This window comes from Azospirillum sp. FG154 (assembly GCF_057809575.1).
Genome location: NZ_JBMDKF010000004.1, coordinates 166,863 through 223,886 on the forward strand (window position 1 = coordinate 166,863; position 57,024 = coordinate 223,886).

Below are 57,024 nucleotides of genomic sequence, written 5' to 3' on the forward strand. Positions count from 1 at the left end.
GTCAACGTTTGAAAGGAACGTTTCAAATGTTGACTGGCCGTCGCGACTGCGACGGCGCGCCCCCATGGGCGCGGAAAGCCTGCGTGGCGTTTGAACGCAATACGGATCGTCACGTCCGTGACGATCCGGTGCAAACCCCCTACAGCGAGGTCGCCGCCCGCGCCGCTTGGTCGTAGATGCCCGACAGGGCGCGCAGCAGGTTGGCGGCCTCGCCGATCTGCTTGTGATCGACGGTGCCCAGCGCCTCCAGCGAGCGGATCAGGCAATCCTCGCGGATGGCGCGGTAGCGGTTGACGGCGTCCTTGCCGACCTCGGAGGTGCGGTAGGTGACTTCCTTGCCGCGCTTGCCGCGTTCGACCAGTCCCAGCCGGTGCAGCTTCTTCAGGGCGTAATTGACGATGTGGGTGTCTTCGATGTTCAGAACAAAGCTGATGTCCGCCAGGCTTTTGTCGCGGGCGCGGTGGTTGACGTTGTGCAGCAACAGAACCTCCAGCGCCGACAGATCGGGCAGGCCCGCCGCCGTCATGCAGCGCACGACCCAACGGTGAAAGGCGTTGCCCGCGACGATCAGGCCATACTCGAACTCGCTGGTTTCGCCGCTGTGTTCGGACGCCAGATGGGATGACGAAACGATCGGTTGAGCGTTCATCGGGTCGTTTTCTTTCGCCAAGCCCCCGAACGCGCGCCGAAGACGCAAGGTTTCAGAGGTCAATTCGCAATCTTGCTTGGCAATTTATCGACATATCGCCGTCGTCTCAACCGGAACCGATGATCCGGTCGTCGATGGCGATCCCGGTTCGGGCGGCCAGCGGTCCGTCCGAAGGCGTCGGCTGTCCTTGTCCCCCCCTGCATGTCCGGGGCGGTCGCCGCCACTCCTCCCGACTGGAGCGGGTCCAGCCTTCGCGCTGGACCCGTCTTTTTGACGAAACCGGGCAATCGCGGGTGGGGACTCCATAGGCGCAATGGATGAGGAAGCGTGTTGCGCCGCACAAAGACCGCTTGCCCTTTCCATCATGGGCTTTACAAACGCTCTCCTCTGTCACAGACGAATCGGGGGACGCGTCGATGATTAAAGTGGTTCGGGCGAAGCTGCATTGCCTGCGGGTGACGGACGCCAATTTGAATTATCAGGGGTCGATCACGCTCGATCCCGAACATTGCGAGGCCGTCGGCATCGTGCCGCTGGAGTTCGTCGAGATCTGGAACAAGAATTCCGGCACGCGGATCAGCACCTATGTGATTTATGGCGAGCGCGGATCGCGGGCTTGCGTGTTGAACGGATCGGCGGCGCGCAGTTGCCAGCCGGGGGACGAGGTGATCGTCGCCGCCTCCTGGTACTGCCAGCCGACGGAGATCGCCGCGCTGAAACCGCGCGTGCTGACCTTCAACGCCGACAACAGCGTCGACAAGGCGCTGCATTACGACGTCACGGCGCTGGAGGAAGGGCGCTACGGCTTCGCCATCCGCGAGGGGCTGATTCCCGAAACGGCCTAATCAGCGCCGCATTGGCGCGGCGCGGCGGACCAAACGGCGGTCGAGGTCGGTGGATCCAACCGTCGGTTCGCCCAGGCTCTGCATGGCGAAGGCGAAGGTGTCCATCACCCGGTCCAGCACGATTTCCTGATCGTCGGGGCGGCGGCTGACCGCGATCACCGCGTAACCGGCGGCGCGCGCCACCGCCGGATCGCCGCGCAAACCCCGCACGCCCCAGCCCGACAGCGCCGTCTTGCAGCGGAACAGCTCCGCCGCGAAGCCGCTGGTCGATTGCGAACGACCGATCACATAGGCGGCGGCGACCGCCAGCGGGGCCAGCAGCCCGTCCCAATCCAGGCAATCCTCCCGCGACACCCAAACGCCGCCGACCGAGCAGGCGGCGGGGCCGACGGCCTCGCCCAGCCCGGCGCGGAAGGCGCGCAGCGACTCCACGGCGTCCATCGCGGGCATTGGCTCCACCCGCTGGCCGTCCGGCATCAGCATCAGGCGTCCGGCCCACTCGGCGGACGGCGGAAGCTGTTCGGTCAAGCGAGCGATCAGCGCCGCGCGGGCGGCGGCGAAGGGGACGACCTCGGGCATCGGGGCCTTGTTGCGTCAGGGATGGGGATGTGGGGGGAGAAGAAGCCGCAAGACGCCGGGTTTGTCAAGTCGCCGAACCGGAGATATTCAACCAAGAGGTGTTTAAAATTCTCAGTTGGCGTGAAAATTACACCTTTTGATAAAAAATCCAACGCGACGCGATTTTGTTCTTGCCAAGTCCGGCGATCACCCTTATAAGCCGCACTCCGTTCCCGGTTAGCTCAGTTGGTAGAGCAGCGGACTGTTAATCCGCTTGTCGCTGGTTCGAGTCCAGCACCGGGAGCCAGACGCGGGTGTAGCTCAGTTGGTTAGAGCGCCGGCCTGTCACGCCGGAGGCCGCGGGTTCAAGTCCCGTCACTCGCGCCATTCTCTCAAAGTCTCCCCCCTTTCTGGGGGAAAACCCCCACGACGATCACACGCTTTGGCGCCTGCCCCTTGGGCGGACTTCGCGCTATCATGCGCTCTTCGCCATGCGCCAAATCGTCGCCCGAATGGGCGGCCATTCCGTGGGAGGATCGTCTCATGCGTCTTGCGGGCAAGGTTGCCGTCGTCACCGGCGGTGGTTCGGGTTTCGGGGAAGGCATCGCGCGACGCTTCGCGGCGGAAGGGGCGAAGGTCATCGTCGCCGATCTGGACGAGGCCGCCGCCGGGCGGGTGGCCGATTCCATCGGCGACGCGGCGCTGGCCGTCCGCGCCGACGTGTCGGTGGGCGAGGATTACGGGGCCATTGTGTCCGCTGCGGTGGGGGAGTTCGGTCGGCTCGACATCCTCATCAACAACGCCGGATACACCCACCGTTTCGGCTCGATGCTGGAGGTGGACGAGGCGACCTTCGACCGCATCTACGCCGTCAACGTGAAGTCGATCTACCACAGCGCCATCCACGCCGTGCCGGTGTTCCGCGAGCAGGGCGGCGGGGTGATCCTCAACATCGGCTCCACCGCCGGTTTGCGTCCGCGTCCGAATTTGACCTGGTACAACGGATCGAAGGGGGCGGTCATCACGCTGACCAAGTCGATGGCGGTCGAACTGGCGCCCGACAAGATCCGCGTCTGCGCCATCAACCCGGTGGCCGGGGAAACCGGCATGCTGCACCGTTTCATGGGCCAGGATTCGCCCGAACGGCGGGCGCAATTCCTCGCCTCCATCCCGGCGGGCCGACTGTCCACCCCGACGGACATCGCCAACGCCGCGCTGTATCTCTGCTCCGACGAGGCCGAGTTTCTGACCGGGGTTTGTCTGGAGGTCGATGGCGGGCGCTGCGTCTGAATCCGCTGGTCGGTTAACCGGACACCCGGCGGGCGCGGACGCGGATCAGGCCGCTGCCCTCCGGGTCGGCCCGGTCGGGCTTCAGCATGGCGGCCAGCAGCTTTTCGTCGCTGGTCCAATAGGGCACGTACCAACTGCGGTCGGGATCCATCACCAGAACCCGCCGCGTCGCCGCGTCATAGGCCCCCAGCGGCGCGATGTGACCGCCGCCGACGTCGCCGGTCAGCGTGCCCTGGTCAAAGGCGAGGAGGATGACGTCGTCGTCGCTCCGCTCGTTGTCGGCCAGGATGCGGCGCAGGGCGGCGAGCGTGCGCGGCGAGTCGTCTTGCGGGCGAAAGACCTCGACCTCGGCGTCCAGCCCGTAGGCCTCAAGGCTGCGGCGCACGTAACGCGCCAGGTCGGTGAAGGAGATCCCCTCGCCATCCTCGGCCACCGCGTCGCGCCAACGGTCGTCGTCCACCGCGTCGAGAAGCTGCTTTTGGGTGACGAGCCGATCCGCCGCCCCGTCCGGCAGGCCGCGCAGCGCGTTCATCATCATGGCGACGCTGGCGAGCGAACAGGCGCTGCCCGTGATCTGCGGGACGTAAAAGGGGCTGAGCGCCCAGTAATCCGGCGCTGGGGTTGCGCGGACAAAGCCGGATGATCGGGTGATCGGTTCGGCGTTGGGGCCGAATTTCGCTTTGATCGCCTCTTGCGCGTGGGTGGGGGCCAGCGCGGCCAGCCACAGGGCGAGGCTCGTCGTCATCAATCCGCGTGTCATCGTCCCTGTTCCTCCTTCACGCCAGCCGTCCCTTCGCGATTGCGGGTGAAGACGGCATATGGTGCATCGCACCAGAATCGCCAAGAGGGAGGAGGGGGGATCTCGGACTCGGCAAAACCGCCCAAACATTCTTCGCGCGGTCTGGTTTTGAGGCCGGGGAAGAGGGCGGGGGGCCGAGAGTCGCCCCAACTCGCCGAAGAAACCAGCCGCATCGTCAGCGTCCGCCACGGGATGCTTAGAGCAGATCGCGTTAAATCGGAATCGATTTGACGCGTGAAGATGCTCGATAAACAAAGGCATAGAGCGCCGCATGCTGTTTCATGTTTTGAGCGCGGCGCTCTAATCGAGCCTTTTCCATGGGCCGTCGCTCCACACGTCGGCCATCACGGCGTGGGCGGCGGCGATGGCGGATTCGTGGCGGCGCTCCTTCCGGCAGAGGAAGCCGAGGCTGGCCTCGACCGACACCGCGTCGGCCAGGGCGACGCCGTCGGCGTGGGCGGCGCGCAGGGCCAGACTGTCGCGCGCCAGCGACAGGCCGATGCCCGACCGCACCAGATCCAGCATCGACGCCTCCAGATCGACCTGGGCGACGATCTGCGGGCGGACGCCCTCGCGCTCGAACGCGCGGGCGGTCAGGCGGTGGTGGGCGGAATCCGGCGGCGTGCCGATCCAGGGCAGGGCGGCCAGCTCGCGCCAGCCGCGCCCGCGCACCCGTTCCCCCCAGCCCGGCGGGGCGACGACGCGGTAGGCGAAGACCGCCAGCGGCGTCACCGCGCAGCGCTCTGCGTGTTCCGGCAGGCCGGGGGCGCCCAGCGTGTAGCCGACGTCCAGCCGTCCGGCGACGATCTCGCGCGCCACGGCGCCGGACATGCCGTGCGACAGGTCGGTGGTCAGGCGCGGGTGACGCTCGACCAGCCGTTTCAGGAAGGGGCCGAGGCGCAGGAATTCGGGATCGACGATGGTGCCGATGCGCAGCCGCCCGGCGACGGCGCCGGACAAGCCGTCGGCCACCCCGCGAAACTCGGCCAACGCGCTCAAGGCCCGTTCGGCGGCGGGCAGCAATTGGCGCCCCGCCTCGCTCAACCGCATGCCGTGGGCCGTGCGCTCGAACAGGGCGTGGCCGATCTGTTCGTGCAGCTTCTTCAGTTGCAGACTGAGCGCGGGTTGGCTGACGCACAGCCGTTCGGCGGCGCGGGTCAGGGTGCCTTCGCGGGCGATGGTGACGAAGGCGCGGAGAAGCTGGTGGTCCATGCCGATTCTTATACCGGAACGCCAAAGGCTTGGCGTTCCGTATCGCGTTCAAACGCCACGCAGGCTTTTCCGCGCCCACGCGGGCGCGCCGCCGCCCTTGCGGCGGCCAGCCGACGCTGGAATTATAAGAAAAACCAATATCAGGCTTTGCGATAAATCATTGGATCATCCGTTCGGTCAGCAATCTAATGACCCGGACGAAACAGCAAGAACGACCGGGGGACACGTCCGATGAGCGAGCGGCAGGATTTCGGCGCCTATGATTACGTCATCGTCGGCGGCGGCACGGCGGGTTGCGTGCTGGCGAACCGGCTGTCGCTGGACCCCGACATGCGGGTGCTGCTGCTGGAGGCGGGCGGCAAGGATGATTGGATTTGGCTGCACATCCCCGCCGGTTATCTGTTCTGCATCGGCAACCCGCGCACCGATTGGTGCTATCGGACGGAGGCCGAGCCGGGACTGAACGGGCGCAGCATCCATTACGCGCGCGGCAAGGTGTTGGGCGGCTGCTCCTCGATCAACGGCATGATCGCCATGCGGGGCCAAGCGCGCGATTACGACGAATGGGCCGCTTTGACCGGCGATCAGCGGTGGAGTTGGGATCAGGTTCTGCCGGTCTTCAAGGACAGCGAGGATTATTGGCGCGGGGCTGGCGACCTGCACGGGGCGGGGGGCGAATGGCGGGTGGAGCGGCAGCGGCTGCGCTGGGATTTGCTCGACCGCTTCGCCGAGGCGGCGCAACAGGCGGGCATCCTGCCCAGCGACGATTTCAACCGGGGGACCAACGCGGGCGTCGGCGCGTTCGAGGTGAACCAGAAAAGCGGCGTGCGGTGGAGCGCGTCGAAAGCCTTTCTGCGCCCGGTGCTGATGCGGCCCAACCTGACCGTCGTCGTCAACGCCGTCATCGACCGGCTGACCATTGCGGAGGGCCGCGTCACCGGCGTGGAGTTCTCGGTGAAGGGGCAGGCGGCGCGGGCCGCCGCCCGGCTGGAAACCGTGCTGTCCGCCGGGGCCATCGGCTCCCCCGCCATTCTGCACCGCTCCGGCGTCGGCCCGGCGGCGCATCTGAAGGATTTGGGCATCCCGGTGGCGCTGGACGCCCCGGCGGTGGGCGGCAATTTGCAGGACCATCTGCAACTGCGCATGATCTTCAAGGTCGATGGCGTGACGACGCTGAACAAGCGGGCGAACAGCCTGATCGGCAAGGCGATGATGGGGCTGGACTACGCGCTGTTCCGGCGCGGGCCGCTGACCATGGCCCCCAGCCAGCTCGGCGCCTTCGTCGCGTCCGGGCCGGAGGTGGCGACGCCGGATCTGGAGTATCACGTCCAACCGCTGTCGCTCGACAAGTTCGGCGAGCCGCTGCACCCCTTCGCTGCCTTCACCGCCAGCGTCTGCGACCTGCGTCCGGCCTCGCGCGGCTGGACCCGCATCGTCTCGCGCGACCCGCTCGCCCCCCCGGCCATCGCCCCGCGCTATCTGACCGACCCCGCCGACCGGGCCAAGGCGGCCAAGGCGCTGGCGTTGACCCGGCGCATCGTCGGGCAACCGGCGCTGGCCCCCTTCAACCCGCGCGAGCATCTGCCCGGCCCGTCCTATCAGAGCGAGGAGGAACTGGCCAAGGCGGCGGGCGACATCGGCACGACGATCTTCCACCCCATCGGCACCTGCAAGATGGGTCGCGACGACGATCCGTCCGCCGTCACCGACACTGAATTGCGCTTTAAGGGGCTGCGCGGCTTGCGGGTGATCGACGCCTCGATCATGCCGACCATCACGTCGGGCAACACCAACACGCCCACCGTGATGATCGCGGAGCGCGGCGCGGCGCTGATGCGGGCGGCGCGCAAGGCGGGCGGGCGCGGCTGAGGGCGCGCGTCACTTCCACGCGCCGTCCCGCGTCAAATCGGCCAGCAGGCCGCGCAGGATGGCGTGGGCGGCGCGGGCGGCGACCGGCATCGGGCGTCCGGCGGCGTGGGCCAGCAGGATGGTTCGGTTGATCTGCGGGTCGGCGATGGGCAGGCCGGTCAAACGCTCCGCCGCCGCGCCGTAGCGCGCCACCCGTTCCGACAGCACGGTGTAGCCGCAGCCCTCGGCGACCAGCGCCTTGATCTGCTCCAGCGCGTCGATCTCCATCGCCACATTGACCGAGCCGCGCGCCAGCAGGGCGGCGTGCTCCACCTCCTCGCGCACGCCATGCGGGCGACCGGGCAGGATCAACGGCAAGGCGAGCGCCTCGGCGAAGGGAATGGCGGCGCGTCCGCGCAACAGCGGGTCGTCGGCGGGGCCGACCAGATGAAGCTGTTCGCGCGCCACGAATTCGGTGTTCAGCCCGCCCATGTCCTTCGCCCCGAAAATCAAGGCGAGGTCGAGTTGCCCGGACAGCACCCATTCCAGCATGTGGCCCGACAGCCCTTCGACCACGCGCAGGCGGATCAGCGGGTGAGCGCGGCGCACCGCCAGCGCCAGCGGCACGGTCAACACCGGCCCCAGCGAGGTCGGGATGCCGACGGTCGCCGGTCCCGACGGCACGGATTCCACCGCGCGCACGTCGTCGCGCAGGCTGTCCATGGATTCGATCAGGCCGATGGCGCGCTGGGCCAGCCGCCGCCCGCTTTCCGTCGGCACCACGCCGCGCGCCGTGCGCAACACCAGTTGGCAGCCGAAATCCTCCTCCAGCCGCTTCAGATGCAGGCTGAGCGCCGGTTGCGCCACCCGCAACGCCTCGGCGGCGCGGGAGATCGAGCCATGCTCGACAATGCCCAGGAAATAGCGCAACTGCCGCAGATCCATGGCGCCCGAGCCTCCCACAACGATAACAGAGCGCTATGAGAGGGGATGGGCGGATCGCGTGTCAATATGGCGCGCGGGCGCGGAACCGCCGCCGGAGGCCGGACGGGGACGTTCGGCGCCGTTTGGGCGGCGGCGCCCCGTTCCGGCTCCGGTCCAGGCGACCCGGCTCAGTCGAAACGGAAACCCTTGTCCAGCATGTAGACGTTGTGGACCTTGCACCAATCCACTTTGAACTCTTCGGCGTCATAGCCGATCCAGCTCACCTTGAAGGGCACGACGCAATTGCCGTCGTCGCTGCCCCAATCCATTTCGGCGGATTCGCCGGGCTTCAGGGTGAAGTCGATCCAGTTCTTGCTCCAGGCGCCCTTTTCGTAGGTTCGGAAGCCGTTGATGACCGAATCCGACGATTTGTTGTGCAGGTTGAATTTGTAGCTGTCGGCGGCCTGCGCGGTGGCGGCCAAGCCGCTCAAGACGGCGGCGACGCAGAAAAACGCGATTTTCTTCATGGGCATACCCAATTGATGGCGATGATGAGAATGGCATCCTGCCAAGATCATCATTCGCTGAGAAGTGGGCGCGTCGCCGTCGTCACCCCCGTTTCAGCAAATCCTTGCTGGCCAGCAGGGAGCCGCCGGCGATCAGCGCGCAGGAGACCCAGATGATCCCGTTGTTGGGGGCGAGACCGCAGGCGACCAGCAGCAGGGTGGACAGCAGCGGGGCCAGATAGGACAGCGCCCCCAGCGCCCGGATGTCGCCGTGCCGCACGCCATGGTCCCAGACGAAAAAGGCCGCGCCCACCGGCCCCAGCCCCAGCAGCAGCAGCGCCGCCCAGCCCAGGGCGTCGCCCGGCCACACCGTGTCCTCCAAGCCCAGATGGCAGAGCAGCGACAGGATGGCGGTGACGAGGCAAAAGGCGCTGACCGCGTCGGTCGGCGCGTCGCCGATCTGGCCCAGACGGCGGCGCAACACCGAATAGCCCGCCCAGGTGACGGCGCTGCCCAGCGCGGCGGCGTAGCCCGGCAGATGCGCCGCCTCGACCGTCAACCAGCCTTGCGCGGGATCGCCGGAGCCGCCGCGCAGAATCAGCAAAACCGTTCCGGCCAAACCGCCGACCGCCCCGGCGACGTGCCAGGAGCGCAGCCGTTCCCCCGGCAGCAGGGCGGAGAACAGCACGATCAACAGCGGCCACAGATAGTTGATGAGGTTGGCCTCCACCGGCGGAGCGGCGCGCAGGGCCATGAAATAGAGGAAGTGAAAGCCGAACAGGCCGCCCACCCCCAAGCCCCAGGCGGGGAGGGATTGGCGGAAATAGGAAAAGGGGTTGCCGCCGCGCGCCGCCGTCCAGCCGCTGCCGACCAGAAAGGCCAGCAGGAAGGAGGTCGCCACCAGTTGGAAGGGCGGCACCCGCCCGGCCAGCGTCGCCAGCGGGGCCAGGGTGGACCACATCAGAATCGCGGTGGCCCCAATGGCGGTGGCGCGGGACACGGAGGAGCGGGCGGCGGCGGTGGTCATGGCGGAGTCCAGAGAGGGCGCGGGCGTGCGCGGAAGCCGGACCATAGCCGGACGCGCCGTCCTGGTCTTGTCCTGAACTCCGGGCTGTTTTGACCGAAACTCCGGTCGGTGAACTCCGGTCGAGGACGCGCGTCCGGCCTGTACGGCTTGGTCCTTCCCGGCGTAGCATGGTGGTTCGCATCGTCGTGACAGGAGCCTGCCCGCGTGGCCCAGCCCCACCGCCTGACCGTCGCCACCCGCAGCTATGACGGGCGGGAGCGGCGGCACGCGCACCGCTTTCACCAGATCGTTTTGCCGGTCGCCGGATCGCTGGAGATGGCGGTGAACGCCGAACAGGGCCGCGTCGGCGACGGGCAAGGGGTGATCGTCGCCGACGGCACGCCGCACAGCTTTCTGGCGCGTGGCGGCAACCGTTTCGTCGTGCTGGACCTGCCGCCGCACGCGCTGTTGCCCGACGCGGCGCTGCGCCAGGCCGACGCCTTTTTCGCGGTGGACGCGGCGTTGGATTCGCTCATCCGCTATCTGGCGAGCGAGGCGGCGGACGCGCCGCTCGACGATCCGACCGCCCACCACGCGGCGGCCCTGCTGCTGCGCGCGCTGGAGCGGCGCCGCGCCCCGTCGCCGAACGGCGCGGCGGGCGATCCCATCGCGCGGGCGCAGGCGCTGATGCGCGCGCGCTGCGGGGAGGCGCTGAGCGTCGCCGAGCTGGCCCACGCCGTCGGCTTGTCCCCCAGCCAGTTTCACGAGCGTTTCCGCGCCCGCGCCGGGACGACGCCCGCCCGTTTCCTCAATGATCTGCGGCTGGATCGGGCGGAGGCGCTGTTGCGCAGCGGCGACCTGCCGCCCGCCGAAGTGGCGCTCGCCGTCGGTTTTTCCGACCAAAGCGCCCTGACCCGCAGCCTGAAACGCCGCCGGGGCGTGACGCCGGGGGCCTTGCGCGGGCGCTGACCCGCTACGGCGCGGCCAGAACGCGCAGCAGCGGATCCAGCGCGTCGATCAACGGGCCGGTCTCGCCGGGGCGACCGTCCGGCCAAGAATCCTCGAACTCGGTGATTTCCAGGCCGATGACCGACCGCTCCGCCAGAACCGCGCAGGCGGCGCGCAGATCGGCGAAGGACAGGCCGTCGGCCACCTGATACTCGCTGGGGACAAGACCGGCGTCGAGCGCGTCCACGTCGAGATGGATGTAAACCGGGCGACCCGCTGCCGCCTCGGCCAGCCGCGCCGCCAGATCGGGGCCGACCGGGACATGGCGCAAGGCCCCGGATTCGATCAGCGCCCATTCCGCCGGATCGAGATCGCGCGCGGCGACCAGCACGACGTTGCCCAACGCCAGCCCGGCGCCAAGCCCGCTGTCCCACAGGCCGCAAGCCGCGCTGACCACCAGCCCGCCGAGATAGCCGCTGTCCGACGCCTGGGGCGTGTTCACGTCGCCATGGGCGTCGAACCAGACCACGCAGGCGTCGGGTCGTTGGCGGGCGATCACGGGAAGCGTCGCCAGGGCGGCGGCGCAACGGCCCATCGCCGTCACGGTCGGCGATGGTTCGGCCAGCGCCGCCGCCACCGCGTCGGCAAGGCCGCGCAGCGCCGGACGGGCGGCGGCCAACTGAACGTCCCACAGGCCGGTAATCGGCGGTTCCGCCGCGCCGACGGCGGTGATCGTCCGCCCCAGACGGCGGGCGAGGTCAGCCCCCAGCCGCGCCGCCCCCGCCATGGCGCGCGGGTTGCGGTCGCCGCTGCGGCCTTGGAAGATGGTCAGGCTCGCGGTGGTGGCCATTGGGGGGGTCAGCGTTTCACGGTGGCGGCGTGGGGGTTTTCAGGCAGGCCCTTGTCCAGCTTGGCCTGGATGGCGTCCTTCTGCTCGCTCTCTTCGGCGATGCGGAGCGCGCGGGTCCATTGGAAACGGGCCTCGTTGCGCCGACCGACCCGCCAATAGGCGTCGCCAAGATGGTCGTTGATCGTCGGGTCCAGCGGTTTCAGCTCCACCGCGCGTTCCAGCTTGTCGACCGCGCCGTTGAAATCGCCCAGACTGAACAGCGCCCAGCCCAAACTGTCCACGATGTAACCGTCTTGTGGGCGCAGCGCCACCGCCCGTTCGACCATCCCCTTGGCGACGTCGAGATTTTCGCCACGCTCGATCCAACTGTAGCCCAAATGGTTCAGCAGGGTCGGTTCGTCGGGCTTCACCGCCAACGCCGCTTTCAGGTCGGCTTCGGTCTCGGGCCAGCGTCCAACCTTCTCGTAAGCCATGGCGCGGGCGTAGAGCAGGGGCCATTGCCGCTCGTCCGGCGGGGCCATCCGGGTCAAGGCGGCGCTGTAGGATTCGGCGGCCTCGTCGTAATGTTTGGCGAAGCGCTGGAGATCGCCCAGCCGGACCAGCGCGTCCGTGCGTTCCGGGTGCTCGGCGGTCAGCGCTTTCAGATTGGCGATGGCCTCGTCGGCGCGGTCGAGCCGGGCGAGGCTGTCGGCGGCGCGCAGCCGGGCCGACCAACCGAGGATCGGATTTTTGGTCAGAAAGCTGTATTCGGCCAACGCCTCTTCGTGATGGTCGCGCAGGGTCATGATGTCGCCGATCATCAGCCGGGCCAGCGGCAGATCGGCCCGCAGATGCAGGGCCAACCGCCCGAACAGCAGGGCGGTTTCATCGGCGTTTTCGTGGTGCAGGGCGCTGGCCAGGTCGAACATCGCCTCGGCCAGACCGTCGCGGGAATCGCGGATGGTGCGGGCGGTGGTCGCGCCGCCGCCCAGGGCGTCGACGGCGGGTTCGACCATCAGGCTGTCGGTCGCCCCCGCCCGGAAGGTTTCGTAGAGTTTGCGGGCTTCGGCCACGCGCCCGGTGCGCTCCATGAAATTGCCGACGATCTGCACCACGCGCAGCGGCGCGGCGCTTTCCGTCACGCTGGCGTAGCGCGCCGCCGCCTGTTCGGTGCGCCCGGCCAGATCAAGGATCAGCGCGGCGTGCAGATTGTGCAGGGCGGCGAAACCGCTGATTTTGCTCAGCGGCTCCAGCGCGGCCAGCGCGTTGTCGGTCTGGCCGCGCGCCTGGGCCAACCACGCCTTGGTGAGCGGGCCGATGAATTTGCCCAGCCCGTCGGCGGGGATGCGGGCGGCCAACGCCTCGGCGTCGCCCAACCGCGCGTCGGCCAACCCGTCGGCGGCGAGCAGGGCCAAGGCCATTTGCGGGTCGCTGTCCGATTGCAGCACCCGTTGGGCAAGCTCCAGCGCGCTGTCGATCTTGCCCTCGCCCAGCTTCAGCAGGAAGGTGCGGCGCAGCAAGGTGAGGTCGTCGGGGTCGGCGGCCAACGCCTGAGCCATGTAGAGGGCGGCGGCGGACCAATCATCCTGATGCTGGGCGAAGCGCCCGGCCAAATAGCTGCCGATCGCCGGTCCCGGCGGTTCGACCGCCTGGGCTGGGCTGGGGGGAAGCGCGAACAGCAGACCGGACAGCAGCAGCGCCGACCCCAGGCGCAACCCGTTTTGGAACCTCGTCATGCTGTGCCTCGCCTTGCGCGCTGTCATTTGAGTGTCAACCATCCCTATTAACCGCGCAATCGGCGGCAAAGGTCTAGAGCCAATCGCGGCGGATCCGTTCGATCCGCTCGGCCCGCAGGATGTCGGCGGCGTGGGCGTCCATGTGGGCGCGCAGGGCGTCGGGCATGCCGGGCGACAGGGCCGCGCCCTCGGTGGACCAGCGGGCCATCCAGGACAGGGTGCGCAGCCATGTCAGACGGCGCAGCGGCCCCAGCGCCGGGCGCGTCGCCTCGGCCAAGGCGGGCGGGACCGCCGCAACCCACGCGGCGTGGAAGGCGGCGACCTCGGCGGCGCTCAGCGCCGCGTTGACCGCCGGATCCCATTTGGTCGAGCTGTAGAGGCTGGCGTGGGCCAGATCCATGGCGGGATGGCCGTATTGCAGCTTTTCCAGATCGGTGAACCAGGCTTTCCCGGCGTCGTCGATCAGGAAATTGCCGGGGTGGACGTCCACCCCAACCGTGGCGATCGGCATCGGCGCGGCCACCTTGTCACGTCGGGCGGCGTCCAATTCCTCAGCGATCAACGTTCGGGCCTCGGGCGTCAGGCGGGCGGCGTCGAACCAGGCGGCTTGCCGTTCGACCTGCGCCAGCAGGGCGGCGGCGGGATCGGCGGGGCAGGGCAGCGGGGCCGGATCGGCGGGCGGCGGCAGCCGATGCAGGGAGGCGAGCGCGCGGGCGATGGCCGCCATGTCGGCGGGCAGGCGCGGCGCGCGTCCGACGATTTCCGTCACCAGCAGCGCCCCCATTGGCAAGCCGTCGCTTGGTCGCAGCGTGGCGACCAGACGGGGGGTGTGGCCCGAGGCCTCGGCCCGTTGAAAGGCGGCGGCCTGATGGGCGAGCGCGGCGGCGGGATCCAGCCCCATCTGGCTCCAGCGCGGAATCCGCAGGATCAGGGCGCAGCCGCGCAGGCGCAGATGGTCATGGGCGACGCCCTTCAGCGGCAGCGGCTCCAGCGCGTCGGGGCTGAGCGCGTCAGGGTTTAGCGCGCCAGGGTTTAGCGCGTTGAGGGTCGGCAACCGCCGCAGGGCGTCGATCACCGCCCGGCTTTCCAACAGAAGGCGCAGGTCGGTCATGTCAGATCTGGTGCTCGCGCAGGCGGGGCATCAACTCGACCAGATTGCAGGGGCGGTGCCGGTTGTCGAGCTGCCACACCAGGATGTCGTCCCAGGCGTCGCGGCAGGCGCTGGGCGAGCCGGGCAGGGCGAAAATGTAGGTGCCGTTGGCGACGCCGCCGGTCGCCCGGCTCTGGATCGTCGAGGTGCCGACCTTGGCGTAGCTGAGCTGGCGGAACAATTCGCCAAAGCCGGGAATCGCCTTTTCATAGAGCGCTTCGACCGCCTCGGGGGTGACGTCGCGCCCGGTCACGCCGGTGCCGCCGGTGGTCAGCACGACGTCGATTTGCGGATCGGCGACGTGGGCCTGGACCAGCGCCCGGATGGCGGCGACGTCGTCCTTGACGATGGCGCGGGCGGCCAGCCGATGCCCGGCGGCGGTCAGCCGTTCAACCAGCGCGTCACCGGATCGGTCGTCGGCGGCGACGCGGGTGTCGGACACGGTGACGACGGCGATGTTGACGGGCAGGAAGGGGCGGTTTTCGTCGATCTTCGGCATGCGGGTTCCGATCAAGGGGTGGGTGGCCATTGGGCCGCCCACTCCATCACTGGATCGGGCTGCCCGAAGACCGTTCGGCGACCTGTTCGACCATCGGCGTCGGTCGCGAAGCGACCTGCGCCGGGGCGTGAGCGTCCTCGGCGAAAGCCGGGGCGGCGTAGACCGGCCATTTGCCAGCGGCGACGGCGGCCAGCGAGGCGCTTTCCTGGCCCATCCGCAGACGGTAAATCCAGTAATTCGCCATCACCTTCTCCACATAGTCGCGGGTCTCGGCGAAGGGAAGGCTTTCGATGAACAGCAGGGGGTCGGCGACGTCGCTCATCTCACGCCGCCAGCGCAGCAGCGTGCCCGGCCCGGCGTTGTAGGCGGCGGTGGCGAGGAACAGGTTGCCGCCGACGTCGGGCATCGCCAGCAGTTCGCTCAGATAACGCTGGCCCAGCTCCATGTTGCGGGCGGGATCGACGAGCGCGGCGCGGTCGGCGTCGGCGCTGGTCAGGTCGGCGTTGCGCTCCTGCACATGCTGGGCGGTGCTGGGCAGGATCTGCATCAGCCCGGTGGCCCCGGCGGAGCTGACCAGCCGGGCGTCGAAGCGCGATTCCTGCCGCATCACCGCGAACACCAGCGCGGGGTCGAGCGTAAAGCCATCGCGCGGCTTCCAATAGGGCAGCGGGTAGAGCGCGGCGGCGTAGGCCGACCCGTCCGGACCGGCGACCGCGTTGCCCAGGCGCAGAGCCAGAGTCGGCAGTCCGGCCCGGTCGGCCAGACTCACCAGCGCCTGTTCGACCAGGGGATCGCCTTGCGGGTGGACGCGCTGCAACTCCAGCTCGGCCAAGTCGCGTTGGCCGGTTTGCAGCAGGGCGATGGCGCGGGCGCCCGCCGGTTTGCGGGCCAGGGCGGCCAACTGCGCGCCAGTCAATTCGGGCGCTTGCCATTCCACCTGATCGATCCCGCCCAACGCCCGGCGGGCGAGCAGTCCGTAGAAGGTGTGCGGGTAGCGGGCGGCGGCGGCGAGGTGGGACAGCGCCTCGGCGGCGCGGCCCAGGCGGGTGTGGGCGCGGGCGGCCCAGTAATCGGCGGCGGCGGCCTGCCAGGGCGAGCGCGGACCGGACGCGGCCATGCCGTCGAAATGGCGCGACGCGCGGTCAAACTGCTTCGACCGCCACGCGGCCAACCCAGCGATCCACTGGGCTTCGGGCAGCGCGTCGCCCGACCGCGCGGCGCTGGCCGAAGCGAGCGCCAGCGCCTGGGCGGTCTCGCCGCTGTAGTAGAGAGACGCGGCGATGCGGGCGCGGGCGGCGTCGTACTGAACCGAGTCCAGCGTGCGCGAGAAATCGTCCTGTCCCAACAGGGCCAAAGCCGCCCCGGCGCGGCCTGCGCGCACCAGATCCTCAATCCGCGTCACGGCGGCGTGATCGGCGCGGGTTCGGTTGACGGTGCGGCTGCGCGGGGCGATGGTCACAGCGTCCGGGCCACTGGCGGCGTCGTCGCCCGACGTTTCGGTCTTGGCCGACACGGTGCGCAGGCCGCCCAACTGTTCCAGCGAGCCGTTCAGCCGAACCGCGTCGTCGCCGCGCGGCGGTTTCAAGCTGTGGTCGCCCGAGGGTTGGCGGCGTTGGGCGAGGTTGTAAACGCGCTCCGCCCCGGCGAGATCGCCATATTTCTGCATCCACAACGCCAGCTCGTCAAAATTGGCCTTGCGGTCGGGATGCAGATAGCGGTGGCGCAGAACATAACCGATCAGCCGCCGGTCCTTCAGCAGGCGCATTTCGGCGTCGGCGGCGTCCCAGTCGGCTTGATCCTGCAAGGCGAAGATGCGGACGTAGCGTTCGGCGTCGCCTTGAGTCAATTGGACGGCGCGCGCCTCACGATCCGAGGCCAAAAGCAACGGTTCGGGCATGGTCTCGGCCTCGGACGGAATGACGGGGCGCCCGTCCGAGGCATGAACAATAAGGGCGGCGCGGGCCGGGCGCAGGGCGCCCGATCCGGCGAGAGCCACGGTGATGACCACCGTCGTTCCCAGAACGCCCAGAAGGTTGCGTCGCAGCGGGACCGCGTGCGCGGCCCTGTATGCTGCACTGCACAATTTCCAGAGCATTCGATCCAATTAACTCAGTTTGGATCAAACCGCAAGCAAAGGATTCACACGCCCTGAGTCCCGTCGGGTAATCGGCTGTATGAACAACGGGTTATGCGGCCATGGGCAATCGGGCTAGGTCGTGTGGAAAGTGGCCTGAACGCGACGTCATCGATGGAAATGGCCTGTTTGCCTCATGAGTCTGGCAACAATTTGTCCAGGCTGGTTTTAATCTCTGTTTATTTGCTGAAATGTGATGCCGACTTCGTCGATTCTTTGCCGCAAGGCGAGCATGTCGCGCCACGCTTCGCGCTTGGCGATGGGGTTGCGCAGCAGGTAGGCGGGGTGGAGCATCGGCAGGAGCGGCAGCGGGCCGGCCGCCGTCGGGTAGTCGCGCCATTGGCCGCGCAGGCGGGTGATGCCGTCGGGCCGGTCCAGCAGGGTCTTGGCCGACACGCCGCCCAGCGCCACCAGGATCTTGGGCTTCACCAGGGCGACGTGACGCTCCAGAAAGGGCAGGCAGGCGGCGACCTCGGCGGCGGTCGGGCTGCGGTTGCCGGGCGGGCGCCAGGGCAGGATGTTGGTGATGCGGACATGGCTGCGGTCCAACCCGATCTGCGCCAACATGCGGTCCAGCAGCTTGCCGCTGACCCCGACGAAGGGCTTGCCCTGCCGGTCCTCGTCCTCGCCCGGCGCTTCGCCGATCAGCAGGATCGGGGCGTCGGCGGCGCCGTCGGCGAACACCGTGTTCATCGCCGTGGCCTTCAGCGGGCAGCCGTCGAAATCGCGCAAGGCGGCTTCCAGTTCGGCCAGGGTCTTCGCCTCGGCGGCGCGCGCGCGGGCGCTGATTCCCGCCTCGCTCGCCCCCAACGGCTGGTCGGCGCTGACCATTGCCGCCGCCGGGCGGGCGGGTGGGCGGGCCATGCCGGTCGCGGGCGCGGCCCGCGTTCCGCCGTCCCGAGTCGGGCCGCCGTTCGGGGCGAATCCCGCTTGCGTCGCCGGGCGCGCGGGCGCGCGGGCCGTCAAGGCGGCCCAATCGGTCGGCGTGTCGCCGATGGCTTCGTCGCAGCCGATGTCGGCGTGCCAACGCAGCGCGTCGAGGATGTCGCATACGTCAATCATCGTTTGACCTTACCACAGATCGTGTGGTCTTACATGATCCTTGCCGGATTTGGTTGCACCGCATCCTGTGCTACAAGCAGCGACCCGCAGGAGAGGCGGGGGGGACAGACGAGAACAACGCAAGCGCCAAAACAAGAAGGTGGGGGAGTTTAGGACATGGAACGCGAACCGCGCGAAGTCATGGAATATGATGTCCTGATCGTCGGCGCCGGGCCGGCCGGTCTCAGCGCGGCGATCCGCCTGAGGCAGCGCGCCGCCGAAACCGGGCAGGACATCAGCGTCTGCGTCATCGAAAAAGGCTCGGAGGTCGGCGCGCATCTGCTGTCCGGCGCCGTGTTCGAGCCGCACGCGCTCGCCGAACTCATCCCCGACTGGAAGGAAAAAGGCGCGCCGCTGACCACCCCGGCGCGGGAAGATCATTTCCTGTTCCTGACCGAGACGAAGGCGTTCAAGTCGCCCGTCACCCCGCCGCAGATGAACAATCACGGCAACTACATCATTTCTCTGGGCAACCTTGCCCGCTGGCTGGGCGCCCAGGCCGAAGAGCTGGGGGTGGAGATTTACCCCGGCTTCGCCGCCGCCGAGGTGTTGTATGACGAGGACGGCGCCGTCAAGGGCGTGGCCACCGGCGACATGGGCATCGGCAAGGACGGCGAGAAGACCGGCAACTACACAGCCGGAATGGAGCTGCACGCCAAGCAGACCATCTTCGCCGAAGGCTGCCGTGGTTCGCTGACCAAGACCCTGTTCGAGCGGTTCGACCTGCGCCGGGATTGCGACCATCAGACTTACGGCCTGGGCATCAAGGAATTGTGGGAGATCGACCCGGCCAAATCCAAGCCCGGCCTGATCGTCCACACCATTGGTTGGCCGATGGACCCCAAGACCTATGGCGGGTCGTGGCTCTATCACATGGAAGGCAATCTGGTGTCGGTCGGCTTCGTCGTCGGCCTGGATTACGCCAACCCGCATCTCAGCCCGTTTGAAGAGTTCCAGCGCTACAAGACCCACCCGGCGATCCGCCCGACCTTCGAGGGCGGGCGGCGCCTGTCCTATGGCGCGCGCGCGCTCAGCGAGGGCGGCTTCCAGTCGATTCCGAAGCTGACCTTCCCCGGCGGCGTCATCATCGGCGACGCGGCGGGCTTCCTGAACGTGCCGAAGATCAAGGGCAACCACACCGCCATGAAGTCGGGCATGGTCGCGGCGGAAGCGGTGTTCGAGCATCTGACCAACGGTTCGACCGCGCGCGAGGCGACGGAATACCCCCAGCGCCTGAAGGACTCCTGGGTGTGGCCGGAACTCCAGGCGGTGCGCAACATCCGTCCGGGATTCCAAAAGGGCCTGTGGTTCGGCCTCATCAACGCCGGGTTCGAGACCGTCACCAAGGGCAAGGCCCCCTGGACGCTCAAGCACCACGCCGACAATCTGTCGCTGGTCCGCGCCAGCGAGGCGCCAAAGATCGCCTACCCCAAGCCGGACGGGAAAATCAGCTTCGACCGCCTGTCGTCGGTCTATCTGTCCAACACCAACCACGAGGAAGACCAACCGGCGCATCTGACGCTGAAGGATTCCTCGGTTCCAATCAGCGTCAATCTGGCGCTCTACGACGCGCCGGAAACCCGCTATTGCCCGGCGGGCGTCTATGAAATCGTCCGCAACGAGGACGGGACCAGCCCGCGCTTGCAGATCAACGCGCAGAACTGCCTGCACTGCAAAACCTGCGACATCAAGGACCCGACCCAGAACATCAACTGGGTGGTGCCGGAAGGCAGCGGCGGGCCGAACTATCCCGGCGGGATGTAAGCGGTCGCTTTTTTGGTTTGAATGACAAAAAACGGCGGGTGGGCGACCATCCGCCGTTTTTTTATAAGTCCACAGCCGCTTTGTCTAAACAATATTTAGCTTTTCAGGCTTGCTCTTTCGTGATCTCTTGAATCTGTTCGTGGGTGGTTTCCATTAAAAAGGATAAGATTTTCCATAATATCAAGGAGATTTTGCATTTCATCTCTTGACATCACAGCACATATTTTTTTAATTTTACCTCCATCTGCATGAAATTCTTCAGAGGCATAAAGGAACAATTTGGTCCCATTTCCTTTTATAAAAGAAGCTTTTATTCTGGTGGGGTGATTTGGAATAATATAAGGCCTTATTTTTTCGAAAATCACTTTGCTCTCTGAATTTGCAGAAAATTTACTTTCGATATCCTGTATTGTTTTGTAGGAATACATTTTTAATCTTCCAGCCTCAGCTAGGCTAACGATGGCGCTGCAGAGGCCTGTATGGCTGAGGAGAAAACTATAATCTCCTGAAAAGGCATGAACTTCTTGGCTTTCTTTATAGTATTTCTCTAATATTGGAAAGGCGTCCTTCTCATCTGAAATCTCATGAGTTGCAATTCGGCGTTTTTCAGTATCAAAAAACTTGCTTTTGACTGCAGACCAAAATGAAATAATTAGCATTTGACCGGATGCTAAAAAAGTTACATTATTCGCCAAAGATAGAGTAAGCGGTACAAATTTTTGGTCTTTGGGATCAACAATATTGTCAAGAAAAATCCCCATAGAAATTTGAGTAATTGATAAAAAAACTGTATTTGGATTTACGCCGGATGACAAAGCTGAAGCTGTCATATTCAGAGCAACATAAAGAAAACACGTAAATATTGTTGACAATATAAGTAAAACCAGCCCATAAACGAAGAAATTTTTCGTAGCTTGAGATGTGTTTCTGCGTATTTTGCTAATCATGAGATGTAAATTCATGTTATATGCTCTTCCATTGCGATTAATATATGAAACTAAGAGGGAAATTAGAAAGATAGATCTTTCGGAGCGTGTAGAAAACTGATGTTAAGGTATTTCTCCCCAAAAAAAATCTTGTGCGGATCCGAAAGCTCCACGGACAAGGAAAACGATTTATATCCGACTAACCCATCGATGGAGTGAGAAAATTTATCAATTACCTCCCGATAGTCAATCACAATCAAATCATCAGATAGTAATTTCTTGAGATTGTTGTTATCTTTTAGGGTGCTTATGTCTTGTCCGCAGAGCCAGTATGAGGCCAGCCTAGTTCCCGAAGAGCCTTTCCAATCTTGAAATTTTCCAGTAAAAAAATTAGGAGACATCCCAAATAAGATTTCCCACATTTCTTTTGAGATTCTTAGGTGTTGCTCGCTGGGATCTATCTGTGTGATTTCTACGCTTGAAGAGGGAAATGTTGAAAGCCAAGCAATTGAAGCGGTTCCTGGACCGCTTCCAATGTCAACGATTTCATTTGATAGCTTTAAGTTACTCCTGCTTAACCCTTCTTCAATAAGAGAAAAAGTGTATAAACATTTAAGCAAATTTTTTAAAAAATATGCATCAACAAAGGCCGTTCCAAGAAGGCCGTAGTCGATATTTTTAGCGGCCTTAAATGAGCGCCTTGATATGAATTTTTTAAGTATAAGAGAGTTTTTTGAGCAATTAAAAATCTCTGGAAAATCTCTTCGCAAAAGAAGAAAGATAATGTTAAATCTCCTTTCAGCAATATTTGCTGTTGCCCATAGTGCTGATCTTGGCACTATTTTATGTTTCGCATTATCACCTAATGTGCGCATTGTATTTTAAATCCAATTATCTGTTGGTATATTTAATGATGAATTATATATTCATTTTTAATTAATGTCAACATGAAGGAAAACATAACATTAGGAAATTGATTGATTTTGAGCGCAGCGCGTACAGCTATAATGCGTTTGAAATCGTCCGCAACGAGGACGGGACCAGCCCGCGCTTGCAGATCAACGCGCAGAACTGCCTGCACTGCAAGACCTGCGACATCAAGGATCCGACCCAGAACATCAACTGGGTGGTGCCGGAAGGCAGCGGCGGGCCGAACTATCCCGGCGGGATGTAAGCGGCCGCTTGCGTGAGGGTTGGGGCGTTCTTGCCCCCTCCCTAACCCTCCCCCGCTGGCGCGGGAGAGGGAACTCCGCTGTAAAGTGCCAAAGTTCCAGGCCCCCTCTCCCGCAACGCGGGAGAGGGCTGGGGAGGAGGCGCGCGGGTTGAGCCTTGACGTCCCTTCTTAACGATCACACCGAACGAAAAGCGGCGGATGGGCCTTCCATCCGCCGCTTTTCGTTCCGATCCGGCCCGGTGGGATCCGGCGAAAAAATCAATGGCTGGAAGGCTTGCCGAAACTCGGCTACCGTTCACTTTGTTCGTGGCGCTGATGATTTCCCTCTGACGGAGACAATCCCCCTCTGCGGTCTGTTCGATATCAAAACGGATATCGGAAAAAGCAATATACGCATTTGACAGTTATCTCAAACACACCGAATCTACGGCGACAATCCGGCGCTCAACGGACAGTCCGTGTGGCCATCGTTTGAGCGCCCGGCGTGGCGGTTTCGATATGGGAACACACCCCCCTCTCCATCGGCGAGAGGCGGCGTCAAGCAACTGGGAGGAAGAAACTGATGAAGTCGTTCACGTCCGCACTGGCCGGTGTCGCCGTTGGCCTGTTCGCGCTGGCCGCCCCCTTCGCGACCACGGCGGTGGCGCAGGACAAGGGCACCATCGGCATTTCGATGCCGACCAAATCGTCGGCCCGCTGGATCGACGACGGCGCCAACATGGTGAAGTCGGCCCAGGAAAAGGGCTACAAGACCGATCTGCAATACGCCGATGACGACATTCCCAACCAGCTCGCCCAGATCGAGAACATGGTCACGAAGAACGTCAAGGTTCTGGTGATCGCGGCGATCGACGGCACGACGCTGACCGACGTTCTGCACAAGGCGGCGGAAAAGGGCGTGAAGGTCATCGCCTATGACCGTCTGATCCGTGGGTCGGCCGACGTCAGCTATTACGCCACCTTCGACAATTTCCAGGTCGGCGTGCTCCAGGCCTCCTACATCGAAAAGGCGCTGGGCCTGAAAGAGGGCAAGGGTCCGTTCAACATCGAGCTGTTCGGCGGCTCCGCCGACGACAACAACGCCTTCTTCTTCTACAACGGCGCCATGTCGGTCCTTCAGCCCTACATCGACAGCGGCAAGCTGAAGGTCGGCAGCGGCCAGATGGGCATGGACAAGGTCGCCACCCTGCGTTGGGACGGCGCCGTGGCCCAGGCCCGCATGGACAATCTGCTGAGCGCCTACTACACCAAGGCCCGCGTCGACGCCGTCCTCTCGCCCTATGACGGCCTGAGCATCGGCATCATCTCCTCGCTGAAGGGCGTCGGCTACGGCACGCCGTCGCTGCCGATGCCGGTGGTCACGGGCCAGGACGCCGAAATCCAGTCGGTCAAGTCGATCCTGGCGGGCGAGCAGCGCTCCACCGTCTACAAGGACACCCGTGAACTGGCCAAGGTCACGGTCGGCATGGTGGACGCCCTGCTGGCGGGCGGCACGCCGCAGATCAACGACACCAAGACCTACGACAACGGCAAGAAGGTCGTTCCGTCCTATCTGCTGAAGCCGGTTCTGGTGGACGCTTCCAACTGGAAGGAAATTCTGGTTGGCGGCGGCTATTACAAGGAAAGCCAGATCCATTGATCGACAGGGCGGGGCCGCGTCGTTCCGGCGCGGCCCCGCCGCTGGTCTGCTGGTGAACGCCGGGTCGTTGACGACCCGCCGGATCAAGGTCATCCGATGAAACCACTTCTCGAAATGCGCGGCATCACCAAGACGTTTCCGGGCGTGAAGGCTCTGGACAACGTCAACCTGTCGGTTCGCGCCGGTGAAATCCACGCTCTGATCGGCGAGAACGGGGCCGGAAAATCCACCCTGATGAAGGTGCTGAGCGGCGTCTATCCGCACGGCTCCTACAGCGGCGAAATCCGCTTTCAGGATCAGGAGGTGGCGTTTCGCGGCATCAACGACAGCGAAAAGCTGGGCATCATCATCATTCACCAGGAACTGGCGCTGGTTCCCCTGTTGTCGATCACCGAGAATCTGTTTCTCGGCAACGAGCGGGCGAAGAAGGGCGTCATCGACTGGTCGGCGGCGACGGTGAAGGCGCGCGATCTGTTGCGCATGGTCGGCCTGTCCGATTCGCCGGAAACCCTCGTCACCAACATCGGCGTCGGCAAGCAGCAGCTTGTTGAAATCGCCAAGGCGCTGTCGAAAGAGGTCAAGCTGCTGATTCTCGACGAGCCGACCGCCAGCCTGAACGAAAGCGACAGCGACGCCCTGCTGGCGCTGCTGCTGGAGTTCAAGGCGCGGGGCATCACGTCGATCCTGATTTCCCACAAGCTGAACGAGATCGCCAAGGTCGCCGACCGCGTCACCATCCTGCGCGACGGCTCCACCGTGGAAACGCTGGATTGCCACGACGCGCCGATCAGCCAGGACCGCATCATCAAGGGCATGGTCGGGCGCGAGATCGCCGACCGCTACCCCAAACGCACGACCACGCCGGGCGAATTGCTGTTCGAGGTGAAGGGCTGGAACGCCGATCACCCGATCCACGCCGGACGCCGCATGGTCAAGGACGTCAGCATCAGCGTCCGCCGGGGCGAGGTGGTCGGCATCGCCGGGTTGATGGGGGCCGGGCGCACCGAATTCGCCATGAGCCTGTTCGGCGGCGCCTATGGCCAGAACATCAGCGGCAAGGCCTATCTGCATGGGCGGGAGATCGACGTCTCCACCATCCGCCGGGCGATGAACAGCGGGCTGGCCTACGCCACCGAAGACCGCAAGCATTACGGCCTCGTGCTCGACAACGACATCCGCCACAACGTCTCGCTGGCCAATCTGGCCGGGGTCTCGAAACAGGGCGTGATCCATCACGAGCGCGAGATCGAGATCGCCAACGAGTACCGGAAGCGCCTGCGCATCCGCTGCTCCAGCGTGTTTCAGGAAACCGTCAACCTGTCGGGCGGCAACCAGCAAAAGGTCGTGCTCAGCAAATGGCTGTTCTCCGACCCGCAGGTGCTGATCCTGGACGAGCCGACGCGCGGCATCGACGTCGGCGCGAAGTATGAAATCTACACCATCGTCAATCAACTGGTCGCCGAAGGGCGCGGCGTCATCCTGATTTCGTCGGAAATGCCCGAACTGCTGGGCATCGCCGACCGCATCTATGTGATGAACGAAGGCGCGATGGTGGCGGAAATGCCGGCATCCGACGCCAGCCAGGAAAAGATCATGGGGGCGATCATGTCCTCGACGGGCAGACCCTCCGCCAGCACGCCGTCTCGGGAGAAGTTGCAATGAGCGCAGAAGTGAACCTGCCGGCTCCGGCCAAGCACGCCTCGATGGCGCAGTTCTTCAAAAGCCACATGCGCGATTACGGCATGCTGATTTCGCTGCTGGCCATCGTCGCGTTCTTCCAATACATGACCGACGGCACGCTGCTGCGCCCGCTGAACCTGACCAATCTGGTGCTTCAGAACAGCTACATCGTCATCATGGCGCTGGGCATGCTGCTGGTCATCGTCGCCGGGCACATTGATTTGTCGGTGGGGTCCATCGTCGGCTTCATCGGCGCGCTCGCCGCCATTCTGATGGTGCAGTATCACCTGCATTTCATCCCGACCACCATCATCTGCCTGCTGGCGGGCGCGGCCATCGGCGCGGCGCAAGGCTATTGGGTGGCCTATTTCCGCATCCCGTCCTTCATCGTGACGCTGGCGGGCATGCTGGTCTTCCGGGGCCTGAGTCTCGCCCTGCTGGCCGGTCAGTCGGTCGGCCCCTTCCCGGTGGAGTTCCAGCGCCTCAGCTCCGGCTTCATCCCCGACGTCTTCGGGATGGAGGGCTATCACCTGACGACGCTGTTGCTGTGCGTCGCCACCCCGCTGGCGATGATCGGCCTGAACGTCGCCGCCCGCATCCGCCGTCACCGCTTCGCCATCGATCAGGAGCCGTTGCCGCTCTTCATCGCCAAGAATCTCGGCCTGTTCGCGGCGATGGCCTACATCGGCTCGCTGCTGGCGAGCTACAAGGGCCTGCCCAACGTTCTCATCATCATGGTCGTCTTGATCGGCCTGTACGCCTTCGTCACCCGCGACACCACCATCGGGCGGCGCGTCTACGCGCTGGGCGGCAACGAGAAGGCGGCCAAGCTGTCGGGCATCGACACCCGCCGTCTCAGCTTCTACACCTTTGTGAACATGGGCGTTCTGGCGGCGCTGGCCGGTCTGATCTTCGCCGCGCGCCTCAACACGGCCACGCCCAAGGCGGGCGTTTCCTTCGAGCTGGACGTCATCGCCGCCTGCTTCATCGGCGGGGCCTCGGCCTCGGGCGGCGTCGGTCGGGTGACGGGCGCGGTGATCGGCGCCTTCATCATGGGCGTGATGAACAACGGCATGTCGATCATCGGCATCGGCATCGACTGGCAGCAGGTTATCAAGGGGCTGGTGCTGCTCGCCGCCGTGTTCTTCGACGTCTACAACAAGAGCAAGTCGTAAGCGGCGGGGCGGCCTCGCCGCCGCCCCGTTCCATTCCCGCGCGCCGTCTCCAGGATACGCCATCATGAGCAACCCGACCCTCGGCCTTGTTGGCGTGGGCAAGATCGCCCGCGACCAGCATTTGCCCTCCATCGCCGAAACCGGGCGCTTCGATCTGGCCGCGCTGGTCAGCCCGGAAGGCGTCACCCTGCCGGGCGTGCCGACCTTCCGCAGCCAGGCCGAGATGCTGGCGGCCCTGCCGGACCTGGACGCGGTGGCGATCTGCACGCCGCCCGGCGTCCGCCACGGCCTGACGGTCGAGGCGCTGCGGGCGGGCAAGCACGCGCTGATCGAAAAGCCCCCCGCCGCCACGGTGTCGGAGCTGCATGATCTGGCGGGCGAGGCGGAACGGGCCGGGCGCACGCTGTTCACTGCCTGGCATTCCCAATTCAACCCCGCCGTGGACGCGACGCGGGCGCTGTTGGCCGGGGGCGGGATCCGGTCGGTCGCGGTGACGTGGCGGGAGGATGTGCGGCGCTGGCATCCGGGGCAGGATTGGATCTTCGCGGCGGGCGGCTTCGGCGTCTTCGACCCCGGCATCAACGCCCTGTCGATCCTGACCCGCATCCTGCCGGTTCCGGTCTTCGTCCAGGCCGCCGAGCTGCTGGTCCCGGAAAACCGCGACACGCCGATTGAGGCGCGGTTGGATTTCCGCCCGGCTTCGGACGCGGTGAGCGGCCCGGTGACGGCGCATTTCGATTTTCTCCAACTGGGCGAACAGACCTGGAGCATCGTCGTGGAGATGGCCGACGGTCGCCGTCTGGATCTGACGCGCGGCGGGGCCAGTCTGGCGGTGGACGGGGTGGTGACGGTCGCCGAACCCGACACCGAATACCGACGCATTTACCGCCATTTCCGCGACCTGATCGACCGGGGCGTCAGCGACGTGGACGCCACGCCGTTGCACCTAATTGCGGACGCATATTCGGTTGGCCATCATCGGTTGGTCGCCGCCTTCGACTGGTAGGGCGGGCTGTTCTGAGGAAAGGTGCTGGATCATGAACCTCTTCAATGGATTGCGGGTCGGTCCTCGGATCGCCGCCGGAAGCGCTGGAATTCTGCTGTTCCTGGTGGTGGTCGCCGGGATCGGGATTTCCAGCCTGTCGGAAACCGGAGAGGTCGTGGACACCTACAGCGCGTTGGCCAAGCGCACCAACGATCTGGGCCGGATGCAGACGCTGATGCTCGACATGCGGTTGAAGGCCACCGCCTTCCTGCTGAATGGGCGGGAAGAGGACGCGACGGCGGTTCAGGCGCTGGCGACGGAAGCGACGGACCTGATTGGCCAGTCGGTCGCGACGGGCGACGATCCGGCGCTGCGCGACACGGCGGCCAAGATGAACGACGAAATGACGCGCTACCGCGCCGCCTTCGCTTCGGTGCAAGAGGCGCACGCCGCGCGGGTCACGGCGGCGGGGGAGGTGGCGAAGATCGGTTCGCGCCTGCAAACCACGCTCATCACCATCGTCAACGGGGCCAAGACCAGCGGCGATTTGGAGGCGTTGCATCTGGCCAGCCTGTCGATGGGGCATTTTCTGTCGGCCCGCATCGTCGGCGCGCGCTATCTGGGCGAAGGCTCGTCGGGCTTGGCCTCGGCCACCCGCGCCGAGTTGAAGAACGCCACCCAAAAGGGCGAGGCGATGGTGGCGACCCTGACCGATCCCGGTCGGCGCAGCTTGGCCACCGTCTTTCTGAAGGCGCTGGCCAACTATGGCGTGGAGTTCGACAAGGTGGTGGCGGCGACCACGCGGCGCGACGAGTTGGTGGAAAACACTCTGCTGCCGCTGGGATCCTCGGTGGGCGAGCAGGCGCGCGCCCTGACCGACCAAGGAGTCGAGCGGGTGCGCACGCTGCGCGACGACACCATGGAGTTCATCGCGGCCTCGCGCCGGACCTTGATCGGCGCCTCGGCGGGCGGCTTGCTGCTGGGCTTTCTGGCGGCGCTGCTGATCGGGCGCGGCCTGTCCCGCCCGGTGGTGGCGATGACCGACGTGATGACCCGGCTGGCCGAGGGCGATCGCAGCGTCGCGGTTCCCGGTCTGGAGCGCGGCGACGAGATCGGCGGCATGGCCAAAACGGTGGCGGTCTTCAAGGCCAAGCTGATCGAGGCCGACCGTTTGGCCGCCGAACAGGAGGCCCAGCACGAGACCAGCCGTCGCCGGGGCGAGCGGATCGACCGCTTGGCGCAGGAGTTTGACCGGCTGGCGGTGGAATCGTTGGGGCGGGTGTCCGACGCCGCCGGTCAGTTGCAGGCGACGGCGGACGGCATCCTCACCACCACCCGCCAAACCACCCAACAGGCCGACGCGGTGGCCAAGGCGTCGAACGAGGCGACCGGCAACGTCGAAACCGTCGCCGCCGCCGCCGAGGAATTGTCCGTCTCCATCGCCCAGATCGGCCAGCAGGTCGCCCAGAGCACGCAGGTGGCCGAACAGGCGGTCTCCATCGCCCGCGTCACCGACAACACGGTGCGCGGCTTGACCGAGGCCGCCCGCCAGATCGGCGACGTGGTGCAGCTCATCAGCGGCATCGCCGCGCAAACCAACCTGTTGGCGTTGAACGCCACCATCGAGGCGGCGCGGGCGGGCGACGCGGGCAAGGGCTTCGCCGTGGTGGCGGGCGAGGTCAAGAGCCTGGCCGCCCAGACCGCCAAGGCGACCGAAGACATCAGCAGCCAGATCGCCGGGATTCAGCGCGTCAGCGCCGACGCGGCGGGGGCGATCACCGAAATTGGCCGGGTCATCGCCCAGGTCAACGACATCTCCACCAGCATCGCCGCAGCGATCAACGAACAGCGCGCGGCGACGCAGGAGATCAGCAGCAACATCCAGCGCGCCGCGCGCGGCACCCAGGACGTTCGCGACAACATCGCGGGCGTGACCGGGGCCTTTTCCGCCACGGGCGACGCCTCGCAACGGGTGTGGCAGGCGGCGGACGGGCTGTCGAGCGAAGCCACCGAGCTGCGGGGCCGCGTGTCCCATTTCCTGGCCGAGATGCGCGCGGCCTGAGTCGCGCCGTCCCGCCCTGTTTTTTTCATCGGCGACGGCCGGAGAGCCGCGCCCAACAACGACGACACTGGCAATTCGAGATGTCCGACAAGGAGCACCCCATGTCCCACCCCACCAACGCCACCCCCACGTCCGCCTTTGGCGACGGGTCCTCGGCGACCGAGGGAAAGCGGCTGCGGTCCCGCGCGTGGTTCGACAACCCCGACAACCCCGACATGACGGCGCTCTACCTCGAACGCTATCTGAATTTCGGCCTGACGCGGGAAGAGCTGCAATCGGGCGCGCCGATCATCGGCATCGCCCAGACGGGTTCCGACCTCAGCCCCTGCAACCGCCATCATCTGGTTCTGGCCGAACGGCTGCGTGAGGGCATTCGCACGGCGGGCGGCATCGCCATTGAGTTTCCCGTCCACCCGATTCAGGAAACCGGCAAGCGCCCCACCGCCTCGCTGGACCGCAATCTGGCCTATCTCGGGCTGGTCGAGGTGCTGTACGGCTATCCGCTTGACGGCGTGGTGCTGACCATCGGTTGCGACAAGACCACCCCCGCCTGCCTGATGGCGGCGGCCACCGTCAACATCCCGGCCATCGCCCTGTCGGTCGGCCCGATGCTGAACGGCTGGTTCCGGGGCGAGCGCACGGGGTCCGGCACCATCGTGTGGAAGGCCCGCCAGATGATGGCGGCGGGCGAGATCGACTATAAGGGTTTCCTGGAGCTGGTCGCCTCGTCGGCCCCCTCCACCGGCTATTGCAACACCATGGGCACCGCCTCGACGATGAATTCGTTGGCGGAGGTGCTGGGCATGCAGCTTCCCGGTTCGGCGGCGATTCCCGCCCCCTACCGCGAACGCCAGCAGGCGGCCTATGAAACCGGCAAGCGCATCGTCGAGATGGTCCGCCAGGACGTCAAGCCGTCGGACATTCTGACCCGCGACGCCTTCCACAACGCCATCGTCGTCAATTCGGCGATTGGCGGCTCGACCAACGCGCCGATCCACATCAACGCCATCGCCAAGCACATCGGCGTGGAGCTGAACGTCGATGATTGGCAGACGGAGGGGCATGAAATCCCGTTGCTGGTCAATCTCCAGCCCGCTGGCGAGTATCTGGGCGAGGATTTCCACCGGGCGGGCGGCGTTCCCGCCGTCGTCGCCCAACTGATGACCAAGGGCCTGATCCGTGAAGACGCGATGACCGTCAACGGCAAGACCATCGGCGACAATTGCCGCGACCAGGAGATCCTGGACAGCCGGGTGATCTGGCCGTTCGACGCCCCGTTGAAGGACAACGCCGGGTTCGTCGTGCTGCGCGGCAATCTGTTCGGCAGCGCCATCATGAAGACCAGCGTCATTTCGCCGGAATTCCGCGACCGCTACCTGTCCAACCCCGCCGACCCGGAGGCCTTCGAGGCCAAGGTCGTGGTCTTTGACGGGCCGGAGGATTACCACCACCGCATCGACGATCCGTCGCTGGCGATCGACGCCTACACCATCCTGGTCATTCGCGGAACCGGCCCCTTGGGCTATCCGGGCGCGGCTGAGGTGGTGAACATGCGGCCCCCCGCCTACCTCATCAAGCAGGGGATCCATTCGCTGCCCTGCATCGGCGACGGGCGGCAGTCCGGCACGTCAGGCTCGCCGTCGGTGCTGAACGCCTCGCCGGAAGCGGCGGCGGGCGGCAATCTGGGCATCCTGCGCAGCGGCGACCGCGTGCGTTTGGATCTGCGGCGCGGCAGCGCCGACATTCTGGTGAGCGATGACGAGTTGGCGGAACGTCGCGCCGCGCTGGACGCGTCGGGCGGCTATCAGGTTCCGGCCTCGCAAACGCCGTGGCAGGAGATTCAGCGCGGCATCGTCGATCAGCTTGACGAGGGCATGGTGCTGAAACCGGCGGTCAAGTACCAGCGCGTCGCCCAGACCATGGGGATCCCGCGCGACAATCATTGACGGGTCGCGTTGACGGGGTGGGGCGACCCACCCCAACACGCGCCCCACGCAATCCAGGGACCGGGCGGCGTCATGCCCCGCGACGCTCATGGCGCAAGCCAAGCGCGGCTTGGGGTGGTTGAATGGCGTTCCCCGTTTCTGGAGCGCTGAAAGCCGTGTCATCCTCCTCCGCCTTGCCGTCCGCCGTCGCCGCAAGGTCGGCTTTGTCGCTGCACCAGTGGATCGGCGTGGCCTTCGCCGTCGGCGGGGTGCTGTCCTTTTCCCTGCGCCCGGTCATCATCAAGCTCGCCTATGGCTACGGCGTCGATCCGGTGACGCTGATTATGCTGCGCATGGTCTTCGCCTTGCCCTTTTTCCTCGGGGTGGCGGCGTGGCAGAGTTGGCGCGGCGGGCGGGGCCGGGTGTCGGGCCGTGATCTGGCCTTGACCATCGGCTTGGGCGTCACCGGCTATTACGCGGCGAGTTTTTGCGATTTTCTCGGCTTGCGGTACGTCAGCGCCGGAATGGGACGGTTGCTGCTGTTCCTCTACCCGACCATCGTCGTCCTTCTGTCGGCGCTGTTCCTGGGCAAACGAATCGGTCTGCGCGAGGTCGTTTCGCTGCTGGTGTCCTACGCGGGCGTCGGGTTGGTCGTCTGGTCGGAGGTGGGGACCGGCAATTCCGATTTCGCGGTTGGCGCGGCGCTGGTCTTCGGCGGGGCCTTTCTCTATTCGATCTATCTGGTCGGCAGTTCGCAGGTGGTGCGGCGGGTCGGGTCGATGCGCTTCACCGCCTACGCGATGACGGCGGCTTGTCTGTGCTGCATCGCGCAGTTTTTGGTTTTGCGCCCGCTGTCGGCGCTGGCCTTGCCGCAGGAGGTGTTCGGCCTGTCGGCGGTGATGGCGGCGCTGTGCACCGTTCTGCCGGTGTTCCTGACCGCCGAGGCGTTGCGCCGGGTCGGGGCGACGCTGGTGGCGCTGTCCGGGGCGCTGGGTCCGGTCAGCGCCGCGATCTTCGGCTATCTGGTGTTGGCCGAACCGTTGGGTTGGCTGCAACTGGTTGGCGCGGCGCTCACCGTCGCCGGTGTGATGATTATCAGCCTGTGGAAGACCAAGGGCTGACGCCGCGTCGCGATCCCGGTTAAGGGGCGCCGCCCTTCCACAAGGCCGTCGCGGCGCTGCCCAGCGTGTGCCCCTGGTGCTTCAACCACAAGAAGGCGGGGGCCGCCAGGGCGCCCAGATTGCACCCGGCGGCCATGGTGCCGACGACGACGGGAACCGCCACCGCCGTGCTGGTGACGCCGGCTCCGGCTCCGGCCTCCGCCGCGATGAAGGCGACGCCGCCCGCCGTCAGGGTCGCCAAACCGACGCCGCCCGCCACCAGCGCGCATCCCATGCTGGCGGTCTCGGTTTCGCTCATCGGCGCCATCAGGGAGCCGGGGGCGGCGGCGGGCGCTTCGCTGGATGGCTCGGCAACGGGAGGAGGCGCGGGCGTTTGGGCGTGGGCGTGTCCCAGCGTCCCGGCGGCCAAAACCAAGGCCAGCGCGCCGGAGCGCAACCGGCGTTTGGATGTCGTTGCGATGGTCGCCGCTTTCATGCCGCCCTCTGCGCCAGTTGAGTCCGCTTCCCGCCAAGGTCGGGCGTTCGGGCGCGGTTTTCCAGAAAAATCGCCCCGAGAAAAATCGTCCCCAGAAAAATCGCCCGAGCGAATTCGGTTACGATGGATGATCGCCGTCGCTGGCGGCGTGGGTGAGCAAATCAATACCCTGGCTGGCGGCGAAGCGGCGCAGGCGGTCCAGCGCTTCGGCGTAGCGCAGATCGTCCAGCAGCGGGGAAAACGTCTCGGCGAAATCCCGGTGCGCGGGGGTGAGCAGCTTGCTCATGCTGCTCCACGCCTCTTCGGCCCGCAGATCGGCGTTTTCAAGCCGGTCGGCCAAATGACGGATCGCCGGTTCCAGATTGCCGCCGCTGACGCTTTCCATCGGGGCGGGGGCGACGAACAGCGTCGGCAACGCGGCCAGCACCTGCTCCAACTCCGCCGCCAATTCGCAGGCGAGGCCGTTGGCCAGCGGACGATTCCCGGCCCGCGCCGTCTCGTCGGTCCGGCCCGCCAACGCAGAGAGCGCCATCGCCCCGATGTAGGCGGCGGATGAGCGCAGGGCGTGGGACAGAAAGCGAATCCGTTCAGCCTCGTCCGCCGCCGCCGCCGCCTTCAACTCCTGAGCGTAGCTGGCGGTGTTCTTGCAAAAGCTGCGAATCAGTTTTTGCAGGATCGCGACGTCGCCATCCACCCGGCGCAACGCCGCGTCCCAATCCAACCCCACCCGACGGGCGCTGGCGCCGACGTCAGGCGTCGGCGGTTGCGCGTGGGCCGCGTCGTTGGGGGCGCGCGCCGGTTCCCGCGCAGGGGGCGGGGCGCCGAATGTCTGGCGGTTCGCCAAGCGTGTCGGGTCGATCAAGCGAATCATCGTGCTGTGCAGCAGATCCGGGTCGATCGGCTTGGTCAGGTGATCGTTCATCCCGGCTTGATGGCTGGCCTGTCGGTGATCGAACATGGCGTGCGCGGTCATGGCGACGATGGGCAGATGGCGATGACGCTCCATCTGGCGGATGCGCCGCGTGGCCTCCAGCCCATCCATTTCCGGCATCTGGATGTCCATCAGCACCAGATCGTAATCGCCGCCGCACACCCGCTCCACCGCTTGAACGCCGTCTTCGGCGACATCGACCGTGACCTTGGCTTCGGCCAGCAGGTGCAGGGCGACCTCGCGGTTTAGGGCGTTGTCGTCCACCAACAGCACGCGGGCGCCGTTCAGGCGGCTGAGATCGGGGCGGGGCGTCGGCGTGTCGGGCGTCAGGCTGTTGGGCGTCTGGTCGTTTTGCGGGCGCAAAATCCCCGCCAAGCGGGCGCGCAGACGTCCCGGCGCAACCGGCTTGAACAGGACGTCGGTCTGCCCATCGCCCTGCGCGGGCCGAAACGCGCTGTGCCGGGCGGTGGCGGCGATCATCGGAATGACGGGAACGCCAGCCGCCCGGCGGCTGGTGCGCAACCGTTCGGCGGTCAACGCGCCGTCCCAGCCGGGCATCGCCCAATCCAGCAGAACGGCGTGAATGGGCGCGTTCTGTCTGGCCGCCTGATCGACCGCCAGCAAGGCCGCTGGGCCGGAGTTGGCGACCACGGCCTGATAGCCAAGGGCGCTGACCATCTCGGCCAAGGCGGCGCGCGCGGTGGGATGATCGTCCACCACCAGAACCCGAGTCGCCGCCCGGTCGGGATCGGGAGGATTGGGGGACTGGGCGACGCCCAGCGTCACCTCGAAGGAAAAACGACTGCCCTGGCCCGGCGTGCTGGACAGGGCGATGGCGCCGCCCATCAGATCGACCAGTTGTTTGCAGATCGACAGGCCAAGCCCGGTGCCGCCATAGCGACGGGTGGTCGAATCGTCGGCCTGGACGAAGGGCTGGAACAGGGTCGCCTGTTGGGCCGGGTCGACGCCTATGCCGGTGTCGGTGACGGAAAAGCGCAACGTGGCGCGGTCGCCGATCCGCGCGGTCTCCTCCACCTCAATCAGAATGTCGCCGCGTTCGGTGAATTTCAGCGCGTTGCTGGTCAGATTCGCCAAAATCTGGCTGAGGCGCAGCGGGTCGCCCACCAGCCGGTCGGGCGTTCCCGGCTTGACGCGAATCATCACCTCGACCTGATCGGTTCCGGCGTTGCCCAGAATCAGATCGCACAATGGTTCCAGCGCTTCGTCCAAGGCGAAGGGTTGGGTGGCGATCTGCACCTTGCCCGCTTCGATCTTCGAGAAATCGAGAAGATCGCTGATGATGCCCAACAGCCGCCCGGCGGAATTGTTGATGGTTTCCAGATAGCCGCGCTGCGCCGGTTCCAGGGCGGATTTCAGGGCGATCCGCCCGATGCCGATGATGGCGTTCATCGGCGTGCGGATTTCGTGGCTTATCATCGCCAGGAAATGCGATTTCGCCGCGTTGGCCCGGTCCGCCTCCTCGCGCGCGGCGTTCGCCGCGTTCTGCAACCGCTTCATTTCGGTGATGTCGACGTGGCTGCTGTAGGCGCGGCCCTCCACCCCTCGTTGCTCGACGACGCGCAGCCAACGATTGTGCGGCAACTCCACCTCGAAGGGCGCGCCGGGGAAGCGTTGGCGCTCCACCAACGTCGCCGCCAGGCGGGTGGAGTCGCCGTTCCACACCTGGCTCAACAACTCCTCGTACCGCAACCCGACGGCGTCGGCCTTGTGCGGCAAACCGTAGAGGAACAGGATCGGTTCGTTGACCGCCGTGATGACGCCCTGGCTGTCCAGCAGCATGACGCCATCGGCGACATGCTCCATGAAAGCGTCTTCGGGGCTGGCCGCTTGGCCGCCGGTCGGGCGTTCCCATTGCGTGCCGCCGGTTGGCGAGGCCAGCGGCGTCCACACCCGGATGCGCCCCTGCGCGCCGATGGGCAGAGAGGCGACCCGCACCCATTGCCCGCGATGCACGAACACGAAGGGTTGGCTTTGGCTGCGGTGGCGGGCGACGCCCTCGGCGATGTAACGGTCGATCATCGGCAACTCGTCGGCGTCGAGTCGTCCCATGTAAAAGCGCCGCAGATTGGCCGAATAATGCTCGCCCACCCGGATGTGCCCGTCATGTTCGGGAAAAAGGGCGAGGAACGTGCGATTCCACAGCAGGGCGTGATCGCCGTCGTCGAACAGGCACAGACCGACATTGACGCTGTCGAGCAGGTCGGCCATTAGGGCGTAAGGGTCTGTGTCCATTGACATTCCCAAAGATTTACGCGTCGCCGTCCGGCCCGGGAGCGCGCGCTGTCCGGCGCGGCTCCATCCTAGCGAAGAAAGATTAACGTGGGGAAGCCGACAGGTAAAACAGTTCCTTATAATAAACGCGCAATGGCGCGCGGCGCGTAGGGTCGATGAGCGCCAAGGGGATGGGCGTGAAAGCCAAAGCGAACGTCTGAGGGGTTTTGCGTTCGCGGAAGGCTCGTCACAGATCCGTCGGCGTTGGCCCCCGACCCAACCCCTTGCCGATGGCGGCGGCGCGCAGCGCGGTCAGCAGGGTTTGCGCGCCGGGCGACAGCGGGCGTTCGCGCAGTCGGAAAATCCCATAGGGTTCAACGCTGAAGCGTTTGTAAAAAGGCACAATGGCGTAGCGGCCCGGCGTGGAATACAGCTCCGCCAAGGCGCGGGCGAAGACGGTCAGCGAGTCGGTTTGCGCGATCATCGCCATCGACATGACCGGGGAGGCGCTTTCGATCACCCGTTGCGGCGGCGGCAGGCCGCGCGAACGGAACAGGGCGTCCACCCGTTCGCGCAGCAAGGTGCCGACGGGTTGCAGCATCCAGGTCGTCCCCACCAGATCCTCGACCACCACGTCGCGGCCCAGATGCAACAGCGGGTGGTCGTCGCGGCAGACGAAGCACAGCTCCTCGTCGCCGATCTCCTCATAGACGAAGGTCAGCGGATCCATGCCGCCGGGCAGACGACCGATGGCGAAATCCATGGCGCCTTGGTGGACGCGCTCGGCCAGCACGTCGCTCGATTCGACGCCGACGGCGATTTTCAGGCCGGGATGCTCCCGCGTCATCGCGCTGACGACCGGCACCACCAGTTCGACGGCGGGGGCCATCACCGTGCCGATCGACACCCGCCCGCTGTGCCCCGCCTGGAGCGCGTTCAACTCCTCCCCGGCTTCCTTCAACTCGCTGAGGATCATCCGGGCGTGTCGGATCATCAAACTGCCGTACCAGTTCGGCTCGATCCCTCGGCCATGGCGGTCGAACAGCTCGATCCCCAGCATGTCTTCCAGATCGCCCAGCAGCTTGGACGCGGCGGGTTGCGACATGTTCAGGCTGGCGGCGGCGCGGTGCAGGTTGCGGTGCTCCTCCAGCGCCATGAAAAGCTGGAGATGGCGCAGCTTCAGCCGCACCCGTTGGAACCAGTCGGCGGGGAAACGCGGCGGGGCCAAGGGCGGAGACTCCGGTTTGGGAATGCGGCGTCATGATAGCCAAACATGTATCGTTATAGCAAACATTCATATTGGACGGTTATCGGATCGGGCTTTATCGTTTGCCCTGTGAACAAAACAATGCGGCCAGACAGTGGCGGCGCGACGCGGGGGGAGGCTTGAGCGGATGACCAGCGGCGAGATGACCATCGAAGCGCGCTGCGTCTGGCCCGCCCGCGCCGTGCTGGGCGAAGGCCCGCTGTGGGCGCCGGACGAGAACGCGGTCTACGCGGTGGACATTCGCGGCGCCCGCATCCTGCGCTGGGACATGGCCAACGAAACGGGCCGGGATTGGGCGCTGGAGGACGCGGCCTGCTGGCTGGTTCAGCGGGCCGACGGCGACGGCTTCGTCGCCGGTCTGCGCTCCCGCCGGGTCGTTCATCTGCGCCTCGATGGTCCGCAGGCGGAGATCGTCGCGGAGCTGGCGCGGCTCGATCCCGACGCGCCGGGCAACCGCCTGAACGACGCCAAGGCCGATTCCCTGGGCCGCCTGTGGATCGGCAGCATGGACGACGCCGAAAGCGCGGCGACCGGCTCCCTGTTCCGCCTGGATCCCAACGGCGACGTCACGCGGGTGGACGAGGGTTATACGGTGGCCAACGGCCCCGCCCTGTCGCCGGACGGACGCGCGCTTTACCACACCGACAGCGCCGCCCGGCGCATCTACGCCTTTGACGTCGCCGCCGACGGCGGCCTGACCGGCAAGCGGGTTCACATCCGCTTTTCCGAGGCCGACGGCTACCCTGACGGCATGACCTGCGACGCCGAAGGCGGGCTGTGGGTCGCCCATTGGGACGGCGGGCGGGTCAGCCGTTTCCGGCCTGACGGCACGCTGGACCGCGTCGTTCGCGTGGCGGCCTCGCGCGTCACCTCCTGCGTTTTCGCCGGTCCCGCGCTGGACCAACTGGTCATCACCACCGCCGCCCATGAACGGACGGACGAGCCGTTGGCCGGTGGCGTTTTTGTCTGCTCCCCCGGCGTCACGGGCTTGCCCCCGGGGCGTTTCGGGACGCCGAGCATTGTTTGAGAAGAGGACGGGATTGATGAGGCTGGTGCAATGTCTCGACGCCGCTGGCGCGCGCGTGGTGGCCGTAACCGGGGATGACGGCGTGGCCCGCTTGGTCAACGACGCCGCGTCCACCTTCGCCTTGGCGCAGGAGGCCATCGCCGAGGGCGTCGGGCTGGCGGCGGTCGTGGAGCGTCACGGCTTGGGCGACGTCGTGGATCTGGCGGCGGTCGAGGCCGAAGGCCGTCTGTTGTCGCCCATCGACCATCCCGATCCGGCGCATCTGTTCGTCACCGGCACGGGTCTGACCCATCTTGGCAGCGCCGAAGGGCGCGACAAGATGCACAAGGATCTGGCCGACCCGGCCAAGCAGACCGACTCGATGAAGATGTTCCGCCTGGGGGTGGAGGGCGGTCGCCCGGAACCCGGCGTGTTCGGCGTTCAACCGGAATGGTTCTACAAGGGGGATGGCTCCATCCTGACCGCGCCGGGCGCGGCGTTGGCCTCCCCCTCCTTCGCGCTGGACGGCGGCGAGGAGCCGGAGATCGCGGGCATCTATGTGATCGGCCCGGATGGAACGCCGCACCGGCTGGGCTTCGCGCTCGCCAACGAGTTTTCCGATCATGTGACGGAGCGGCAGAACTACCTCTATCTCGCCCATTCCAAGCTGCGCGCCTGCGCGGTCGGGCCGGAATTGCTGACCGGGGCGCTGCCGACCGATCTGCGCGGGGCCTCGCGGGTGCTGCGGGACGGCGCGGTGATCTGGGAGAAGCCCTTCCTGTCAGGCGAATCCAACATGTGCCACAGCATCGCCAACCTGGAAGCGCACCACTTCAAATACCCGCTGTTCTGCCGTCCGGGCGACGTGCATGTCCATTGCTTCGGCACCGCGACGCTCAGCTTCAGCGATGGGCTGCGCATCGCCGAGGGCGACGTGATGGAGATTGAGGTCGCCGATTTCGGGCGGCCTCTGCGCAACCCGTTGGGAACGGCGGACACGCCTTACCGGGCCGTCAAAGCGCTTTAAGACCGTTTGTTTCACCGTGTTCACCCGTTCCGCGCGCTGGGGAGTTGGTTCCCGGCGCGCGCTGCGGGGCAGCTTTGGGATTGCGACCATGACCATCCGTGGCGAAATGCTGATCGGCGCGACCGCGTTGCGCGGCGCCGAGTCTGAATTCCACGCCATTGATCCGGCGACCGGAGCGGCGCTTGAGCCGGGTTTCGGCGGCGGCGGAACCGCCGAGGTGGAGCGCGCTTGCGCGCTGGCCTGGGAGGCGTTCGACCTCTACCGCGAAACCGGGTTGGAGGCGCGCGCCGTCTTCCTGGAAACCATCGCCGCCAACATTCTGGCCATCGGCGACGATCTGATCGTCCGCGCCATGGCGGAAAGCGGCCTGCCGCGCCCCCGGCTGGAAGGGGAGCGCGGGCGCACCGTCGGTCAGCTTCGCCTGTTCGCCCGCACGGTGCGCGAGGGAAGTTGGCTGGAGGCCCGCATCGACCCGGCGCAACCGGCCCGCGCCCCGCTGCCGCGCGCCGATCTGCGCCAGCGCCACATCGCCTTGGGGCCGGTCGCCGTGTTCGGGGCCAGCAATTTCCCCTTGGCCTTCTCGGTCGCCGGTGGCGACACGGCGTCGGCGCTGGCCGCCGGTTGCCCAGTGGTGGTCAAGGCGCATTCCGCCCATCCCGGCACGTCCGAATTGATCGGGCGGGCGGTGCAGGCGGCGGTCGCGGCCTGCGGCTTGCCGGAGGGGGTGTTTTCGCTGTTGTTCGGATCGGGCAGCCGCATCGGCACGGCCCTGGTGGCGGATCCGCGCATCAAGGCCGTCGGCTTCACCGGCTCGCGCCGGGGCGGGGTGTCGCTGATGCAGGTGGCGGCGGCGCGGCCCGAACCCATCCCGGTCTACGCCGAGATGAGCAGCATCAACCCGGTGATTCTGTTGCCCGCCGCGCTGGCGGCGCGGGCCGAGGCGCTGGGCGCGGGCTTCGTCGGTTCGCTGACCATGGGGGCGGGGCAGTTCTGCACCAACCCCGGCTTGGTTCTGGCGGTTGATGGCCCGGATTTGGAGCGGTTTCTCACGGCGGCGGCGGGCGCGCTGGGCGGTTCCGCTCCGGCCACCATGCTGACGCCGGGCATTCACGCCGCCTATGTCGAAGGTGTGGCGCGGATCGCCGCCAACCCGGCGGTTGGCGTGTTGGCGCGCGGTCAGCAGACCGTCGGGCCGCACCAGTGCCGCGCCGGACTGTTCACCAGCAGCGCCGAAGCGTTTTTGAGCGACCCGGCCTTGCATGAGGAGATTTTCGGGGCGGCTTCGCTGGTGATCCGTTGCCCGGACGTGGCGGCGCTGCGCGCGGTGCTGGAGCGGCTTGAGGGCCAGTTGACCGCCACCCTGCACATGGATTCCGAGGACGCCGAGGCCGTCCGCGCTCTGCTGCCGGTGTTGGAGCGCAAGGCCGGGCGGATTTTGGCGAACGGCTGGCCGACGGGCGTCGAGGTGTGCGACGCGATGGTGCATGGCGGCCCCTTCCCGGCGACCTCCGACAGCCGGACGACGTCGGTCGGCACGCTGGCGATTCGCCGCTTCCTGCGCCCGGTCTGCTACCAGGACATCCCCGATTCCCTGCTGCCCGAGGCGTTGCGCGACGGCAACCCGCTGGGTTTGTGGCGTCGCGTTGACGGCGCCCTGGTCGCGGTTGGCGGAGCGGCGGGATAAAATACATCACTGTGACTTATTTATTGACCGCCTATAGTCCGCATGCAAGATTGTTCGCCGGAGTCGCGGTTCGGGCGGTTTGCCGTGACGAAACGGACTGACGAAGAACGCCGACGGGTCAGGTTGGGGCCGATCACCCTGGACCGATCCGATTGGAACCCTGCTTTCCACCGCCCGCACCGTCTTGTCGCCGGTGCGGGCATCCATCACCCAAGAAAAACAACAACCCTTCATCATCAGTGAGGACACGCACATGTCACGTTTTGCTCTGCTGCTCGGCGCGGCGACGGTCGCGCTTGCGTCCGGTTCGGCTTTTGCGCAATCGAAATCGAAGTTTGACATCGTGGTCGGCGGCGACGCCTATTTTGAGGCTGGCGTCGTCGGCCAAGACCGCGACAGCAACCTGCGCTCGACCGATTTCCGCAACCGTCTGCGCCTGACCGTGTCGCCGACCGCCAAGGCCGACAACGGCCTGGAATACGGCGCGCGCCTGCGTCTGGTGCAGGAAGCCAACAACCGGACCACGCAGGCCGACCGCGCCTACATGTACGTCAACGGCGGCTTTGGCACGATCAGCCTGGGTTCGCAGAACGGTCTGTCGGACGAATACGCCATCATCGCCCCGTCCGATTGGGGCACCGGCGGCGTCGACGGCTCCTTCCCGGCCTATCTCGGCAACAGCTCGGCGCCCGGCGCCACCGGCAACCTGCGCACGCTGATTTCCGGCAACAATTCGACCCGCGCCACCTATCTGACGCCGAAATTCTCCGGCTTCCAGTTCGGCGTGACCTATCAGCCGAACTCCGACAGCGTGAACACCGACATCAACCGGCTGAAGACCGCCGCCCCGAACGGCAACCTGACCGGCGCCTACCGCGACGTGTATGAAGTTGGCGGCAAGTATGAAGGGGTCGTCGGCGACGTGACGCTGGGGGCCAGCCTGTATTATTCGGGCGGCAAGGCCAAGGGGTCCTCGACCTCGACGGCGGAGTATGAGGATCTGTCCTCGACCATGGCCGGTCTGTCGGTCGGCTATGGCGGGTTGAAGGTGGCGGGCAGCTACGCCTGGTCGGGCAAGAGCGGTTACGTCAAGCGCTCCAGCCTCGCCACGGCGACCAGCCGCGAAACCCAGCATGTCTGGACGGTCGGCGCGCAATACACCTTTGGCGCGACCACGCTGGGCGTCGGCTATCTGAACTCTCAGGACGCGGGCAGCCTGACCACCGCCGGCAAGAGCAAGTTCGATCTGATTACGCTTGGCGCCCGTTACGTCGTCGCCCCCGGCCTGTCGGTCGGGCCGGAGTTCGACCACTTCAAGCTCAGCTCCGACGTCGCGGGCAGCAGCGACAAGGGCAACATCTTCCTCGCCCGCACCGATCTCGCTTTCTAAGCGGCGGGCGTCAGAACTCGGTTGGCCCCTTTGAGACGGGGGGCCAACCGTGGCTGCGGCGCGTTGTTTTGCGCGCCGCCGCCCATGCGTTTGACAGGTGTTGTGACGCGTGTGGGCGCTTCATGGAGTCGAACCGGCTCGCCGGTTCGACCGTCTCATTCTGGTGTTGTCCTCCAACCTCTCATGATTCTCCTGGGGAGAGGTTCCCTTATGGCCGGGCGGCGACGCCCGGCCATTTTTTTGGATTTCTGAGACAGCGGCCACGGACCGACGGAACGATCATGCGCCGTCGAAGGTCTCCGTCGCTTTGCACGGACAGCGCGCCCGTCGCCTGCCCAACCTCCGCCGTGGCGGCGGCTTGCAGGCCTTCATCCGTGTCGGCCCTGCTGATCTTCACGACGGTCGCCGCGATGCTGACGCTGGACCGTGTTTATGGGCCGGAGCGGCTTCTGGTCGGGATGTGGGCGCCCGTGGTTCCGCGTCGCACCAGGGTTGGGACCAAGGGCGGCGTCGGCGGAGGCGCGTCGCCTTGTCGGCAAGCAAGCAAATAATCCGCCGCGCGACGACCAATCTCACGGTTGTCGATGCTCATCGTCGTCAACGGCGGATCCATCTGACGGCTGAAAGCGATGTCGTCAAAACCTGTGATCGCCAGATCCTCCGGCACCGCCAACCCCATCGCACGCGCTTCCAGCAGAGCGCCGATCGCCAAATAATCGTTGCCGCAAATCACCGCCGTCGGACGGGGTTCCGTCGCCAGAATCGCGCGCACGCTTTGCCGCCCGAAATCGATGCTCCACACCCCTTCGCACAAATGCTGCGGGCGAACGCCAAGTCCGCGTTCCGCCAAGGCGTCGCGCACGCCGTCCAGACGGGCGGCGACGCGGTCGTTGTCGGTGGTCGGCTGGATGATGACCCCAATCACCTCATGGCCAAGATCAAGCAAATGCCGGGTGATCGTGTGGAAGGCCTGCCGATTGTCGAAGCCGACGCAAGGATGTGGACAGCCCGGTCGGTGGCTGTAGGTAATCACATAGGGAACATGCCGCGCCTGAACGCTGGCGAACAGCTCCGGCTTGTGGGATTCGCCGACGATGGCCAGCGCCTCCACCCCGCGCGCCAGCATGGCCTGGACGTCATGAAACGCCTGATCCTGGTTGTAATTGGAGCAGCTCAGCAGCAGCGTGATTCCCCGTTCGGCAAAAGCCGTCTGCATCGCCCCAACCTGGGCGGCGAAGATCTCGTTGTCGAGAGTCGGAATCACCGCCCCGACAATTGAGGTGCGGCGTCGGGCCAACGCGCTGCCGGCGGCGTGCGGCATCCAGCCCATCGCCTTGGCGGCGGCAAGCACCCGCTCGCGGATCGCCGGAGCGACCTTCTCCGGGTTGTTGAAGACACGCGACACGGTGGCGATGGACACCTCGGCGGCGGCGGCCACATCCACCGCGCGGGGGGGCCTCTTGGGGTTCATCTCACGCGCCGACATCAATGACTCTCCATGAACCGCAAGGGGAACAACCCGCCGCAACCGCTTTTCTGAAAGCGGTTACATATCTTCCAATCCCCGTCAAGTTTGGTGTTGCATCAATCCGCATAGCCATCTATGTAAGCGCTTACATCGGTGATGGCCGGACGTGCTTCGCCCCGCCCCGAACCGAAGGAAACCCGCAAGGCCCGCTCGCGAATGGGCCGCAAACTGGAGGAACGGTATGCGCAACGGTCTGTCAGCACTTCTGGTGAGCGCCCTTTCAACGGGCATGCTGCTGTTCGGCGGCGTCGGCAACGCGGCCGAGATCGGCGCGCATACGATGAAACTGGCAAGCGCCGGAGCCGACGGCTCTCCACTGGCGCAAGGCATGGCGAAGTTCGCCGAGATCGTGAAGGACAAGAGCGGCGGCAAGATCAAGGTCCAGCTTTTCACAAACGGCGTTCTGGGCGGCGACGTGCAGATGATCTCGGCCCTTCAAGGCGGCATCGTGGAGATGACGGTGTTGAACGCCGGTCTGCTCGCCAGCCTGGATGACAATTTCGTGCTGGTTGATCTGCCCTTCCAATTCAACACGCCTCAGGAAGCCGACGCGGTGATGGATGGCGCGGTAGGCAAGACGCTGCTGGACAAGCTGTCAACCAAGGGGCTGGTTGGCTTGGGCTATTGGGAGCTTGGCTTCCGCCAACTGACCAACAGCCGTCGCCCGGTTGCGAGCATCGACGACATCGCTGGCCTTAAGATCCGCGTGGTCCAATCGCCGATCTACATCGACCTGTTCAACACGCTGGGCGCCAACGCCGTGCCGCTGCCCTTCCCGGAGGTTTACACCGCGCTGGAAACCAAAACGGTCGATGGACAGGAAAACCCCGCTCCCAGCATCCAGACGGCCAAGCTGAACGAGGTGCAGAAATACCTGACCCTCAGCAATCACATGTACAATCCCCAAGCCGTGCTGGTCGGCGCCAAGTTCTGGAACAAGCTGAACGAGGACGAGCGCAAATTGCTCCGGGAGGCTGCGGCGGAGGCCCGCGATTATGAACGCCAGGTGTCGCGTGAGCAGGCGGGCAAGGCTGTCGAAGAGTTGAAGGCGCGCGGAATGGTCGTCACTGAACTGGCGCCGGCGGAGATTGAAAAGTTCCGCGCGAAGATCCGCCCGGTGGTCGAGAAATTCTCACAGAAGGTTGATCCCGCTCTGATGGCTCAGGCCCAGGCCGCCATCGCCAAGGCGCGCGCCGGTCAGTGAACCGCCCCCGTCGACCGACCCGTTCCAATCCGCCCACCGGCAGAGCGCAACCATGATCGTTGTCTTCGGTTCCATCAACCTTGACCTCATCTTTGCGATGAACGACCTGCCCAGCGCCGGGCAAACTCTGCTGGCGCGGTCGCTGGAGTTGCATCCGGGCGGCAAAGGGGCGAATCAAGCGGTCGCCGCCGCCCGCGACGGCGGCGCCGTGGCGATGGTTGGAGCGGTTGGCGCGGATGGCCTGAAGGATGTCGCTCTGGTCGGCCTGCGTCAGGCCAACGTCGATCTGTCCCGCGTGGCCAACGCCAGCCATGCGACCGGAACCGCCGCCGTCTGCACCGACGCGGCGGGACGCAACCAGATCATTGTCGCGGGCGGAGCCAACCTTCAGGCGCGCGCCAGTCAAGTGGAAGACGCGCTGCTCGCCCCCGACGCCATCCTGGTGGCGCAAATGGAAGCCGACGCCCAGGAAACCGCCGCGCTCATCCTGCGCGCCCGGCGACGTGGCGCGCAGGTCATCCTGAATCTCGCCCCGGCGGCTCCCTTGCCGCAATCGGTCCTGGAGGCCGTTGACATCCTGGTGGTGAACGAGGACGAGGCGCGCTGGTTGGCCGCTCATCTGGGATGCGGCGACGACGCCCCATCGTTGCAAGGTCGAGTGGGCGGCGCGGTGATCCGCACCTTGGGCGGCGACGGCGTTGAATGGTCTTCCGGCGGCGGCTGCGCCCGTCAACCGGCGCCGCCGGTCATCGTTCGCGACACCACCGGAGCCGGCGACTGCTTCGTCGGGGTTTTGGCGGCGGAACTCGACCGTGGCGGGACGCTCGACGCGGCGATCCGCCGCGCAGCCTGCGCCGCCTCGCTGTCCTGCACGCGGGTCGGCGGGCAGAGCAGCGTGCCGACGACGATCGAAATCGACGCCGCGCTTGGCGAAACACCGGATCGCGTCCCCCCTTCATCCCTTTGATCCCGCACCCCCTCCCGATTGGAAGAGCCAACCATGGCGCAGCGCATTGACGGCATCATCCCGGTGATGCTGACCCCCTTCACCGACGACGGCGCGATTGACTATCCGGGGCTGGCCCGACTGACCGAATGGTATCTGGCGAACGGCGCCGACGCTCTGTTCGCCGTCTGCCAATCCAGCGAGATGCAATTTCTGTCGTTGGCGGAGCGGGTTCAACTGGCGAAGTTCGTGGTCGCCACCGTTGGCGGTCGCGCGCCGGTGGTGGTGTCGGGCCACATCAGCGACGATCTCGACGCCCAGGTTGAAGAATTGACGGCGATGGCCGCCACGGGCGGCGACGCGCTGGTTCTGGTGACGAATCACCTTGATCCGGAAAATCAGGGAACGGAGGCGTTTCGCCGCCATCTGACCCATCTGCTGGACCGTCTGCCCCGCAACCTCCCATTGGGGCTGTACGAATGCCCGGCCCCCTTTCGTCGGTTGTTGACCGACGAGGAGTTGCGGCTGTGCATCGACACTGGCCGCTTCGTTTTGCTGAAAGACGTCAGTTGCGACCTGCCGACGGTTCAACGGCGGTTGAAGATCGCCCAGGGATCAGGCTTGGCCATCATCAACGCCAACGCCGCCATTGCGCGCGACGCCATGCGGGCGGGATCGCCCGGCTTCACCGGCGTTTTCACCAACATCCATCCCGACCTCTATCGGTGGATGCGGATGTCGGGGGAACGTCATCCGGCGCTGGCGGACGAGTTGGCGACCTTTCTGGTGGTGGCCGCCGTATCGGAAAGTTTGGGCTATCCGGCCTTCGCCAAGATGTATCACCAACGCGTCGGCACCTTCGATTCGATCCGCTGCCGCGTGATCCAGTACGATGTGCGCGAACGTTTCTGGGCGCTCGACGCGGTGCTCGACAAGGTGATCCAGGGCACGGACCATTTCCGCGCCAGGATCGCCGCGCTGGCGGACGAGGTTCGGGCTTGACCGACCCGTTGGGCGGGACCTGAGGACAAGAAGACCATAGGGAGGGGCGCATGGGTCGGTTGATCGACGGGTATGTCTTCGTTCTGAAGATCGTGATCGTGGTCTGCCTAACCGGCATGCTGGTGTTGGTCTTCGGCAATGTGGTGCTGCGCTATGGCTTCAACAGCGGCATCACGATGTCGGAAGAGCTGTCCCGGCTGCTCTTCGTCTGGATGACCTTCATGGGCGCGGTTGTCGCGTTGCACAAACACGGCCATCTCGGCATGGACAGTCTCGTCGCCGCCCTGCCCAGGGCGGGGCGTCTGATCTGTTTCGTCGCCAGCCATCTGCTGATGATCTACGCGACCGGGCTGCTGCTCAGCGGCAGTTGGGACCAGACGATCATCAATCTGAACGTGGCGGCGCCAGCCACCGGCCTGTCAATGGGCGTCTTTTACGGTTCCGGCGTGGTGTTCGGCGTGTTGGCGCTGGTGATCCTGGCCGTCAACCTCGTCCGCGCGCTGGCTGGGCGTCTCAGCGACAATGAATTGATTATGGTGACGGAGTCCGAAGAGACGATCGACGCCAACCAGCCCCCCGCATCCGGCCGTCACGCCTGACTGCGGCCCGAAGGAGCCCTCCCATGACCGTCATCGTCTTCCTTGGCTCGATGTTGGGGGCCATGGCCATCGGCATGCCGATCGCCTTCGCCCTGTTGCTGTGCGGCGTCGCCCTGATGTTCCATCTGGACATCTTCGACGCGCAGATCGTCGCCCAGAACGTCATCAACGGAGCCGACAGTTTTCCACTGGTCGCCGTGCCCTTTTTCATGTTGGCGGGCGAAGTGATGAACGCTGGCGGCCTGTCCCGGCGCATCGTCGCGGTGGCGATGGCGATGGTCGGCCATGTTCGTGGCGGGCTTGGCTATGTCGCCATTCTCGCCGCCTGCATCATGGCCAGCCTGTCAGGGTCCGCCGTGGCCGACGCCGCCGCCCTGTCGGCGTTGCTGGTGCCGATGATGGTGCGGGCCGGTCATGACAAGGCGCGGTCGGGCGGGTTGATCGCCGCCGCCGGCATCATCGCGCCGATCATTCCACCCAGCATCGGATTCATCATTTTCGGCGTAGCCGCCAACGTTTCCATCACCAAGCTGTTTCTGGCCGGAATCGTTCCGGGGCTGATGCTGGGGTTGGGGCTGGTCATCGCCTGGTGGCTGGTGGTTCGACATGAGGATCTGGCTCCGCCGCCGCGCGCGTCGAAGGCCGAGATCATGATCGCGGTGAAGGATGGCTTCTGGGCGTTGATGCTGCCGGGGATCATCATTTTCGGCCTGAAATTCGGCGTTTTCACCCCGACCGAGGCGGCGGTGGTGGCGGCGGTCTACGCGCTGTTCGTCGCCGTCGTCGTCTATCGCGAGCTGAAGCCGTCCCAACTGTTCGATCTGTTCGCGACGGCGGCGACCACCACGGCGGTGGTGATGTTCCTGGTCGCCGCCGCCATGGTGTCGGCTTGGATGATTACGATCGCCAATCTGCCCGCTCAGGTCAGCGGCCTGCTGGCTCCCTTCATGGACAGCCCGATCCTCTTGATGGCGGCCATCATGGTGCTGGTGGTGATCGTGGGCACAGCAATGGACATGACTCCGACAATTTTGATCCTGACCCCGGTGTTGATGCCGGTCATCAAGCAGGCTGGGATTGATCCTGTGTATTTCGGCGTGCTGTTCATCATCAACAACGCCATCGGCCTCATCACCCCGCCGGTCGGCACCGTGCTGAACGTCGTGGCTGGCGTCTCAAAGCTCAGCATGGGGAGTCTGATCCGTGGCGTTTGGCCCTTTATCATCGCCCAGTTGCTGGTGCTGACCCTGTTGGTGCTGTTCCCGGCCCTGGTGACGGTCCCGGCCCGCTGGTTCGCGGGTTGACGGATCGCTTTGAGATTGAGAAGGACCGACCCCGTCGGTATTGAGTCCACGGTCCTTTTGAGCAAAGACGCCCAGCGAATCTGTTGATGAGGATCGGGAAAAGCCCTGGATCTGTCGCTGTGAACAATCAACCAATTGGCGAATGTCTTTGGCGTGCGGCAGAAGAGATCCTCCCAGCGCCCCCCCTTGCCCGCGCCTGGATCGTGTGAAAACATTGTAACGCATTCCACGTTGTAATCGTTCCAAACGGACGCCATTATCGGAAACGACGAGGCGCGACCTGCTGTTTCCTGTTTGGAGTGGCTGATGCTGGAGCCGTCCGCGATACGCCGGGCCATTGACGAGGTGGAGCTTGCGGTCGAAAACCCACCCGCCGACTGCCCCACTCCCGTCCAAAGCGGGCCTGCGCTGGGAAAACTCTACACCGTTTATGCGCAAAGCGTGCTGAACGCCCACGGAATTATGGCGGATCTCGACGATCTCTGTTGCCAATGCTGCCGGTCCTGCCCACCCGGCGCCTGTTTCCGGGACCGCAACCGAGCCTGAAAAAGGCGAGCGGACCAAGCCTATTTGTCCCCGATAAACCGCACCCAGGGAAAATCCACCCAGTCGAACCAGCGCGCAACGGGCGCCGCGCCGCGCGCCGTCAACGCGTTCAACACGCAAAAGGGCGCGGCCTGGTCCAGCATCCAATAGCCTTCACCCCGCCGCAGCGCGTTGGCGATGTAGGCGGCGGTGAGGGCCAAAAAGGCGCGAGACGCTTCGGTGGGTTGAAACCAAGCGAAACAGACCGTGATTTCCCGCGTCGGCCCCCGCCCCCGACCATCGCGCAACAGCCCGACGTCCGCGCCGCGCAGCCCATCCGACAGGCTGGTCAGATCGGCGCGCAGCGTGCAATCGGCGTCGACATGGACCAGCGGACGGGACTGCCGCGCCAGCAATTGACGCCAGCGCAGAAAGCGGACGCAGGCGTAATAGGTGGTCCGTCTGTGATCGTCCCAGCCGGTGAAATCCAACCGTTCCCGGCTGTAGCCGATGGGCAGGCGGGTCCGCCAGCGCTCAAGCGCCGCTTCGGTTTCCGGCGATGGGTTGACGACATGGACATGCACGCCGCTCCCGCCGTCGGGCGGCAGGGTCGCGGCGACGGACTCCAGCAGATCGCCGACGAAGCGCTGGAAATAGACGTCGTCGCAGGACACCGCGATCAACGGCCCATCCCCCGGCGGCGGCTCGACCATCATCTCCAGGGGCGGAAAATCCGGCAGAAGCGACTCCAGCGTCGGCAAACGGTCCAACATCCCCCGGTCGCTCCGAATCAGCGACCAGACGCGCAACTCGAAATCCGCAGCCCGTTCGTCGGCGGTGAAACGACGACCGACGCGGCGCATCCAACGCGCGCCCAGATCGCTGCGGCCTTTTCGATAGAAATGATAGGCGATCGCCGCCGCCGCGTGGGTGTCGCGTGGGTCGCGCCGCAACGCCTGCGGCGCGGCGCGGGCCGCCGCCGCGACCAGCTCATCATCGGCCAGCCCCGCCTGCAACAGCTTCAACGCCGCGCCCAGCAGCGCCGCGCCCGCCGCCGGGTGATCGGGACGAACCGCCAAGGCGCGGCGCAGCCAGACCAAACCGCGCGCCAGCTTCGCCCGATCCAGCGGTCGCCCGGCCACCACCGGCTGATCCATCCCGGCCTCGCTCAACAGGCGAACGGCCAGATTGTGCAGCGCGTCGGCAAAGGCCGGCTCCAACGCCGCCGCCTGCCGCCGCAAGCGCGCGGCGGCGGCCAGACGGCCCAACGCCGCCAGCGCGTTGGCCCGGTTGACGCGCGGCTCCGCCGCCTCGGGCCGCTGGGCGATGGCTTGGGCGAAGGCGTCGGCGGCATCGGCGGTTCGCTCCAGGGTCCGCAAGGCCATGCCCAGATTGTTCCAGGCCTGCGGGTAAACGGCCCGCTGGGCCAGCGCCTGCCGGTACGACTCCGCCGCCGCCGCCGCATCCCGGCGCTCCAGCCACAGATTCCCCAGATTGTAGGCGGCTTCGGCCAAGCCCGGTTCCAACCGCAGGGCGCGGGCGAAAAACGCCGCCGCCCGCTCCGTCGCGCCGACCGACCGCAGGGTCAGGGCCAGATCGCTCAAGAAATCCCCGTCGCTGGGCCGCGTGGCGACGGCCAAGCGCAAGCGGCGCAGGGCCAGCGCCGCCCGCCCGCTCTGCCCGTCCAACACGCCCAGCAGATGCAGCGCGTCGGGCTGGTCCGGCACGGCCCGCAGGATGCTATGATACAGCGCCTCGGCCCGATCCAGGCGGCCCGCCTGATGGTGGTCGACCGCAGCGGCCAGGGCGTCGCGAAGTGAAACCATGCCGCCTGTCTACACGCAGGCCAGAGAACGAGCAAGAATCGCCATGACCGCGCCCGCCCCCGATTTCGGCCCCGGCCCTCTGGTCAGCGTCGTCACGCCAAGCTGGCGGCGCGAAGACTGCCTGCCCCGGCTGCACGCCTGCCTGCGGGCGCAGACCCACGCGAACATCGAATGGTTGGTGTTCGACGACAGCCCGCTCCCGTCGGCCTATCTCCAGCCCTTGGCCAGCCCGCGCCTGAAATATTTCTATTCGTCGAGCCGCTACGCCATCGGCGAAAAGCGCAACATTCTGGCCGAGCACGCCAGCGGCGCCGTCATCCTCCACATGGACGACGATGATTTCTACGCGCCCGGCTACGTCGCCCGCATGCTGTCCTGGCTGGACCAGGGCTATGATTTGGTCAAGCTGTCGGGCTGGTTCCTGCACAGCGCCATCCATGGCCGCTTCGGCTATTGGGACACGGCGCGCGGCGGGTCGCATCACCGCTGGGGCCGCAGCGCCTGCGCCTATGTCGAGGCGCCCGACGCTCCGGCGTCCGCCGACAATCTGGACGGTTACGGTTTTTCCTACGCCTACCGCCGCGCGGTGTGGGAAGCCGGGCGCTTTCCGCCGATCAACGCCTGCGAAGACGCCCCCTTCGTCAAGGCCGCGCGCGAACGGTTCCGCGTCGGCGCCTTTCCCGACTCCGAAGGGCTGTGCCTGCACACGCTGCACGCGCGCAGCACCAGCCTGTGCCTGCCGCAATATGAATTGCCGACGCTGCTGCTGGAACGCCTGTTCGGCCCGACCATCACGGCCTACACCAGCGGCTGAAGCGTCAGATTTGCACGTCCAGGAACATGCCGCGTCGGTAATTGCGCGGCAGAGTCAAAATGCCGTTGACCACCAAAGCGGCCAATTCGCGGATGCTGGGAATGCGCTGACGGCCCTGGCCGACGCCCTCGGCGCGGGCCGCCAACCCAACCGGCCCGCCGGACCCGACCCGCCCGCCGCCGGGATCCGAACGGATCGCCTCGTTGGAACGGTCGCCTGTGCGTCGTGTTTCAACCATGGCCCCAATCTACCAGAACCGCCGAACCCCGGCAAGCTGAGCACGGCAAGCGGCAGGGCAACGAACTCAGGTTAATGAGGTTTACGGCTTGCGCTTGGCGTGATTCTCTGAGACTTCCCAGCCCGGAGCCACCCGATGCCGTTTGGAGAGAGGTCGCGCCTACGGGCGTTGCTTGAGCATTTTTCGGAGATCGAAGACCCTCGCGAAGCGTGGAAGGTGGCGCACCCATTGCCGGAGGTGTTGTTGCTGGTGGTGTGCGGCACGATCGCCGATTGCGACGACTATGAGCACATCGCGGCCTGTGGAGACGCGCATCTTGGGTTCCTGCGCGAGATGCTGCCCTATCACCACGGCGTTCCCGGCGGTCGTTGGCTCACCCTGCTGATGAACCGGATCGATCCTGGTCTGTTTTCGGCCTGCTTCACCGCCTGGGTGCGGGAGACGTGGCCGGATCGACCGGATTTCGTCGCCATCGACGGCAAGACCTCCCGTCGCAGCCATGATCGCAGCGGCGGCAAGCCGCCGCTTCATCTGGTCTCGGCCTTCGCCACCACCGCCCGTCTGGTTTTGGGGCAAGAGGCGGTTTCCGACAAATCCAACGAAACCAGCGCCATTCCGCTGCTTCTGCAACGCCTTGCCGCCAATGGCGGCCTGAAAGGAGCGACCGTCTCCATCGACGCCATCGCCTGCAACGCCACCATCGCCACCGCCATCAAGGAGGCGGGGGCCGACTATCTGCTGGCGGTGAAAGCCAACCAACCGACCCTGCGCGCCGAAATCGAAGCCTGTTTCACCGCCGCCCCAGCCGGGATCGTCGAGACCGTCACAGAGTGGGACAAGGGGCACGGTCGCATTGAGGAGCGCGCCGTGACCGTCAGCCACGAGGCCGATTGGCTCAATGGCGACCGCCGCTTTCCCGGTGAACTCCGTCTCCCCGGCGTGGCGACGATCATTGAAGTGCGCTCCAAAACCGAACTCAAAGACCGATGCCGCACGGACACCCGTTACTACATCTCCTCCGCCAACCTCACCGCTGAAGCCGCAGCCACAGCCGTCCGAGGCCATTGGGGCATCGAAAACAGCCTCCACTGGGTTCTCGACGTGGTCTTCAGCGAGGACCAAGCCCGCCTGCGCACAGGTCATGGAGCCAAAAACATGGCCGTCGTCAGGCACTTCGCCATCAACCTCGTCCGCGCCGTCACCGACAAAAAATCCCTCAAACTCAGGCGCAAGGCCGCAGGATGGGACACCCGATACATGAAGGCCATCCTCGACCTACCACCCCGTTAACCTGGATTCGTTGCCCTGCGGCAAGCTGGGCGCCGACGCGGATTCACCCCTCGCCCTGCGTCACCCGCTGGGCGCGCTGTCGGGTGTCGTCGGTCAGGGCGGCCAGACCGCGCATGGTGGCGGCGATTTCTTCGCTGGCCGAGGCGTTGGCGTGGGAAATGTGGGACAACTCCATCAGCGTCTCTTCGATGGCGTCCACGCTTAGGCGCTGGCGCTCCACCTCGTCCACGATGGTCTGCGACAGGCGGTCCGTCTCGGCGATGGTGGCCGAGACCTCTTGCATGCGCTGGCCGACCGCCGCCGCGACCTCCAGACCGCGCGCGATCCGTTCGTGGCTGCGGCGGGCCAGACCGGCGATTTCCTGCGCCAACCCCAAAGTCTGCTGCGCCAGGGCGCCGACCGCCCCCGCCACCACGGAAAAGCCGCGCCCATGCTCGCCCGCCCGCGACGCCTCAATCGAGGCGTTCAGCGACAGAATGTTGGAATGGGCCGCCAGTTTGCTGATGGCGACGGTCACACGGTTGATTTCGTTGCTCATCTCGGCGATTTCGCGAACCGCCTCGGCCATCGCGCCGATGTCGGCCAAACTCTCCTCCAGCCGGTCGGCGGAATCGCGCGAACGCTCCTGCCCGGTGCGCGACACGGCGGCAACCGCCGTCATCGCCTCGCGCGTGTCCAGGAAGGACCGGCGCAACCGCTCCACCGAGTTCATCTGGCCATGCGCCCCGTCCGACACCTGGGCGATGGCGGCGGCGGCCTGCCCGGTGGCGATGGACACCTGCATGGTCGCCTGCACCACCGTGTCGGACAGCGAACGGGTGTCCTCCAACGCCTTTTTGAAGCGCTGCATCGCCTTGCCCAGATCGGCCACCTCATCGTCGAAGCGGGTTTGCGGCACCGACACGGTGACGTCGCCATCGGCCAAACGGCCCAGCGCCTCCGTCATCCGGCGCAACGGCAGGATCACGCCCAGCCGGACAATCGCCACCACCACCGCAAAGGCCAGCAGCGACAAACCGCCCGCAATGGCGCCGATGCGCAGGCGTTCGCGATTCAGCCGATTGACTCGCGCCTCCACCACATCAATGAACTGACTGTTGGCGGCGCTGTAAAAATGATCGATGGCGTCAAAGGTCGCGGCGAGCAGCTCCGGTTTGTTGTCTCCATTGTCCAGCATGGTCAAGGCGTGGCCCATCATCAGGCCAAAGGGCTGAAAGGTTTCGTTCAGCGTGTCCGCCATCGCCGGATTGCCCAGCGGTCCGGTGGCCGACGCGATCGCCTCCTCGATGTCTTGCAACAGGCTCTCGATCCGACCGCTGAGCAGCTCGCTTTTCCCGCGCGCCGTCTCCTTGTCCTGAACGTCGGCGTTTTCCCCGCCGCGCAGCTCGATCAACAACTCCCGCAGATCGGCCAAACGCAAAACAAACACGTCCCCCAGATAGAAGGAGGCCATTTCCGGATCCAGCGGAATGCCGGAATGGTTGGCGACCAATTGCGCCAATTTGCGCAAGGCCCGCCGCGCCTCGACCTTCATCGGGCTGCGGTCCTTGGCGCGGACCAGCGCCTCGACCTCCACAGACAGATCGTCGGCGCCCAGAATGGCGCCGTAACGCTCCCGCAACTCCACCAGGCTTTGGGCCAAGCCGCCGCTGTCAAGCCGCTCCCGCAGCACCAACGACCGGCTGATCGCCGCGTGCACCTTGTCGATGCCGCGCAGATACGCCGCCCCGTCGGCCTCCCAGCGGGCTTGCGCGATCAACACGCCTTTGGCCTCGTTCTGACTCCACAGGCCATAGCCGATGGGAATCAGGAACAAGCAGGCGGCCAACCCAAGGCGGGTCGCGATGCTCAAACGGCGGAGCATGGGTCCTCCCTTTCACCGCTGCGGCGGTCCGGGTTGGTGTGAGGGAGCGGTTCCAACCAGTCAACCGCGCGGGCGAACAGGGCCGGGGTGTCGAGCGCGAACATGACGCTGCCCGCGCCGATCACCGCCGCCCCGGCGATCAACGCGTTTCCTTCGATCAACGGGTGGAGGCGTTTGAAGAACACCTCGCGCCGCACCGCCAGCCGGTCGATCATCAACCCGATCTGCGCGTCGCCGTCGTCGGCCACCACCACGGTGCGGCGAACGGTCGGCGCGTCGGCGGACGGCGCGCGCAGCCCCAGCAGCGCGCCCAGATCGACCACCGGCAGGAAACGCCCGCGCAAGGACAGGCTGAGCCGCCGTCCGATCCGGCGCAGCCGATCCGGCGTCACCTCCACCACCTCGCGCACCGAGCGTTCATGGATGGCCACCATCTGCCCGGCGACCTCGGCGGTCAAAACCCGCTGCATGGCGGCGGACACCGGAAATTCGATGGTCATGCGGGTGCCAAGACCGGGGCGGCTGTCGATGGCGAGATGGCCGCCCAGCTTCTTGATCGCCGTCAGCACGATGTCCATGCCGACGCCGCGCCCAGAGGTCGCCGTCACCTCGTCACGGGTGGAAAAGCCCGGCAGCAGGATCAGATTCAGCGCCTCGCCGTCGGGCAGGGCGGCGGCGGCCGCCGCGCCGATCAATCCCTTCGACACCGCCTTGTCGCGGACGCGGGCGACGTCGATGCCGCCGCCGTCATCCTCCACCTCGACAATCGCCAAGCTGGCGGTTTGCCGGGCGCGGATGCGGATGGAGCCTTGCGCCGGTTTCCCCGCCGCCGCGCGCCGTTCGGGCGATTCGATGCCGTGATCGACGCTGTTGCGGACGATGTGGGTCAGGGGATCGACCAGCATTTCGATCATCGCCTTGTCGACCTGGACGTCCTCGCCCGCCGTGGTCAAGGCGACCTCCTTGCCGACCAGCACGGCGGTGTCGCGGATCGGGCGCAGCAGCCGGGTGAACAGCGTGCCGATGGGCACCACGCGCAGGGCGATGGCCCCCTCGTACAATTGCCGCACCGCGCGGTCGAGCCGCCGCATCTCGTCGTAGGTCGCGCGGGCCGCCGGGTTGGTCGGGCGCGCCCCCTCCTCCCCCAAACTGAGCGACAGGGCGGTCAGGCCAAGCCGCAATTCGCCGATCACGTCCATGAAACCGTCGATGGCGGCGCTCGGCACCCGAACCATCGCGTCGGCGGGGCGCGGCGCGGCGGGGGTGGCCGCAGAGCCAGACGGCGCGGCGGCGGACGCGACCGGCGGCGCGGCCTCAAGGTTGGGCGACGCCGAAACCGAAGCCGGAGGAGGAACCGGCGCCACGGAAGCGGGGGCGCCGCCAATCT

Annotated in this window: 47 protein-coding genes, 2 tRNA genes and 1 pseudogene (1 of these 50 cut by a window edge); 27 read left to right on the forward strand and 23 right to left on the reverse strand. The window is 66.0% G+C overall.

The features are described from left to right. Positions 1–139: 139 nt before the first annotated feature. Entirely contained in the window at positions 140–649 is a 510-nt protein-coding gene (locus ACODS4_RS06725) for a winged helix DNA-binding protein (protein WP_488861961.1), read from the reverse strand. A gap of 416 nt (positions 650–1,065) precedes the next feature. Between ACODS4_RS06725 and panD the strand changes: the two genes are divergently transcribed. Further along, on the forward strand, positions 1,066–1,494 hold the full coding sequence (gene panD / locus ACODS4_RS06730) for an aspartate 1-decarboxylase (protein WP_488861963.1): 429 nt from the start codon (positions 1,066–1,068) through the stop codon (positions 1,492–1,494). Here the strand turns inward: panD and ACODS4_RS06735 are convergent, their stop codons facing one another. Next, positions 1,495–2,073 carry a hypothetical protein gene (locus ACODS4_RS06735; RefSeq protein WP_488861965.1) on the reverse strand — a complete coding sequence of 193 codons (579 nt, stop codon included), beginning with the start codon at positions 2,071–2,073 and terminating at the stop codon, positions 1,495–1,497. Positions 2,074–2,283: 210 nt separating this feature from the next. On the opposite strand from ACODS4_RS06735, the gene ACODS4_RS06740 reads away from it, so the two are divergent. The 3 genes from ACODS4_RS06740 (at position 2,284) to ACODS4_RS06750 (ending at position 3,342) form a co-directional block, all read left to right on the forward strand. Next, positions 2,284–2,359 (forward strand) — tRNA-Asn (locus ACODS4_RS06740). Between the two features lie 3 nt (positions 2,360–2,362). Beyond that, positions 2,363–2,439 (forward strand) — tRNA-Asp (locus ACODS4_RS06745). 156 nt (positions 2,440–2,595) lie between these two features. Next, positions 2,596–3,342: a glucose 1-dehydrogenase gene (locus ACODS4_RS06750; protein ID WP_488861967.1), complete on the forward strand. Its 747-nt coding sequence runs from the start codon at positions 2,596–2,598 to the stop codon at positions 3,340–3,342. Positions 3,343–3,355: 13 nt separating this feature from the next. Here ACODS4_RS06750 and ACODS4_RS06755 read toward each other — a convergent pair whose 3' ends face one another. After that, on the reverse strand, positions 3,356–4,102 hold the full coding sequence (locus ACODS4_RS06755; protein WP_488861969.1) for a phytochelatin synthase family protein: 747 nt from the start codon (positions 4,100–4,102) through the stop codon (positions 3,356–3,358). Between the two features lie 339 nt (positions 4,103–4,441). After that, positions 4,442–5,353, reverse strand: coding sequence for a LysR family transcriptional regulator (locus ACODS4_RS06760; RefSeq protein WP_488861971.1), 912 nt, complete (start codon positions 5,351–5,353; stop codon positions 4,442–4,444). A 231-nt stretch (positions 5,354–5,584) separates the two neighbouring features. On the opposite strand from ACODS4_RS06760, the gene ACODS4_RS06765 reads away from it, so the two are divergent. Beyond that, complete coding sequence (locus ACODS4_RS06765) at positions 5,585–7,222, forward strand: GMC family oxidoreductase (RefSeq protein WP_488861974.1); 1,638 nt, start codon at positions 5,585–5,587, stop codon at positions 7,220–7,222. Positions 7,223–7,231: 9 nt separating this feature from the next. Here the strand turns inward: ACODS4_RS06765 and ACODS4_RS06770 are convergent, their stop codons facing one another. The 3 genes from ACODS4_RS06770 to yddG form a co-directional block, all read right to left on the reverse strand. Beyond that, positions 7,232–8,146, reverse strand: coding sequence for a LysR family transcriptional regulator (locus ACODS4_RS06770; protein ID WP_488861976.1), 915 nt, complete (start codon positions 8,144–8,146; stop codon positions 7,232–7,234). Positions 8,147–8,313: 167 nt separating this feature from the next. Further along, complete coding sequence (locus ACODS4_RS06775) at positions 8,314–8,652, reverse strand: hypothetical protein (protein WP_488861978.1); 339 nt, start codon at positions 8,650–8,652, stop codon at positions 8,314–8,316. A gap of 82 nt (positions 8,653–8,734) precedes the next feature. Beyond that, on the reverse strand, positions 8,735–9,658 hold the full coding sequence (gene yddG, locus ACODS4_RS06780; protein ID WP_488861980.1) for an aromatic amino acid exporter YddG: 924 nt from the start codon (positions 9,656–9,658) through the stop codon (positions 8,735–8,737). A 204-nt stretch (positions 9,659–9,862) separates the two neighbouring features. Here yddG and ACODS4_RS06785 point away from each other — a divergent pair, with 204 nt between their 5' ends. Further along, positions 9,863–10,606, forward strand: a complete 744-nt coding sequence (locus tag ACODS4_RS06785; protein WP_488861982.1) for a helix-turn-helix domain-containing protein — start codon at positions 9,863–9,865, stop codon at positions 10,604–10,606. Between the two features lie 4 nt (positions 10,607–10,610). On the opposite strand, the gene ACODS4_RS06790 is transcribed toward ACODS4_RS06785, so the two are convergent. From ACODS4_RS06790 to ACODS4_RS06815, 6 genes are all read right to left on the reverse strand, one after another. Further along, on the reverse strand, positions 10,611–11,435 hold the full coding sequence (locus ACODS4_RS06790) for an arginase family protein (protein ID WP_488861984.1): 825 nt from the start codon (positions 11,433–11,435) through the stop codon (positions 10,611–10,613). Positions 11,436–11,443: 8 nt separating this feature from the next. Then, positions 11,444–13,150: a tetratricopeptide repeat protein gene (locus tag ACODS4_RS06795; protein ID WP_488861986.1), complete on the reverse strand. Its 1,707-nt coding sequence runs from the start codon at positions 13,148–13,150 to the stop codon at positions 11,444–11,446. A gap of 73 nt (positions 13,151–13,223) precedes the next feature. Then, positions 13,224–14,261 carry a phosphotransferase family protein gene (locus tag ACODS4_RS06800; protein ID WP_488861988.1) on the reverse strand — a complete coding sequence of 346 codons (1,038 nt, stop codon included), beginning with the start codon at positions 14,259–14,261 and terminating at the stop codon, positions 13,224–13,226. A 1-nt stretch (position 14,262) separates the two neighbouring features. Further along, positions 14,263–14,799 carry a molybdenum cofactor biosynthesis protein B gene (gene moaB / locus ACODS4_RS06805; RefSeq protein WP_488862157.1) on the reverse strand — a complete coding sequence of 179 codons (537 nt, stop codon included), beginning with the start codon at positions 14,797–14,799 and terminating at the stop codon, positions 14,263–14,265. Between the two features lie 46 nt (positions 14,800–14,845). Further along, on the reverse strand, positions 14,846–16,894 hold the full coding sequence (locus tag ACODS4_RS06810) for a lytic transglycosylase domain-containing protein (RefSeq protein WP_488861990.1): 2,049 nt from the start codon (positions 16,892–16,894) through the stop codon (positions 14,846–14,848). Positions 16,895–17,101: 207 nt separating this feature from the next. Next, the gene (locus ACODS4_RS06815; protein ID WP_488861992.1) at positions 17,102–17,995 is read right to left on the reverse strand and encodes a uracil-DNA glycosylase; all 894 of its coding nucleotides are present in this window, start codon (positions 17,993–17,995) and stop codon (positions 17,102–17,104) included. A 156-nt stretch (positions 17,996–18,151) separates the two neighbouring features. Between ACODS4_RS06815 and ACODS4_RS06820 the strand changes: the two genes are divergently transcribed. Continuing rightward, the gene (locus tag ACODS4_RS06820; protein ID WP_488861994.1) at positions 18,152–19,798 is read left to right on the forward strand and encodes an electron transfer flavoprotein-ubiquinone oxidoreductase; all 1,647 of its coding nucleotides are present in this window, start codon (positions 18,152–18,154) and stop codon (positions 19,796–19,798) included. 95 nt (positions 19,799–19,893) lie between these two features. Here the strand turns inward: ACODS4_RS06820 and ACODS4_RS06825 are convergent, their stop codons facing one another. Continuing rightward, positions 19,894–20,760 carry a hypothetical protein gene (locus tag ACODS4_RS06825; protein WP_488861996.1) on the reverse strand — a complete coding sequence of 289 codons (867 nt, stop codon included), beginning with the start codon at positions 20,758–20,760 and terminating at the stop codon, positions 19,894–19,896. A 47-nt stretch (positions 20,761–20,807) separates the two neighbouring features. Beyond that, positions 20,808–21,599 carry a hypothetical protein gene (locus ACODS4_RS06830; RefSeq protein ID WP_488861998.1) on the reverse strand — a complete coding sequence of 264 codons (792 nt, stop codon included), beginning with the start codon at positions 21,597–21,599 and terminating at the stop codon, positions 20,808–20,810. Between the two features lie 137 nt (positions 21,600–21,736). Between ACODS4_RS06830 and ACODS4_RS06835 the strand changes: the two are divergent. The 8 genes and pseudogenes from ACODS4_RS06835 to ACODS4_RS06870 all read left to right on the forward strand — a co-directional run. Beyond that, positions 21,737–21,898, forward strand: a pseudogene (locus tag ACODS4_RS06835) (4Fe-4S dicluster domain-containing protein); the annotation flags it as partial. Positions 21,899–22,460: 562 nt separating this feature from the next. Further along, positions 22,461–23,537, forward strand: a complete 1,077-nt coding sequence (gene chvE / locus ACODS4_RS06840) for a multiple monosaccharide ABC transporter substrate-binding protein (protein ID WP_488862000.1) — start codon at positions 22,461–22,463, stop codon at positions 23,535–23,537. Positions 23,538–23,633: 96 nt separating this feature from the next. After that, positions 23,634–25,199 (forward strand): multiple monosaccharide ABC transporter ATP-binding protein, encoded by a 1,566-nt coding sequence (gene mmsA / locus ACODS4_RS06845; RefSeq protein ID WP_488862002.1) that lies wholly within the window; start codon positions 23,634–23,636, stop codon positions 25,197–25,199. Continuing rightward, complete coding sequence (mmsB, locus tag ACODS4_RS06850) at positions 25,196–26,392, forward strand: multiple monosaccharide ABC transporter permease (protein ID WP_488862004.1); 1,197 nt, start codon at positions 25,196–25,198, stop codon at positions 26,390–26,392. The genes mmsA and mmsB overlap by 4 nt, the downstream gene beginning before the upstream one ends. A gap of 64 nt (positions 26,393–26,456) precedes the next feature. Further along, on the forward strand, positions 26,457–27,398 hold the full coding sequence (locus ACODS4_RS06855; protein ID WP_488862006.1) for a Gfo/Idh/MocA family protein: 942 nt from the start codon (positions 26,457–26,459) through the stop codon (positions 27,396–27,398). Positions 27,399–27,429: 31 nt separating this feature from the next. Next, positions 27,430–29,439, forward strand: coding sequence for a methyl-accepting chemotaxis protein (locus ACODS4_RS06860; RefSeq protein ID WP_488862008.1), 2,010 nt, complete (start codon positions 27,430–27,432; stop codon positions 29,437–29,439). A 101-nt stretch (positions 29,440–29,540) separates the two neighbouring features. After that, positions 29,541–31,385, forward strand: coding sequence for an IlvD/Edd family dehydratase (locus ACODS4_RS06865; RefSeq protein ID WP_488862010.1), 1,845 nt, complete (start codon positions 29,541–29,543; stop codon positions 31,383–31,385). A 155-nt stretch (positions 31,386–31,540) separates the two neighbouring features. Next, a complete protein-coding gene (locus tag ACODS4_RS06870) occupies positions 31,541–32,485 on the forward strand; it encodes a DMT family transporter (RefSeq protein ID WP_488862012.1) in 945 nt (314 codons plus the stop codon). A gap of 19 nt (positions 32,486–32,504) precedes the next feature. On the opposite strand, the gene ACODS4_RS06875 is transcribed toward ACODS4_RS06870, so the two are convergent. The 3 genes from ACODS4_RS06875 to ACODS4_RS06885 form a co-directional block, all read right to left on the reverse strand. After that, complete coding sequence (locus tag ACODS4_RS06875) at positions 32,505–32,960, reverse strand: hypothetical protein (protein ID WP_488862014.1); 456 nt, start codon at positions 32,958–32,960, stop codon at positions 32,505–32,507. 118 nt (positions 32,961–33,078) lie between these two features. Beyond that, a complete protein-coding gene (locus ACODS4_RS06880) occupies positions 33,079–36,144 on the reverse strand; it encodes a hybrid sensor histidine kinase/response regulator (RefSeq protein ID WP_488862016.1) in 3,066 nt (1,021 codons plus the stop codon). Between the two features lie 226 nt (positions 36,145–36,370). Next, positions 36,371–37,351, reverse strand: a complete 981-nt coding sequence (locus tag ACODS4_RS06885; RefSeq protein WP_488862018.1) for a LysR family transcriptional regulator — start codon at positions 37,349–37,351, stop codon at positions 36,371–36,373. A gap of 166 nt (positions 37,352–37,517) precedes the next feature. Here ACODS4_RS06885 and ACODS4_RS06890 point away from each other — a divergent pair, with 166 nt between their 5' ends. The 4 genes from ACODS4_RS06890 to ACODS4_RS06905 all read left to right on the forward strand — a co-directional run bounded on the left by ACODS4_RS06890 (position 37,518) and on the right by ACODS4_RS06905 (position 42,497). Next, positions 37,518–38,417, forward strand: a complete 900-nt coding sequence (locus tag ACODS4_RS06890) for an SMP-30/gluconolactonase/LRE family protein (RefSeq protein ID WP_488862020.1) — start codon at positions 37,518–37,520, stop codon at positions 38,415–38,417. A gap of 16 nt (positions 38,418–38,433) precedes the next feature. Beyond that, entirely contained in the window at positions 38,434–39,423 is a 990-nt protein-coding gene (araD1, locus tag ACODS4_RS06895; RefSeq protein ID WP_488862022.1) for an AraD1 family protein, read from the forward strand. A gap of 88 nt (positions 39,424–39,511) precedes the next feature. Then, complete coding sequence (locus ACODS4_RS06900) at positions 39,512–41,107, forward strand: aldehyde dehydrogenase (NADP(+)) (protein WP_488862024.1); 1,596 nt, start codon at positions 39,512–39,514, stop codon at positions 41,105–41,107. 253 nt (positions 41,108–41,360) lie between these two features. Then, a complete protein-coding gene (locus ACODS4_RS06905) occupies positions 41,361–42,497 on the forward strand; it encodes a porin (RefSeq protein WP_488862026.1) in 1,137 nt (378 codons plus the stop codon). 430 nt (positions 42,498–42,927) lie between these two features. Here ACODS4_RS06905 and ACODS4_RS06910 read toward each other — a convergent pair whose 3' ends face one another. After that, positions 42,928–43,983, reverse strand: coding sequence for a LacI family DNA-binding transcriptional regulator (locus ACODS4_RS06910; protein ID WP_488862028.1), 1,056 nt, complete (start codon positions 43,981–43,983; stop codon positions 42,928–42,930). A gap of 223 nt (positions 43,984–44,206) precedes the next feature. On the opposite strand from ACODS4_RS06910, the gene ACODS4_RS06915 reads away from it, so the two are divergent. From ACODS4_RS06915 to ACODS4_RS06940, 6 genes are all read left to right on the forward strand, one after another. After that, positions 44,207–45,229 carry a TRAP transporter substrate-binding protein gene (locus ACODS4_RS06915; RefSeq protein ID WP_488862030.1) on the forward strand — a complete coding sequence of 341 codons (1,023 nt, stop codon included), beginning with the start codon at positions 44,207–44,209 and terminating at the stop codon, positions 45,227–45,229. A 52-nt stretch (positions 45,230–45,281) separates the two neighbouring features. Next, positions 45,282–46,196: a ribokinase gene (locus tag ACODS4_RS06920; RefSeq protein ID WP_488862032.1), complete on the forward strand. Its 915-nt coding sequence runs from the start codon at positions 45,282–45,284 to the stop codon at positions 46,194–46,196. A gap of 33 nt (positions 46,197–46,229) precedes the next feature. Further along, a complete protein-coding gene (locus ACODS4_RS06925; RefSeq protein WP_488862034.1) occupies positions 46,230–47,177 on the forward strand; it encodes a dihydrodipicolinate synthase family protein in 948 nt (315 codons plus the stop codon). A gap of 50 nt (positions 47,178–47,227) precedes the next feature. Then, entirely contained in the window at positions 47,228–47,776 is a 549-nt protein-coding gene (locus ACODS4_RS06930; RefSeq protein ID WP_488862036.1) for a TRAP transporter small permease, read from the forward strand. A 23-nt stretch (positions 47,777–47,799) separates the two neighbouring features. Then, positions 47,800–49,080, forward strand: a complete 1,281-nt coding sequence (locus ACODS4_RS06935; RefSeq protein WP_488862039.1) for a TRAP transporter large permease subunit — start codon at positions 47,800–47,802, stop codon at positions 49,078–49,080. A gap of 306 nt (positions 49,081–49,386) precedes the next feature. Then, positions 49,387–49,626, forward strand: coding sequence for a hypothetical protein (locus tag ACODS4_RS06940; protein ID WP_488862041.1), 240 nt, complete (start codon positions 49,387–49,389; stop codon positions 49,624–49,626). A 20-nt stretch (positions 49,627–49,646) separates the two neighbouring features. On the opposite strand, the gene ACODS4_RS06945 is transcribed toward ACODS4_RS06940, so the two are convergent. Continuing rightward, entirely contained in the window at positions 49,647–51,431 is a 1,785-nt protein-coding gene (locus ACODS4_RS06945; protein WP_488862043.1) for a tetratricopeptide repeat protein, read from the reverse strand. A 43-nt stretch (positions 51,432–51,474) separates the two neighbouring features. Between ACODS4_RS06945 and ACODS4_RS06950 the strand changes: the two genes are divergently transcribed. After that, positions 51,475–52,245: a glycosyltransferase family 2 protein gene (locus tag ACODS4_RS06950; protein ID WP_488862045.1), complete on the forward strand. Its 771-nt coding sequence runs from the start codon at positions 51,475–51,477 to the stop codon at positions 52,243–52,245. Between the two features lie 4 nt (positions 52,246–52,249). Here the strand turns inward: ACODS4_RS06950 and ACODS4_RS06955 are convergent, their stop codons facing one another. Beyond that, the gene (locus ACODS4_RS06955) at positions 52,250–52,483 is read right to left on the reverse strand and encodes a hypothetical protein (RefSeq protein ID WP_488862048.1); all 234 of its coding nucleotides are present in this window, start codon (positions 52,481–52,483) and stop codon (positions 52,250–52,252) included. A gap of 135 nt (positions 52,484–52,618) precedes the next feature. On the opposite strand from ACODS4_RS06955, the gene ACODS4_RS06960 reads away from it, so the two are divergent. Further along, entirely contained in the window at positions 52,619–53,773 is a 1,155-nt protein-coding gene (locus tag ACODS4_RS06960; RefSeq protein WP_488862050.1) for an ISAs1 family transposase, read from the forward strand. A 43-nt stretch (positions 53,774–53,816) separates the two neighbouring features. On the opposite strand, the gene ACODS4_RS06965 is transcribed toward ACODS4_RS06960, so the two are convergent. Together ACODS4_RS06965 and ACODS4_RS06970 are read right to left on the reverse strand one after the other, a co-directional pair. Further along, the gene (locus ACODS4_RS06965; protein WP_488862052.1) at positions 53,817–55,637 is read right to left on the reverse strand and encodes a methyl-accepting chemotaxis protein; all 1,821 of its coding nucleotides are present in this window, start codon (positions 55,635–55,637) and stop codon (positions 53,817–53,819) included. After that, positions 55,622–57,024: the 3' end of a chemotaxis protein CheW gene (locus ACODS4_RS06970; RefSeq protein ID WP_488862054.1), read on the reverse strand. It continues 1,414 nt past the right edge of the window; the window shows 1,403 of its 2,817 coding nt (coding positions 1,415–2,817); its start codon lies off the right edge, out of view; its stop codon occupies positions 55,622–55,624. Before ACODS4_RS06970 ends, ACODS4_RS06965 begins: the two co-directional genes overlap by 16 nt.

Excerpts from the sequence above, each read along its gene's own strand:
- ACODS4_RS06725 (WP_488861961.1), bottom strand. The coding sequence starts at position 649 with ATGAACGCTCAACCGATCGTTTCGTCATCCCATCTGGCGTCCGAACAC.
- panD (WP_488861963.1), top strand. The coding sequence starts at position 1,066 with ATGATTAAAGTGGTTCGGGCGAAGCTGCATTGCCTGCGGGTGACGGAC.
- ACODS4_RS06735 (WP_488861965.1), bottom strand. The coding sequence starts at position 2,073 with ATGCCCGAGGTCGTCCCCTTCGCCGCCGCCCGCGCGGCGCTGATCGCT.
- ACODS4_RS06750 (WP_488861967.1), top strand. The coding sequence starts at position 2,596 with ATGCGTCTTGCGGGCAAGGTTGCCGTCGTCACCGGCGGTGGTTCGGGT.
- ACODS4_RS06755 (WP_488861969.1), bottom strand. The coding sequence starts at position 4,102 with ATGACACGCGGATTGATGACGACGAGCCTCGCCCTGTGGCTGGCCGCG.
- ACODS4_RS06760 (WP_488861971.1), bottom strand. The coding sequence starts at position 5,353 with ATGGACCACCAGCTTCTCCGCGCCTTCGTCACCATCGCCCGCGAAGGC.
- ACODS4_RS06765 (WP_488861974.1), top strand. The coding sequence starts at position 5,585 with ATGAGCGAGCGGCAGGATTTCGGCGCCTATGATTACGTCATCGTCGGC.
- ACODS4_RS06770 (WP_488861976.1), bottom strand. The coding sequence starts at position 8,146 with ATGGATCTGCGGCAGTTGCGCTATTTCCTGGGCATTGTCGAGCATGGC.
- ACODS4_RS06775 (WP_488861978.1), bottom strand. The coding sequence starts at position 8,652 with ATGAAGAAAATCGCGTTTTTCTGCGTCGCCGCCGTCTTGAGCGGCTTG.
- yddG (WP_488861980.1), bottom strand. The coding sequence starts at position 9,658 with ATGACCACCGCCGCCGCCCGCTCCTCCGTGTCCCGCGCCACCGCCATT.
- ACODS4_RS06790 (WP_488861984.1), bottom strand. The coding sequence starts at position 11,435 with ATGGCCACCACCGCGAGCCTGACCATCTTCCAAGGCCGCAGCGGCGAC.
- ACODS4_RS06795 (WP_488861986.1), bottom strand. The coding sequence starts at position 13,150 with ATGACGAGGTTCCAAAACGGGTTGCGCCTGGGGTCGGCGCTGCTGCTG.
- ACODS4_RS06800 (WP_488861988.1), bottom strand. The coding sequence starts at position 14,261 with ATGACCGACCTGCGCCTTCTGTTGGAAAGCCGGGCGGTGATCGACGCC.
- moaB (WP_488862157.1), bottom strand. The coding sequence starts at position 14,799 with ATGCCGAAGATCGACGAAAACCGCCCCTTCCTGCCCGTCAACATCGCC.
- ACODS4_RS06810 (WP_488861990.1), bottom strand. The coding sequence starts at position 16,894 with ATGCTCTGGAAATTGTGCAGTGCAGCATACAGGGCCGCGCACGCGGTC.
- ACODS4_RS06815 (WP_488861992.1), bottom strand. The coding sequence starts at position 17,995 with ATGATTGACGTATGCGACATCCTCGACGCGCTGCGTTGGCACGCCGAC.
- ACODS4_RS06820 (WP_488861994.1), top strand. The coding sequence starts at position 18,152 with ATGGAACGCGAACCGCGCGAAGTCATGGAATATGATGTCCTGATCGTC.
- ACODS4_RS06825 (WP_488861996.1), bottom strand. The coding sequence starts at position 20,760 with ATGAATTTACATCTCATGATTAGCAAAATACGCAGAAACACATCTCAA.
- ACODS4_RS06830 (WP_488861998.1), bottom strand. The coding sequence starts at position 21,599 with ATGCGCACATTAGGTGATAATGCGAAACATAAAATAGTGCCAAGATCA.
- chvE (WP_488862000.1), top strand. The coding sequence starts at position 22,461 with ATGAAGTCGTTCACGTCCGCACTGGCCGGTGTCGCCGTTGGCCTGTTC.
- mmsA (WP_488862002.1), top strand. The coding sequence starts at position 23,634 with ATGAAACCACTTCTCGAAATGCGCGGCATCACCAAGACGTTTCCGGGC.
- mmsB (WP_488862004.1), top strand. The coding sequence starts at position 25,196 with ATGAGCGCAGAAGTGAACCTGCCGGCTCCGGCCAAGCACGCCTCGATG.
- ACODS4_RS06855 (WP_488862006.1), top strand. The coding sequence starts at position 26,457 with ATGAGCAACCCGACCCTCGGCCTTGTTGGCGTGGGCAAGATCGCCCGC.
- ACODS4_RS06860 (WP_488862008.1), top strand. The coding sequence starts at position 27,430 with ATGAACCTCTTCAATGGATTGCGGGTCGGTCCTCGGATCGCCGCCGGA.
- ACODS4_RS06865 (WP_488862010.1), top strand. The coding sequence starts at position 29,541 with ATGTCCCACCCCACCAACGCCACCCCCACGTCCGCCTTTGGCGACGGG.
- ACODS4_RS06875 (WP_488862014.1), bottom strand. The coding sequence starts at position 32,960 with ATGAAAGCGGCGACCATCGCAACGACATCCAAACGCCGGTTGCGCTCC.
- ACODS4_RS06880 (WP_488862016.1), bottom strand. The coding sequence starts at position 36,144 with ATGGACACAGACCCTTACGCCCTAATGGCCGACCTGCTCGACAGCGTC.
- ACODS4_RS06890 (WP_488862020.1), top strand. The coding sequence starts at position 37,518 with ATGACCAGCGGCGAGATGACCATCGAAGCGCGCTGCGTCTGGCCCGCC.
- araD1 (WP_488862022.1), top strand. The coding sequence starts at position 38,434 with ATGAGGCTGGTGCAATGTCTCGACGCCGCTGGCGCGCGCGTGGTGGCC.
- ACODS4_RS06900 (WP_488862024.1), top strand. The coding sequence starts at position 39,512 with ATGACCATCCGTGGCGAAATGCTGATCGGCGCGACCGCGTTGCGCGGC.
- ACODS4_RS06905 (WP_488862026.1), top strand. The coding sequence starts at position 41,361 with ATGTCACGTTTTGCTCTGCTGCTCGGCGCGGCGACGGTCGCGCTTGCG.
- ACODS4_RS06910 (WP_488862028.1), bottom strand. The coding sequence starts at position 43,983 with ATGTCGGCGCGTGAGATGAACCCCAAGAGGCCCCCCCGCGCGGTGGAT.
- ACODS4_RS06915 (WP_488862030.1), top strand. The coding sequence starts at position 44,207 with ATGCGCAACGGTCTGTCAGCACTTCTGGTGAGCGCCCTTTCAACGGGC.
- ACODS4_RS06920 (WP_488862032.1), top strand. The coding sequence starts at position 45,282 with ATGATCGTTGTCTTCGGTTCCATCAACCTTGACCTCATCTTTGCGATG.
- ACODS4_RS06925 (WP_488862034.1), top strand. The coding sequence starts at position 46,230 with ATGGCGCAGCGCATTGACGGCATCATCCCGGTGATGCTGACCCCCTTC.
- ACODS4_RS06930 (WP_488862036.1), top strand. The coding sequence starts at position 47,228 with ATGGGTCGGTTGATCGACGGGTATGTCTTCGTTCTGAAGATCGTGATC.
- ACODS4_RS06935 (WP_488862039.1), top strand. The coding sequence starts at position 47,800 with ATGACCGTCATCGTCTTCCTTGGCTCGATGTTGGGGGCCATGGCCATC.
- ACODS4_RS06940 (WP_488862041.1), top strand. The coding sequence starts at position 49,387 with ATGCTGGAGCCGTCCGCGATACGCCGGGCCATTGACGAGGTGGAGCTT.
- ACODS4_RS06945 (WP_488862043.1), bottom strand. The coding sequence starts at position 51,431 with ATGGTTTCACTTCGCGACGCCCTGGCCGCTGCGGTCGACCACCATCAG.
- ACODS4_RS06950 (WP_488862045.1), top strand. The coding sequence starts at position 51,475 with ATGACCGCGCCCGCCCCCGATTTCGGCCCCGGCCCTCTGGTCAGCGTC.
- ACODS4_RS06955 (WP_488862048.1), bottom strand. The coding sequence starts at position 52,483 with ATGGTTGAAACACGACGCACAGGCGACCGTTCCAACGAGGCGATCCGT.
- ACODS4_RS06960 (WP_488862050.1), top strand. The coding sequence starts at position 52,619 with ATGCCGTTTGGAGAGAGGTCGCGCCTACGGGCGTTGCTTGAGCATTTT.
- ACODS4_RS06965 (WP_488862052.1), bottom strand. The coding sequence starts at position 55,637 with ATGCTCCGCCGTTTGAGCATCGCGACCCGCCTTGGGTTGGCCGCCTGC.